Here is a 56,395-nt window from a genome sequence, read left to right on the forward strand (position 1 = left end):
AGCATGGGCAGGCCCCGCAGCCGGTCGGGGCCGCGCCCTGGAACTCGTCGAGCACCCAGTCGTTGTAAGAGCGCATGCAGGCCACCGCCAGACCTCGGTCGGGCTCCAGATAGGTGAAGATGGAGTTGGCCGGGTACACCACCGAGCCCCACACGCCGTCGAGGTCCATGTCGGCGCAGTGGGCGGCGCCGTCGTAGTTGCCCGGCATGATCTCCTCGAACTTCATGCCCGAGAGCTTGTAGTCCTTCTTGGCCACCCCGGCCATGGCCTCAATGCCGAAGCTGCGCTTGGGCGGTCCGCCGTCGAACGACCAGCCGTCGCCCCCGTCGGGCGCGGGCATCATGCGGGGGATGCGGTCTTTGTACTCCTCGGGCACCCGCTCGAACACATGGGGCGGCTCGTTGATGTGGCAATCAGCCGAGATGACTTTCACAGCCGAAACGGTAGTGGCCCATTGCGGTGTTGTGCATCGGCGGTGCGGCCGGTCTATTACCGCCCTCGCCGACGCGGGTACCGTGGCTGTTCTATGAGCACGGGGATGCGCCGCCCGCACGAGTTGGACTACGAGGCCATCGAGCGCCTGTTCCCGCCCCCGCCGGAGTATTTCGAGACCGCATTCTTCGAAGATCCCGACACCATCGCCCGCAAGCAGCTCCTGCGGCTCCAAGACCGGGCTTATCGGGCTTGGCAGGTTCCGTTCTTCCGCAAGCGGTGGGAGGCGGCCGGGTTCCACCCCGACCAGCTCCGCACCCTCGACGACCTGTGGCTGGCCCCGGCCTACACCGTGGACGACATCCGGGCATCCATCAACGAGAATCCCCCGCTGGGCGACTACCAGAGCATCGGTCTCGAAGACGCCCGCAATGAGCCCATGCGGCTGTACGTGTCGGGCGGCACCACCGGGCGATCCCGGCCCACCCTCTACACCGCTTGGGACCGGGAAGTGGGGGCCATCACCATGGCCCGGGCGCTGTACGCCGAAGGGATCCGCCCCGGCGACGTGGTGGTCAACGCCTGGGCCTATTCCACCCACAATGGGGCCCACGCCTTCGACGAGGCGCTGTACCGCTGGCTCAACTGCGTGGTGCTCACCACCGGGACCGGCAACGTGACCTCCACCCGCAAGCAGGTGGAGCTGGCCCACGAGTACGGGGCCGCGGCCATCTTGACCACCGGCGACTACATGCTGAAGATGGCCGAGACCGCAGTGGAGATGGGCCTCGACCCCAAGGCCGACTTCAACATCCGGGCCTTGCCCGGCGGCCACATCGGCGACGCCGAGCGGGTCAAGGAGGTGTGGGGGGTGACCCCGGCCCAGCCCTATGGCTTCCACGAGGTGCAGAACGTGGCCATTGAATGCCCGCTGCGCAACGGCCAACTCCACATCTTCGAGGACTGCTTCGTGGTGCAGATCGTGGATCCTGAGACCGGCGAACCGATGCCCGACGGCACCCAGGGGGCGCTGGTGATCACCGAGATATACAAGACCGGCTCGCCCCAGTTCCGCTACAACATCATGGACCTGTCGTCGTTGTACCCGCCGGGCCAGTGCGAGTGCGGCTCGTGGCTGCGGCGCATGGGGCCGTTCGCCGGGCGGGGCGACAACATGGTCAAGCTGCGGGGGGTGAACGTGTGGCCCGAGGCCATCGGCGAGGTGATCAGCGATGTGCCTGGGGTGACCGAGGATTTCTTCTGCCGGGCGGTTCGGGCCGCCAATCGCGACGAGATGATCGTGATGGTGGCCAGCGACGCCCCCGCTGACGAGTTCGGCGCGGTTGCTGAGCGGGTGGAAGGCCGGATCAAGGAGGTCATGAGCGTGCGGATGACCGCCGAGGTGGTTGGCCCCGGCGAGCTGGACGGGCTCACCGGCATGGCCTCGGGAGCGGCCAAGCTGGTGCGGTTCAAGGACGAGCGGCCATGACCGAATCGGTGCTGGCTGATGGTGCCATCGACTACTGGTGCAACCGGTTCTTCCCGGAGCAGGCCGATGTGTGGAACGCGGCCCTGGAGGCCACGGGCATCGCGGTGAAGGTCCGCACCGACGACACCGACTCCTTCTGCGACGCCGACACCATGGTGGACCGCATGGACGAGCTGGGCATCGCCGCGGTGATCCTGCCCGTGACTCATCGGCCAGCCCATCCCGAGGCCACCGACTTCGAGCTGGTGGCCGCCCAGCCCGAGGATCTGGAGCGGCTGGCCGCCGACCACCCCGGCCGATTCTTGGGCCAGTGGTCCATCGACCCCCGCACCGGGATGGCCGGGGTTGCCGAGGCTGCCGCCATGTTGGAGCAGCCGTGGTGCGTGGGCCTGCACACCCACACCCACAGCTTCGACTGCCGCTTCGACCACGCCGACTACTACCCCTATTACGCCCTGTGCGCCACCCACGACGTGCCCTTCGTCATGCAGGCCGGCACCTCCGGCGGGCTTATGGGCAGCGAGTGCGGGGTGCCCATCGGCATCGACCGGCCTGCCCTGTATTTCCCCGAGGTGCGCTTCGTGCTGTCCCACACCGGCTGGCCGTGGGTGGCCGAGTGCATCGCCATGGCCCTCAAGTTCCCCAACGTGTACCTGGGCACCTCGGTGTATCCACCCCGGCACTGGTCGGCCGAGCTGGTGGCGTTCATGAACGGTGCTGGGCGGCGCAAGTGCCTGTGGGGCACCGGCTTTCCCACCGTGGGCCACCGCCACGCCTTGGGCCAGCTTTCTGAGGTGGAGCTTGGCGACCAGGCCCGGGCCAACCTGCTCGGCGGTACCGCCCGCCGGGTGTTCACCCGACTGGGATGAAAGGGAAGTCGGGCCACCCTCATGGGCAATTGGCAGCCTCCGGGCGGCGGGTCCTGCCCGGGTCCAGCCCACCTTCCTCGCTGGCGCTGCGGGCGGCGGGCGCCCTGAACCCGGCCACCCCCCGCCCTCGCGGGATGTCCTCAGCCGGGTGGCCCTTGATGTGGTGCCGGGAATGATCGTCCCAGAGCCCGAAGTCAAGGAGCAGTTGGCGGCGGTGGGGGTAACGGTTCCGAAGGGTGTAAGTGCGGCCGTCGACGAGGTTGTGGCCAACCCGTCGGTGCTTGCTGACCTGGTCGTTGCTCATGGACTAACTCAGCCACTGGTGCTGAAGGGATATGGCGAAGGTTTGGCCCACAAGTCGGATGTGGGGGCAGTGCGTCTGGGATTGTCGGGTTATGAGCTGAACTTTGAGGCAGCGGAGATGGCCGTGGCGGTGGCCGAGGCCGGTGGTCGGCTCGGCGGTTTCCTGGTGGAGGAGCAGGCCGATGCCGGGGTCGAGCTGCTGGTAGGGGTGGTGGACCGGCCCCCGTTTGGACCGGTGGCCGCCCTCGGGCTGGGCGGCACGCTCGCTGAAGTGCTGGACGAGGTGGTGCTGCGTCTGGCCCCCATTTCCCGCGCCGATGCCGAAGAAATGGTTACCGGCTTCAGGGGGGCCGAGTTGCTGACCGGGTTTCGGGGCAAGCCACCTGTCGACATCGACGCACTCATCGAACTGCTTCTGGCCGTGGCCGGACCCGAGGGGCTAGCCGCCCAGATGGGCGAGAACCTGGCGGAGTTGGAGTGCAATCCGGTGATTGCCGGCCCGGAAGGCGCCATCGCAGTGGACGCCCGGCTCATCACCCGGGAAGCAGCCACTGAAGCGCACCCCGAGCGACCGAAAACCGACTTCGGCCCCCTGTTTGCCCCCGGGGCATCGCGGTGGCCGGAGCTTCCACCAGCCGACCCGGCTTCGGCAACACCTTTCTGACCGCCTACAAGGAGCTGGGTTGGGGTCCGGGCACTCTTTGGGCCGTCCACCCCAAAGCATCGGAGGTAGACGGGATCCCCGCGGTGCCATCGGTGGCCGACATCGACGGCGAAGTGGACTACGTGGTCGGCGCAGTCCCCGCCGCCGTCTGCGCCGACTTGGTGCGAGGGGCCGCGGGCAAGGCCCAATTTGTCCACGTCATCAGCGGCGGGTTCCGAGAGGCCAGCGCTGTGGGGGCCGATCTGGAAGACGAGCTGGCCAACGCCGCCCGGCAGTCGGGGGTGCGGGTGCTCGGCCCCAACTGCCTGGGGGCCTACAGCCCGGCTGGCCGGCAGACCTTCCTGCGCAACGCCCCCACCAAGGCCGGGCGGGTGTCCATGATCTCCCAAAGCGGCGGGTTGGCCGGCGACATGGTCAAGGCCGGAGCCATCCGGGGAATCCGTCTGTCCAAGCTATGCACCGTCGGCAACAGCATCGACGTCACCCCCGGTGAGCTGTTGGAGTGGCTGGTTGACGATCCCGACACGGCCATTATCGGCATGTATCTGGAGGATCCCCGCGACGGCCGCCGCCTCACCGACGCACTTCATGGCGCCAAGGGCCGCAAGCCGGTGGTGACGCTGGTCGGCGGTCGAACCGCCCAGGGAAGGGGAGCGGCGATTTCGCACACCGGAGCCTTGGTGGCAGACCACCGGATCTGGGACGCCATCAGCGCTTCAGCCGGGGTCAGCATCGTGGACACCATCGAGGAGCTGCTCTCTGCGGTGGCCTATCTCCAGCGCTGGGCCGACGCCGACATCAGCGGAGAACTCGACACCCTGGTGCTGGGCGTGGGTGGAGGCGCTTCGGTGCTGGGCACTGATGCCGCCGACGGGGCTGGCCTTGTTACCACTATGGTGAGCGACCAAGGCCAGCAGGCCCTTCGCAACCTCGGCTACGGCGTGGGGGCCAGCGTCCGCAACCCCATCGAGATCGGCTTCGGACCGGTGTCGGAGCCCGATGTGCTGGTGCAGGCTCTCGACCCCGTCTTGTCGACCCAGCCCTATCCCGACGTGGTGGTCCACACCAACGTCCAGGCCTTTTTCAGCTACGCCGGAGACGGCATCGAGCGCCTCTTCCCCATCATCGAGACCACCGCAGCCGCCACCACCCAGTGGCCCCACACCCGCCTGTCCCTCGTGCTCCGCAACATCGACTGCGCCCCACCCGACATCGCCGCCCGCATCCAGCAAACCTGCCTCGACGCCAACCTCCCCACCTTCACCCGCTTCACCGAAGCCATGACCGCCGTAGCCGCCGCCAAACGCCACGCCCGCAACCGCGCCCTCGCCGGATAGCTACCATCCCCCCATGCCTGCGGAGAATGAATTTGCCGGGAGGGTGGCGCTGGTGACCGGGGCGGCGGGGGCGGCCATTGGGTCGACCACCTGTCAGACGCTGGCCTCCTATGGCGCGGGGATCGTGGTTCTGGACAACCATGAGCGCCGCACCAATGAGACGGCCGAGGCGCTGCGGGAGTCCTACGACGTACCGGTGATGGCGGCGGTGGCCGACATCGGCGACCGGGAGCACATGGCCGAGATCATGGATGAGGTGTACGTCGAGATGGGGTCGGTGGACATCTTGGTGAACAGCGCGGCGATCAACATCCAGGGCAGCATCTTCGACTTCGACCCCGAAGACTGGGACAACGTCATCGCCGTGGATCTCACCGCCTGCTGGTGGCTGATCTGGCGGTCTATCGGAGCCATGCGGGAACGCCAGTGGGGGCGCATTGTGAACGTGTCCTCGGTGGCGGCCTATTTGGGGGGCAACGGCCGGGAGGGGCCGTACGCCGCGGCCAAGGCCGGCCTCAACGAGATCACCCGAGGATCCGCCATCGAGGGCGGACCGCACAACATCAGGGTGAATGCGGTGGCCCCCGGCCTGGTGCGATCGAAGTGGGTGGACGCCCAGGCCGAGTACTACGAGTCGTTCCGGGCAGAGACCCCGCTGCGCCGACATGCCGAGCCTGAGGACGTGGCCAACACCATCGCCTTTCTGTGCAGTGACGAGTCGGCCCACGTCACCGGCCAAGTGATCAACATCTCCGGCGGGTGGTACCTCACCCCGTGACCCTGGCTCTCCGGCGATGAGCGGGATCGGAGGCCGGATTCGGGCCGCAGGCCCAGCCCCGGGGGAGGTGGACCGCAACGCGGTCGTTCTGATCCTGCTGGCCATCGGCACGGTCATCGCCATTCGCTACGGCGGCCTGTCATCCACCACCGACTGGCTTACCGTCACCCTCGACGGCGTGGCTCTCGACGGGCTGTCCGACCGCTTCGAGCGAGCCTTGGGCGAATCCGAACACGCCGGTTTCAACCGCCGCATGTACTGGGGCCTGTTCCGCTGGGTGGTCTACGTGGTGCCCGCCGTTCTGGTGGCCCGCTTCGTGCTGCGCACTCGCCTCCGCGACCTCGGTCTCAAGGCCGGCCCTGAACTCCGCCGCCACGCGCCCCTCTATTTGGGTCTCTATCTGGTGCTGCTGCCGTTCGTGGTGGCGGCCAGCTTCAACGGCGAATTCCAGGACACCTACCCGTTCTACGAGCCACCCCCCGGAATCGGCTACTGGCCCCGCTTCTACATCTGGCAAGCGGTGTACGCCGGGCAGTTCCTGGCCCTGGAGTTCTTCTTCCGCGGCGTGCTGGTTCACGGCCTCGCCCGCCGCTTCGGCGTCATGGCCGTGTTCATCGCCCTTATCCCCTACGTGATGATCCACTTGACTAAACCCCTGGCCGAAGCCCTCGGCTCCATCGTTGCTGGCACCGTCTTGGGCTTCCTCAGCCTCCGCACCGGCTCCGTCTATCTTGGCGCCGCCCTCCACTTCGCCGTCGCGTTGACGATCGACTTGCTCGTCTTGGGCATCCAGTAGCCGCTGGGCTGCCCGTCACCTCACCACCAAAACCTAAGCTGAACCCCATGGCCACCCTCGGCTACCGCACGTTCGACTCCGACAACCACTATTACGAGGCACCCGACTGCTTCAGCCGCCACATCGAGTCCCGTTGCCAGGACAAGGCCATTACCGCTAGCCAAAGGGCCGACGGGGAGTGGGAAGTGAAGGTGGGGGACCGGCCCTACAACTTCATGCACGTGAAGTTCGACAAGACCAATGCGCCCGGCTCCATGTACGAGATGTTCAAGGCCAAGCGGGACAACCCCGACCTGAGCTGGGGCGACGCCTACACCGCAGAGAACATGCTTCCGGCTTACAAGCAGCCCGACGCCCGCCTCGACCTGCTCGATTCGCAGGGCGTGGAGTGGGCGATCTTGCTCCCCACCTTCGGGGTTTCGGTGGAGGAGTACATGGTGGACGACGTCGAGCAGACCTACGCCAACCTGCGGGCCTTCAACCGGTGGCTGGAAGACGACTGGGGATACGTCCACCAAGATCGCCTGTTCACCCCGCCGCTTTTGTCGCTGCTCGACCGGGAGCATGCCGTTGACGAGCTCGACCGGGTGCTCGAAGCCGGGGCCCGCATCGTACACCTGCGGCCGTGTCCGTGGGGCGGCGAGGGCCGCTCGATCGCCGACCCCTACTACGACCCGTTCTGGGCCCGCCTCAACGAGGCGCAGGTCCCGGTGGCGTTCCACATCTCCGATCTGCGCTACGGCGACCTGGCCGTGCGCATGGGCGACGACCCGGTAGCCAACGTGAGGGAGATGTCGGCCTTCCAGTGGGCCTTCCTCCACGGCGACCGCCCCATCATGGAGACGTTCGGGGCGCTTCTGTACGGCAACATGCACGCTCGCTTCCCCAACCTCAACTTCTTGAGCATCGAGAACGGCTCCGATTGGGTCCACTACCTGCTCACCTTGATGGACAAGAAGAAGGGCATGGCCCGCTTCGGCCCCTGGCCCGCCGGCCGCCCCGCCGGGCGCATCAGCGAGATCTTCAAGCAGTGCTGCTTCGTGTCCCCCTACCCCGAAGACGATGTAGAGGCCCTGGCTGACCGCATTGGCTCGACCCAGGTCTTGTTCGGCTCCGACCACCCCCACCCTGAAGGCATCGCCGACCCCAACAGCTTCATCAACCTCATCGCCAACCGCCCCGCCGAAGAGCAGCGCCAAATCATGCGCGAAAACGCCGCCACCCTGTTCAAAGTCGCCTAACCCAAGCTCCGCTTAACTCTGCACAAATTGAAAGTAGTACTTGCAGAATGTCGCGCCTGTTTTACCTCGCGGGGATGAAGCCGCCGTCGACGATTATGCATTGGCCGGTGATGTAGCTGCCAGCGTCGGAAGCCAACAACAGGGCGGCGCCGACTAACTCGTCGGGGTGGCCGATGCGGCCGATTTGGCTGAGGTCGGACATGCGGGCCATGGCCTCGGGGCCGGTGTTGCGGGTCATGGTGGTGTCTACGGTGCCGGGGGCTATGGCGTTCACCCGGATGCCTTGGGGCGAGTACACGCCGGCCATAGAGCGGGTGAACGACAACAGGCCAGCCTTGGCTGCGCCGTACATGGAGGTGTCGGCCGCCGGGATGTAGGCCCCCACGGAGATCACGTTGATGACCGAGGCATGGTCGGAATCCAACAGCGCGGGCAGGCAGCGCTGGAACAAGAAGAACGGCCCTCGCAGGTTCACGGTGAACGACTTTTCCCATGCTTCGGGGGTGATGTGCTCCATGGGCAGGCCCAGCGGGTTGGCCGCGTTGTTCACCACGATGTCGATCTGGCCGTAGTGCCCCAGGGTGGTGTCTACCAGCTGGTTAACGCTGTCGAGATCGCCCATGTGGACCGGCACGGCCAAGGCCTCCCCGCCGGCTTCGGCGATCTCGGCCACGGCTAGACTGCAGGCGTCGGCCTTGCGGCTGGCCACCACCACCTTGGCCCCCTGGGCAGCGAAGCCGTGGGCGATGGACAGGCCGATGCCCCGGCTGCCCCCGGTGACGATGGCCACCCGGCCCGACAGGTCGAACATCTGGGCGGCGTCCAGTGACGCGGCATCAGGTCGGGGAGAAAAACTTGGATCGGTGGCGGGGTCGGAAGCGGGGGAGTCGGCCATGGCCGCACCCTAGAGCCAGTACAAGACCGACCTAGAAGTGGTAAGGGAACTGGGAGAAATCGGCGTCGCGCTTTTCTAGGAACGAGTCCCGCCCCTCGGCAGCCTCGTCGGTGCCGTAGGCCAGGCGGGTGGCCTCGCCGGCGAACACCTGCTGGCCCACTAGGCCGTCGTCGATCAGGTTGAAGGCGAATTTCAGCATTCGCTGGGCGGTGGGGCTCTTGGCGTTCACCGCTGCGGACCACTCCAGCGCGGTCTGCTCCAGCTCGGCGTGGGGCACCACCGCGTTGACCATGCCCATCTCATAGGCCTCGGCCGCGGTGTAGGCCCTGCCGACGAAGAACACCTCCCGGGCCCGCTTCTGGCCCACTTGGCGGGCTAGGTAGGCCGATCCGAAACCGCCGTCGAAGCTGGCCACATCGGCGTCGGTCTGTTTGAACATGGCGTACTCGGCTGACGCCAGGGTCATGTCGGACACGACATGCAAGCTGTGGCCGCCGCCTGCTGCCCACCCTGGTACCACCGCTATCACCACCTTGGGCATGAAGCGGATGAGCCGCTGCACCTCCAGGATGTGCAGCCGCCCGGTGCGGGCACCGTCAACCGTGTCGGACGTCTCCCCGCTGGCGTATTGGTAGCCGTCGGCTCCCCGGATTCGCTGGTCGCCCCCCGAGCTGAACGCCCAGCCGCCGTCGGTCGGCGAGGGACCATTTCCGGTGAGCAGCACGGTTCCCACATCTGGGCTCATGCGGGCGTGGTCCAGAGTGCGATACAGCTCGTCAACCGTGTGGGGCCGAAAGGCGTTTCGCACCTCCGGCCGGTCGAAGGCTATTCGCACGGTGGCCTGGTTCACGGCTCGGTGATAGGTCACGTCGGAGAGGTCGAACCCCTCCACCGGATTCCACAGCCCGGCGTCGAACAGCTCCGATACCATGAGACAAGCCTACGGGCGAGGCGGCTGGCGAAGGTACTCGAATCCGCCAGGCGAGTCGTCTCGCCAGTCCTGGTAGGTGTCTTTGGCCTTGTCGGTTGCCTTTTTCCGGACGGTCTTGGACAGCTTCCTTTTGGCCTTGTCCGCCGACTGGGTGATTGTGTAGTACTGCATCTCCTTGAATGCCCGGCGGCGGCCCATCTCCACCAGCGCCCGAGCCGCGCTCAGCGTTTTGCCCGTCCCCAGCGGCATGGCCACCCTCCCGGCGAACACCAGAGCCGAGCGCCAGTCGCCCTGGCTCAGCGCGTACAGCGCTCGGGTGGTGTCCACGATCTCGCCCACCACCGGCAGTACCCCGGCCGCCTCCATGGCCCAGAACCCCACGTCGTCCCAGCCGAACCCGTCCTTGCGGTGGTAGGCGCCGTGGGCGATGACCGCAGCGGCCGCCTCCCGCACCTCCGGCGGCAGGCTCGCGTCGGCGGCGATAGCCTCGAAGTCGGCCTTGGACAAGAACCGGTCGGCCTTTGACGGGTCGCCTTCGGCGGCGGTGTCGATGGCGGCCAGATAGGGCAACAAGGTGGTGTAGGCCGAAATCTTGGCCTCGAAGGCATCGAGATCGTCGAGGCTGATGCGCCCGTCGCCTCCGCTGGCATGGAAGCCCTCGTCGGGGTTGGCCAGGTAGTCGCGGTTGTTGCTGGCGGTGTCCACCATGGTGAACAGGGCGGGGTTGGTGAGCATAATCCGGGAGGCCTCCCCCAGCTCGTCGGTGCGGGTGACGAAGCCCTCCAAGTCGCCACGCGACACGATGTGGTCGCCGCCCCACGCCTCGGGAGCCTCCCGCAGAATCTCGATGGCCCACAGCGCCAGGTTCAGCCCCTCGGGACCGAGCAGGATCATCTGGGCTCGTTGGGAGATGTCGCCAGAGTCGATCCGAAGCTGCTGGGCGATCCCGCCCAGCGACAGCTCCACAGGGTACTGCTCGCCGCCTAGCCAGTACTCGACCTCGGCTACCACCGCGGCCCAACGCTGGCGCCGCAGGTCGATCTCGTCGGCGGCTGCCAGATAGTCAACGGCCAGATCAAAGGCCGCCTCGGCATCCATCCCCACAGTGGGCATACATGGAATATAGGGAAAATATTTGAAACAAGCTACAGATAAATGGTCAGGCGACCTTGCCGGGGCCAGACCCGCCGTTTCTGGTGAAGGGCCGCGGCGGGCGGCGAAGCAGATTAACTGCCATAGCCGACGCCCGCATGGGCCACGGTGCCCACTCGCCCTGCTCGTCAACCGGCACGCCTTCTCGGGCCACAATCCGCCACCCGGTATAGGCCACCACCACCGCATGGGCGCCCACCAGCACCAGGAAGAATGTCCAGGGAGCGGTCAGCGCCATGACCACACCACCGATCACCGGTCCGAGAATCGAGCCGACTCCGGCGGTTCGCACCAGCGCGGCGCTGGCGCCGTTGAGCTGTGATGTCGGCACCCGGTCGCCGGCAAAGGCAAGGGCCAGCGAGTATAGGGGGAAGGTGGCGCCTCCGAAGCAGAACATGAGCACCAGCGACAGAGCCGACCCTGGTTCAACCAAGGGCATAATCCCGGCAATGGATGCGGCCGCGGCGGCAACCACGAAGATCACTGCGCGGCGCGACACCCGATCAGACAACGACCCCAGCGGCCACTGGAAGGCCATGGCCCCGGCAGTGGCCGACACCAGGAACAGGGCGATCCGAGACGTTGGCAGTCCCTCGTTGGCGGCGTAGACCGCGCCCAACCCGAGCAGTGTTCCGTGGCTGATGCCAGCACACAGGGCGGTGAGCACGCCGAGGGGCGCCAAGGAGATGAGCTGGCGCATCGACAGCGGCTCGGGCACGGTGAGGGGGGGAGCGCTGGTGGCCGACAACGTGATGGGAACCAGCGCGGCGGAGATGAGCACCGAGGAGATCACGAACAGCTCGAAGCCCTCGGGGTCGGCGCCGTTCAGCAGCAACTGGCCGAGGGTGAGCCCGCCCATCGACGAAACCATGTACATCGAGAGCAGTCGCCCCCGGGTGGAGTTGGTGGCCATGTCGTTGAGCCACGACTCCACCACCACCAAGACACCGGCTATGCACACGCCGAATACCAACCGCAAAAGGGCCCAGGCGGTGGGGTTGATCCACAAGAGGTGGAGGATGGACACCGCGGAGGCCGTCGAGGCCAGCGCCGCGAACACCCGGATGTGGCCCACCGCGGCCAGAAAATGCTCGGCCAGGCGGGTCCCGACCAAGAATCCGAAGAAGAAGCTGGCCATGACGATGCCGCTCACGGCCAGGCCGAATCCCTCCGATTCGGTTCGCACACCGAGCAGCACTCCCTGGAGGCCGCCGCCCACCTGTATGAACAGCATTCCGAACAGCAAGGCTCGGGCCGCACCCAGGCCGCGCCCTTGCGGCCCAGCCTCGATCAAGGGACCGCCCACGACTCCACCGTCGTCATCTTCTAGCCACCCGACGGCGTTCTCGGCCACTGCCGATCAGCCTATCGGTGTGCTTGCGATTTCCAACCGGAAAACGCGGTGGGATTCAGCCATCTCGAGTCGGGCGACGGCCACCCCCTGCCTCACGATCCCGAGGACACCACTAGAGCCTTCACACCGGCCTCATGCACCAAAGTGAGGGTGCCAACGCCTTTGCCGCCTACGTCCCCAACGCTGTCATCGCCGTCCGGGGCACCTCGGACTTGGGGTAGTAAGGCGTCAGTCCTCGAAGACTGGTGGGCGGTTCTCGGAACGGGCCAGCACCGCCTCCTCGAAGTTGCGGGTGGTCATTCGCACTAGCAGTTGGGCATTCATCTCCGAGCGGATGTGGGCCGCGTAACTGGATGCCTCCAAACCGGCCCAGAGCATCCGCTTGGTGAGCTCGGTGCCGGGTCTGCTGAAGGCGGCAATGCGGGTGCCGATCTCGTAGCAGCGCTCTAGCAGGTCGGCAGGCGGCACCGTCTCGCTAACGAGGCCGATGCGGGACGCTTCGTCGGCATCTACGTCTCGTCCGGTGAGCATGATCTCGAAGGCACGCGACGACCCGATCGCCCGGGGCAGAGTGAAGCTGAGACCCAGTTCGGCCGCAGTGAGGCCGTTATTGATGCCGGCAGCCCGGAAGTAGGCCTTGGTTGACGCTATGCGTATGTCACAGGCCAAAGCGAGACACATCCCCCCGCCTATGGCCGCGCCGTTGATGGCCGCGATCACTGGCTGGTGCAGGTCGCCGATCAGCTCGATGACCTCGTGGAGACGGTCGGCGGCCCGGTGGGCGATCGTCGAAACAGTGAGGCCTTCGATGTAGGGGACCCGGCCCGAGCTGACCAAGTCGGCACCGGAGCAAAAGCCGTGACCGGCGCCGGTGACCACCACCGCTCTAACGTTGTTGTCGTTGTTGACCTCCCGCAGGGCATCGGCGAGGGGCAGCATCACGTCGAAGGCCATGGCGTTCATGCGCTCGGGCCGGTTCAGCGTGACCAGCGCGATTTCGGGCCGAGGGTGGTCGATCAGTACGAATTCGTCTGCGGAGGTCACAGCAGGCGACGGTATCAGCCGCTGGCTCCGGGCGGAATCTCAGCCCCCATACCCAAGACAAACAGCCGCGCCCAAGGTGGCTGCCGCCGGCATCGTCTGGCCCCGCGGGAGCGAGGAGGCAGAAGACGGCAACGGCGAACGGTGGTATCTGCCGCTTCGGCGCGCCAACACTACAGTCAAGCCGGGCAAAACCAAGAAAAGCGGCGGCAAAGGCCCCGCCCGCATCTACGGCACGTTTGCGCCAATCGACTGGCCAATCACCCCTGAGGCCCTAAACCGAACCCCACACCCCCAAAACCAGCCGCCGCCTTGCTACCGTTCCAATACGCGCCACACAACGCGCCAGCCCGCCCACGTAGCTCAGTCAGGACAGAGCAGGGACCTCCTAAGTCCAAGGTCGCAGGTTCGAATCCTGCCGTGGGCGCTTCCGGGTGTTCTCAGCAGTTGCTCGATGGTCCCAGTTGATCTCTGTTGTCCCAGCTTAGCGACCGTTTCTGTCAGTTCAGGGTGGTAGGCTGTTCTCAGCAATTGCCGGGCTATCCCCCAGAAAGTGGGGGATGGATTGGGGGATGGGAATGTCGCTTTTGACCGCTGTAGAAGTCAAGAACGCCGGTGTGGGAAAGCGCCATGACGGGCGCGGATTATTTCTGCGGGTGTACAAATCGGGGTCGAGGTGCTGGGTTCTGCGCCTGACCGTGGACGGGCGCCGCCGAGAGATCGGCTTGGGCGGCTGGCCCGCGGTGGGCCTGGCCGATGCCCGCCGCAAAGCGCACGAGCACCGCGTGGCCGCCGCCGACGGGCGCGATCCGCTCGCCGACAGGCGCCGCTGCGACGTGCCGGTGTTCAGAGAGGCGGCGAGGATCGTGTGGGAGGCGAACAGGGCCCGGTGGCGCAACGAGCGGACCGCGACTTTGTGGTGGGCGTCGCTGGAGAACCACGCCTTTGCGGCCATCGGCGACATGGCCGTGGACCGCATCACCCAGTCCGACGTTTTGGGGTGTGTGGAGCCGATCTGGACGACGCGCACTGAGACGGCCCGCAAGGTCCGCCAGAGGATCCGCACCGTGTTGCGCTGGTGCCAGGCCCACGGCTATGTAACAGTGAACGTGGCCGGCGAGGTCATCGACGGCGCACTGCCGCCCATGCCGCGCGTAAAGGCCCACTTCCGCTCCCTGCCCTATGTCGAGGTCGCCGACGCGCTCGGCGTGGTGGACCGCACCGGAGCATCGGCGTCGGCCAAGCTGTGCCTGCGCTTCGCCGTGTTGACCGCGGCCCGCTCTGGGGAGGCCCGCAACGCCTCATGGTCAGAGATCGACTTTGCCGCCAGCGAGTGGCGCATCCCCGCCGACAAGATGAAAGCCGCAACCGAGCACCGGGTGCCCCTCAGCGACGCCGCCCTCGACCTGCTCGACCGCGCCAAAGACAACCACGACGGCTCCGATCTGGTGTTCCCCTCCCCCCCTCAGAGCCGGCCGCCCACTGTCGAACATGACGCTCACGAAAATCCTTCGCGACGCCGGCCTCGCCGACCGTGCCACCGTCCACGGATTCAGAGCCAGCTTCCGCACCTGGGCACTGGAGCAAACCGACACCCCCTGGGCAGTCGCAGAAGCCGCACTGGCCCACGCCCTCGGCGACTCAACCCAACAGGCCTACATCCGAGGCGACGCCTACACCAAACGCCGCCAGCTCATGGACCAATGGGCCCAATACCTGCAACAGCCATAGAAGGGCCCCGGCGGGCTGACCGGGTCTGTCAGATTTTTTGTGTATGCGGGCGTGATGGTTTTCATTTGATGTGGTCGGCGATCCGGTCGCCGTAGTGGACGGTCAGCGTGTTCAGTATGGCCTTCCAGCCGTTGGTCTTGCCGGTGAGGTTGCTGCGGTTCTTTCGTTTGGCGGTGGCGACAAGGTAGAGGATCTTCATCGCGGCCTGCTCGTTGGGGAAGTGCCCTCTGTGCCGGACCGCTCGTCGGAACCGGGCGTTGAGGCTCTCGACGGCGTTGGTGGTGTAGACGACGCGGCGCAGCTCGGCGGGGAACTCCAGGAACGGTGTGAACTCGGTCCAGCTGTTGCGCCAGGCTCGGATCATGGCCGGGTAGGTGTCCTCCCAGTCTTCGGCGAAGGCCTCGAAGAGTGCCTCGGCGGCCCCGACGGTGGGGGCGGTGTAGATCTCCCGCATTGATCGGGTGATCGGCCCCCTGTGCGTCTTGGACGCGTACCTGAGGCTGTTGCGGACCATGTGCACCACGCAGGTCTGCACCACCGCGTCGGGCCAGGTGGCGCGGATCGAGTCGGGCAGGCCTTTGAGCCCGTCGCAGCACACGATCAACGCGTCGGCCAGGCCCCGGTTGCGGAGCTCGCCCAGCATGGCCGCCCACTGCTTGGCGCCCTCGCCGCCCGATGGGCCCAGCCACAGGCCCAAGACGTCGCGCTCGCCTTGGAGATCGACGCCGATGGCGACATAGACGGGCCGGTTCGCGACCTGCGAGTCGCGGACCTTGACCACTATCGCGTCGATCAGCAGAACCGCATAGACCGCGTCGAGGGGGCGGTTCTGCCACACGGCCATGTCGGAGACGATCTCGTCGGTGATCTTCGAAATCGTCTCCCTGCTCACCGAGGTGTCGTAGATCTCGGCCAGGTGCGCCTGGATCTCGCCGGTGGTGAGCCCCTTCGCATAGAGACTGATCACGTTGCCCGACAAACCGTCCAAGCGGCGCCGGTGCTTGGGCACCGTGACGGGCTCGAACGTCCCCGCCCGGTCGCGCGGCACCCGAAGGTCGATCTCGCCGATCTCGGTGGTGACCCGCTTGGGCGAAGAGCCGTTGCGCGAGTTCCCCGACCCCCGGCCCTCCGGGGCGTGGCGCTCATAGCCCAAATGGTCGGCCATCTCGACCTCCAAGCCCGTCTGGAGGACCTGGCGGACAAGCCCCGTCAACAGCCCCCCGTCGCCGGTCAGATCCACGCCATCGGCGCGGGCCCGCTCGACCAACAGCTCGGCCCAGTCCTGCATCGCCGCCTCACCGGCGGCCTCGTCCGCCGACACCGCCGGCATATCCTGATCAGTCATAGACATGATCCTTCCCGGCCCGCAGCACCAAACCGCGGACCCTCAGATCACGCCCGATACACAAAATTCCTGACAGACCCCAGCACAGAGCCGAATCCCCAACAGCCAACCAGCAAAGACCGCTCAAGCCCCCAACCCGCAGCGAACAGCGAGCCGAATCAGTTCCACACGTTTGCACTAAAGTCCCCGCCATACACTGCATATCCCAACGGCGAATAGCTATACTGTTCAGATGGAGCCGATACGGATACTCAGCGATTCCGAGCTCGCCGCGGCCGAGAAGGAGCTTCGCCGGCGGGAGCGCCAGCGCCGGCTGGAGGGGTCGTCTCAGCTCAGGGATTTGGAGGCGAACTCCAAGGCTGTGACGCAGCTGCAGTCCCGCCTTGACGATGCCCGCGCCCATCGCGCCAAGCTCATCGAGCAGGCCCTCAAAGCGGGCCACAGCCGCTTCGAGGTCGCGGACGCGGCCGGGATCACGGTTCGGCGCCTCGATGCCATTCGCTTCTCAGCTGCACAGAGCCCTCGCTAACAGGGCCCGCAAGCTGCACCCTGATCCAACAACACCGAATCGGCTCCTAGCCGCAGCGCCATAGATCGACGCAGCACCTTGGTGCAGGCGTGTGGACGGAAATCGCCCTCTGTTCGCTGCTGGTGCTCGATGGGAGCTTCGGCCTGTGGTGATTCTGTGTGCTGGGGTGTTTCAGGCTGGGCTGGGCACCTTGGTTGGCTCATTGAGGTCGTCGGTTCCAGGTTCGCTCTGTGCGGTTTCGTCGAATGGCTCATGGTTCGACATGGAGTGCGCCAGCGATTTTCTGGGGCTGGCAGACCTCCACCCTTCGAGGGCGACGGCCGCGGCGAATTCGACCCCAACGGCCAAATCAGTGCGATGACCGCATGAGCCCAACCACAACAAATCCGAGTGTCACTGTTGGGTCTGCCGGGGCCCTCAGCCGGGGGGTTACGGTCCGGTCCTGCGCTCGGCGTTGACTCCACAAGATATTGGCCTTGTGCCTGTTGTCAGACGTGTCGCGTCGAGTGTGGGGCCGGCAGGAGCGCTTTTGTCTTGAAGGGAGCCTGATCATCTCGACTCGGTTGTGACGAAGCGCTCCTGCGGTTCCCGGACCACCGGAACATAACTTCCAGCAGGAGCACAGCATGACATTTCCAGTCGGGGGCATCGACCCCCACCAAGACACCTTCACCGTCGGCATCGTCAACCGCCACGGCGTCGAGATCGTCTGTGAGACCTTCTCGAACACCGCGGCCGGCTACGGCGAGGCGATCGATTTGCTCGACTCTCACACCGTCCGCCAGGTCGGCGTCGAGGGCTCGGCCAAATGGGGAGCGCACGTCGCGATCGCGTTGTGCGCGGCAGGGTTCGACGCCCGCGAGGTCCCCGCGTCGCGCTCAGCGGCCCAGCGCCGCTCGCGGCGCCTGGAAAAGACCGACGCCGTCGACGCGGTCGCCTCAGCGCGCGCCTTGTTGGCCGAGCCCGAGCTGGGACCCGTCCAAGCACTGGAGGTCTACGACCCGCTCGTCGCCGAGATCGAAGCGGTGCTCGAGCACCGCCGAGCCCTGGTAGCAGCCAGAACACTCATGCTGCACCACACCGCCGACCAGATCTCCAAGCTCCCCACCGAGGTCCGCGACCAGCTCGACACCGGCGGCAAGATCGAAGGCCGGCTACGGCGCCTCGAACACATCGACCCCGCTTGTGCGGCCACCCCCTCGGGCGCGTACCGGCTCGCATGGCTCCAGAACTTCATCGACCAAGACCGCGCCGCCCGCAGCGAGATCCGCCGATTGGAACGGCTCATCGACGAGCTGCTCGACCGTCACGGCACCACCCTGCGCGACGAACCAGGCATCGGCCCCATCTCAGCAGCCACCCTGGTGTGCGAGGTCGGAGACCCCCACCGGTTCGGCAGCGAGTCCAAATTCGCCCGCTGGTGCGGCACCGGCGCCGTCGCGCTTTCCTCCGGTGAAGGCACAGGCAACCCAATCAAACACCGCCGCGACTTTCGGGGCAACCGGCGCATCAACAGCGTGCTCCACATCGCGTCGGTCACCCAGGCCCGACAACAGCCTGACGCGGTCGCCTACCTCGCCCGCAAAGCCGCCGAAGGCAAGACCCGACGCGAAGCCCGCCGAGCCCACAAACGCCACCTCGCCAACCGCGTCATACGCCGAATGTGGCGCGACGAACAAACCCGAAAACAACCCCTCGCACACGCCGCTTGACAAGGGAGCGTCCGACAGACCCCTTCCCTCGGTTTGTCCAGCGGGACCTAAGGAGCTACGAGTCCTTTCGGCGTCCCAAGCGTAGTTTGCTGTGTTTGGTTCTTGTCTCCAGCCGGTACAAATAAGCGGCGACCAAAAGCGACATGGCAATGGCGGACAGAATGAACGGTGTCGGTGGCCAACTCGATATGGTAGAGACTGCCGCTATGACCAGAACGCTCTGGTAGGGCTTAGGCTTGGGGACCCTCATTTCTTCCTTCTTGCCCACATGGGCGGGCGTGTGGCAGCCCCGTAGCGGGCTTTGTTGTAGCGGTGAACCACCGCCGCCAAAGGCACGCCTACGCCGACCCAAATGACCAAATCCCACGGGCCCGACAGGGGTATAAACCAAAGCCCCACCCGCAAGCTGGCCAAAACAACAACGACTTGAACGAGGCTCACGAGCGGCGGAGGCCCGAGCGGGCCTCTATCGCTGCTGCTTCCAGATGATTCCACCGATTGCTCCCAACATTTCCTAAATCACTTTGCAATAGCAGCTGGCCCTTACTGCCTTCTACACTATATCAACGAGAGTCTGTCCGTATAGCATCGCAATCTGCCAGCTGCTGAAGACACCCCTTGTTAAGCTCTCCCAGCATACGTCGAACAGCAGATTCAGTTGTGGCCTCCGTTGGCCGGGAGTCAATCATATAAGGAACGGCTCCCGGCGAGGTGCCCGGTCCAGGGATCAAGCGGCAGGGCAGTCCGCTTTGTCTGACAGGACGCTGGAAGTATCACAAGTCAAGATCGGAAATTGTGGACAGGTATGGTGAGCCAAGAGCAGGGTATGGTCACCACCGTACCGGCCTTTACGACCTCGAAGCTCTATCTCCTCGGCAATCAAGTAGAAGTTCAGCTGCAGCGCTCCACCTCGGTATCGCCTATTTTGTTCTTCTCGCCCTTAGGCTTTGCCTGAGTGCCGATGTCATACCAACCGGCGCTGGGAACTTCGAACTCCGCCGACGCGCCAGCAGCTTCAGGCCTGTTCTCGTGATGCCCGCCGCTCTTGATCTCCGTCACCCACACCTGAACCGGCAGGTTCGCCGGAGACTTGGCCCAAGACACAGAGATTACCCAAGCAGAACTCGTCCGCGAACACGAGACCGACTCGAATACCAGTGACGCCCTAGGCGTCGGTGTCGGCGTAGCGGTTGGCGTCGGCTTGGCCGGAGAAGCGGTACCGTCTATCCAATTCGAGAACCCTCCGGCGTTGAAAGCCGCCACTCTCACCTCATAGGGCGAACCGTTGGAAAGCCCCGTAATCGTGTGCGAAGTGGCCAGATCCGAGCCGTACTCTAGATCCTTGTATTGGGCGGCTGCCTCGGCCTGGTCCCACGTCTGGGAGGCCTGCTTCCACTGCACCTGATATCCGAACTCCGCAGCCGGCGTATCCGACGACGCCGTCCAAGAAACCTTTATCTGCTTGTCTCCAGCAGTCAGCAACAAATCCGAAGCAGGTCCAGGAGGGTTCGAAACTGTATCATGCTTGGAATCCCCAGAAGTGTCGTCAGGATTAGGGGTTGGGGTTGGGGTTGGCGTGCGGAATGGAGGCGGCGGTGTAGGCGTAGCGTCTGGGTTGGTGCTAAGTGCATCGCAGGCCTTTTCAAGGAACTCGCCCAAGAACAGGCTGCCTGCAAGTTCGTAGAGAGTCTTATAGGGGCTATTGCTAACGTAGTTGATGGACATGCCAGTAACATTCGATGCAGTGAACTTGCCGTCTGAAGTACAACCCGACTTGAGTATCGCGTCTTGATGTGTGCCGTAGTTGCTTCGCCGTCGCGAACACTGATATTCGAGCGCTTTGTCAATTATGTACGATGTTCCTATAGCGACGTAAGCGTTTCCACCAGTGAACACTGTAGCTCCTAGTGTAACCAAGTTTTCTGTTAGGAATTGCCCTGTCTCGGTGCAGATAGCCTTCATTGTTGCGTCATATGCTGTTTTCAAACCGTCCGAGATGGTCTCGCCTATGTCAATGAACACATTTAGGATATTTCCAGTTGTACCCTTGTCTTCTATGGCCTTATAGCAATCATGGTTATTGTCTAGTTGTTCCCACTCACCAGGATTGGCAGAGGCAACTTTTCCGCTCTTGTAAAATTCGTTCAGTTGTTCGTGTGTCATGACTTCAGGAGTTGCAGATGTATACACGAAGTAAATTAATGGTAGTGGTAGTGACAAGTTTTGGTATCCCGCTGGGCAGTTGTGCGGGTCGTGTTTGGTGGTGGTTGTGTGTGGTTTGCGGTCTGTGGTGGTTGTGACGCATTTGTTGTCGGCGTTGGGGGGTGTTTCGTCGTCGCATGTGTAGGTGACTCGTTGTCTGTGTATGCATTTGGTGCCTGACAATCTACTGTCTTCGTCACAGGTGTAGGCGGGCCGGGTTTTGCATTTGGTGCCTGACCGGGTGCTGCCTTCGTTGCATGTGTAGGCGGGCCGGGTTTTGGTGGTGCATTCGTTGTCGGTGTTGGGGGTCGAGTTGTCGGCGCATGTGTAGGTCACCGACGAGGGAGGGCGCGTGTGGACGCATTTGCCGGCCGACTCGTCTCCTATTTTGCATTCCGGGTCGGTGTAGGTGGTCTTGATGCAGTAGTCGCCCTGGAGGGTTTCGCCGCTGTCGCAGTCCGGGTCGGTGTAGGTGGTCTTGACGCAGTAGTTGCCCTGGAGGGTTTCGCCGCTGTCGCAGTCCGGGTCGGTGAGGGCTGTGTCTGTGCATCTATTGCCCGACAGGGACCCTTTCGCGCATGTCGGGTTTGTCCGGCTGGTGGTCGTGCAGGTGCCCCGGTTGGAGTCGAGGGCAGCCGCGCTCGACGTGCAGTAGGGGGTGGCGACGGTGTGCCGGTAGCAGAAGTCGCCTTTCTTGCTGTAGCCGCTGGGGCAGACCTTGCTGGTTGAGGTTTGAGCGGACACGTTGATGCAGGCTCCCCAAAGAAGAACGTATCCCGCTGGGCATTGGGCCACCTGAGTTTCTACGCAAACGGGGATGCCGAAAGCCCCGGTGCCGAGCTTGCCCGAGGCGCACCGCCATGACGCCGCGGTGGTCGTGGTGGTGACGCACTTGCCGTTTCGCAGGCTGCCGCTGGCGCAGATCGGAGTTCCGGTATCTACGGTGGTTGCACACTTGCCGAACACCAAGTTGCCGCTGGCGCACGTGGCGACCTCGGAGGTGGTGGTGGCGCACTTGCCGTTTCGCGGGCGGCCGCTGGCGCAGGTCGCTATCTCGGAGGTGGTGGTGGCGCACTTGTTGTTGGAGTTGGGGGGCGACCCGTCGCCGCAGGCCGGTGTTCCCACGGTGCGCTCGCATACTTCCAAGACGCTCTGGCCGACGAGGGTGTACCTCTTCAAGTCATAGCCGGTATCGCAGACCGGCGTGGAGATTGCAGGCCTCGTCGTCACGCACCACCCGCTCTGGTCCGGCACACAACTCGCCTCAGCGTCCGTCACGCACCACCCGTCCTGGTCCGGCACACAACTCGCCTCGGCGTCCGTCTCGGTGACGCACACCAAGCCATAGTCCGGCACACAACTCGCCTCAGCGTCCGTCACGGTAGTCGTCGTCTTTACACACCGCTCGGCGACCCCAGACGACGGGGCGCTGTCCTCCAGGTCGTACCCATCGGGGCACGTCGTCACAGTCTCGGGCTCGTGGGCCTGGGCGGCGGGAACAGCGATCGCGCTGAACAAAACAGCAGCCACAACGAACACGACAAGCCCTCCGGCCCGCCGTTTCCTGAACCCGGCCCCGCTAGCAGTCGGATACGGACGGTGAGGCTTTGTCGATGCGGACATGAGGCGGCCCTCCTGAAGGGATCGGAAATGCGGCGGATATATGCCTTTATTCGCCGCGTTCAGGCCCCTTGGGATGTGGAAGAGGTCGCTGGGGTTGCGGGCGCGGGACCCGCGCCCAAGCTGGGGATTCGCCAGACCGAGACGAGCAGCCGGAGCGGTGAGGCGTTCTTGGTCCTGGCTCTGCGGCGGCTGTGCTCTTGGCACCGGCCCCGTGCCGGTCGGCGTCTTGTGCGTGGCGGGGGGCCTCTTCGCCCAGCGGAGTCGGCCTGCTGGCTCGGTCCCTGTTTTGCCTGGTCGGCGGGGGTATTGCATGTTCGCCGTTGGGGCTGTGCCGTGTGGTGTTTGGGGAGGGGTTGACAGCATCTCTGGTTCTGAGCTAGGCAATAAAGGCATTTATCCGCCGGGTTGCAAGCTGTTGACCAGGCTTTTCTCCTGGTTGTCGGCTGGGCTTGCACAGCGGGTGTGGGCTAGACATCGGCGGTGAATCCAACCACCACCCCCCCCCCGGCCATATGTGCTCGCATAGCGCCTCGGATGCCGGTGCTGGTCTTTGCTGTGTCAAGGGGCTGATCGCCCGGGCCGACGCCTCAGCGTTGTCTTTGAACACCCGAAAGACCTATGAGACCGGGTGGAACAGCTGGGCCCGGTGGGCGGCGTCGAACGGTTACCGGGTTTCCAAGCCGACAGTCGAGAGGCTCCGGGACTGGCTGGCCTGCCTGCATTTGGAGGGGAAGAAGCCCTCTACTTTGCGCACCTACCTGGCCGCTGTCGCCCACCGCCTACGCGGCCGCCGCGGCCCCAACCCGGCCCGCCACCCCCGCGTTAGCCTGCTGCTGGCAGGGCTTGCCCGCTACGCCGCTGAGCGCGGCGTCGCAACCCGGCAGGCCCAAGGGCTGCGCTGGGAGCGCATACTGCTGATCGAGGCCGCCGCACCCGCCTCGAGGCGCAATCAGCCCGGCGGGCGGCTGGAAACCCCCCAACAAGCCCGAAAACGCGCTGACACAGACATCGCCATGGCCGCCGTGGGCCACAACGGCGCCCTCAGGTGCTCGGAGCTGTTGGCCCTCACCTGGGGCGCTGTCGACTTCTCCGAAGGGCCGGGGCTGGCCACCATATGGATCGGCCGCTCCAAGACCGACCAGAACGGCAAAGGCGCGGCCGTTCCCATCTCCGAATACGCCGCCCAAGCCCTCGCCCGATTGAGGCCAGAGGACTTCGATCCCGACGCCCGCATATTCGATTTCTCGCCCAGCACCGCCCGCCGGCGCCTAAAAGCCGCCGCGAAAGCCGCAGGCATCGACCCCGCCGGGATCTCCACCCACTCCCTGCGCGTCGGCATGGCCCAAGACCTCGCCGCCTCAGGAACAGGCACAATCGGCCTCATGCTCGCAGGCCGATGGGACACCACCGAAACCGCCGCCCAATACGCCCGCCGCCTCCAAGCCCAACACACCCCCGCCGCCCAATACCTCAAAACCCAACTCGCCGTGACAACAGGCCAATCCGAGCCCGGCGAAACCCGCAGACCGCAGGCAGCGTGACACCCAGCGGCACTGAGTAGGCGGCCGATGGTCTGCAGATTCGCCTGCAAGAACGGGGTCTGGGACGGCTGGGACAACATCGATCGAGCTATTGTCGAAGGCGCTGACCGCGTCGCCGCAGCCGCTCTCGCGGAACGCCTCAAGATGGCGAACGCAGGAATCTTCGGTGTCGACTCGGAAGGCGAGCGATCAGGCAGTCGAGCCCGCGGCGAGGCGGTGGAAGCCGTGCGGAGCCTTGCGTTGGCCCAAAAGAGCGGTCAACACCGAATCGGCTGGTGCTAGCGCGTCCGCGTCCGGACCGGTCGCGTCGCAGGTTGCGCCGGTTTGCGACCGGTTGCGACCGGTATTGCATTGCAGGATGGTGGCCATGGAAGCCGATGCTCGTGAAATCCATGAAATCCTGTCGACCCGCCGTCAGGTCGAGGCGCGTGGCGGGCTGTCCACCAGTTCTATCTACCGGTTCATGCGATATGGCCTGTTCCCAAATCCGGTCCGCGTCGGCAGGCGCGCTGTGCGCTGGCATGTGTCGGAGACCGACGCATGGGTCTCATCGCGCCCCCGCGCCGCCGGCGGCCGCCCCGCCGCACGGGCAACCGGTTATCCGTGTCGAATCCCGGCGCTAGTGCCGCAAGAGGCGGCCAAGGGCTGGGCTGTGGGGTGGGCAGGCAGCGGCAGCCGCCAACGGGGAGGCAGTCGGATATGGGCGTGAGGCGCTCATCGGCGCAGCGGAAGCGCTTGGCGTTGGAGGCGAAGAGGCGCGGCGTTGATGCCGTGGCCAGACAGGCTGGCGTCGAGCCCGGCACTGTGCGGGTCTGGCGTGCCGAGTTCGGCGTGGGCATTGGTACCAGGGGCAGCAGCCAGGCTGCGGCCGCTCCTGGTCACGAGGTTGACTTGCTTGAGGCAGCGGCTTGCGGCCTCGACGACTTCGCGGATTCCAATAGCATCCAAGAAATGGGCGGTTTGGTCAAAAAGGCGGGGGACGCGCTGTCTTGTGAGCTGTCGGCTTGGCTTGGCGATGCCGACAGCAGGGAGCTTGCCTCAAAGAGGCTGGGAGAAGTGATCTCCGACTGGGAGGCTGAGCACGGCGCGGTTACCGCCGAAGAGCTTGACGAGGCGCGGGCCCAGCTCTTTGGATGACGGTCTTCGTTTTAGACGCCGGTGAGCTGATCGGACTCGACAACGACAGCCGGACTGCTTGGGCGAGGCTCCATTCGGCGCGCGGGAATTCCGATGGGTCGGCCACCCCGACGGCCAGGGCCACGTCCGCCTCCATTCGGCGCGCGGGAATTCCGATGGTCTCGTTGTCCCGACCGGGGTGATCGGGCAAGCCTGGCGCGGCACTCCCCAGCAGGCGAGGCTCAGTCAGGCGCTCAAGCAATGCAGGCCAATACCGCTGGACGAGGACACGGCACGCCTAGCCGGCTGTCTGTACGGGCGCGCCGGCACCTCCGATGTTGATAGATGCCGTCGTCGCTGAGTGCTGTCAGACACGGCGAGGCGTCGGTCCTAACCTCAGATCCCGAAGGCGTCAGCGCGCTGCTCGCGATTTTGAACTCAACGGTGAAGGTCGTGCCGGTCTGACGCGAGAGCGGACGGCCTACCGGACACGGGTGCTCAAGACGAGCCACAAGGGCTATCCAAGAACCTTGCCCCTGGCGGTTCCAAGGCAGAATCGGGTGTCGTGGCATGGGCACGGCGGTTCGCTCCGGCGTTCCCCGCTCTATTCCCCCGGGGCCTCGGCGCTTCTGGCAGTGCGGGTCTAGTCGGCGCTTGGTCCTTCGGGTGTGCCGTGGGTGTGGCTGCCCATCTCCGGGGTCTGCTGGCACCGGGGATGTCCGCTGGCGCGCTGGTTGTCGGGGGTGCGACGGTGGTCCGGTGGGCAGGTGGTACACGTCCAACCACCATTTCGGGCATACCAGCATCATCGGATACTGCGGGCGCCCGTTCGCCGATGCCGACGCCATGGGCAAGGAGATGGCCGCCCGCTGGAACGATGTGGTGGCCGACCAAGACGAGGTGTGGATCCTGGGGGACCTGGTGATGGGCGGCAAGGCGCAGGGCCTCGCCGGGCACGTCGCGCGCCTCAGCCATTTCACCTATGTGCTCGACGCCCGCCACGACATGAATTACGACCAATGGCACCCAAAGAGGATGCTGACTGGCTGCTACACGGCCACGTCCACGAGAAATGGCGCCAACAACACCGGCAGATAAACGTCGGCGTCGACGCCTGGCGCTTCGCCCCCGTCCCAAAGCACACCATCGCCGACCTCGTCACAAAAGGCCCCTCGAATAGTCCAATCCCCGACTACGCGTGAGTTTGTTGCTATCAGCGGCTCACCGATCGCCTCCGAGCCGCCGACCAGCCGACCCCGAACCACCCCGCGAAATCGACGGTGCAAGAGCCCCGGTCTGGCCAGCCGCCACGACCCACGGACCGCGATGGCATCGACGGGAAGACAGACCGCCGGGCAGGACTAGACGGCCCGCCCTTCCCGGTCGGTGACGCGGTGGCCACCTGATCGAGGCAACCGGCCAAACAGGCGAAACACAGGGGCTGCGACCGCTAGCGACCGGTGTGGGGTTGGCTTCCATGCCCGCAACCATGCGACACCACACCGGTCGCAACCGGTCGCAAGCACACTGAGGATCGGTCGGAAACCTCAGGAAGTGACCGCCCGGTGTGGGGCAGAGATAGTCGATTGCCGCTGGCCCGCAATGCCCGCCCTCTGATGCCTTACGCTCTTGCCTAGGAACCACCGAAACCTCAATAGCCGGGACACCAATGGGGGATAAAGTGGGGGAAGAGCAAGATGCCAGCGCCCGCTTGACTTCTCTACCAGGGTGTTTAGCTAATATTCGAATCCTGCCGTGGGCGCTTGGCTGATTCAAAATTGAATTTAGAATCAGCCAACTTTGGCTAGACTTATGGTCTTGACGATTGACCGGGATCTGGCCCCGAGACTGGAGCAGGCGGCGCGGAATGCGCCAACGGTCATACTCGCCGGTCCACGCCAGAGCGGGAAGACCACTCTCTGCCGGTCGGTGTTTCCCGACCATCCCTACGTCAGCCTGGAGGCGACCGATGTTCGTTCGTTTGCGACTGATGATCCCAGGGCATTCTTAGCCCAGTACCCGACGGGGGCGATTATCGACGAAGTCCAGAGGGCACCCGACCTACCGTCGTATCTCCAAGGTCTCATCGACGCTCATCCCGCAGCTGGACGTTGGATTCTTACCGGCTCCCAGCATTTCTCCCTGCTTGAGTCGGTCAATCAGTCGCTGGCTGGCCGTACTTCAATTCACCACCTGCTGCCGCTCAGCCGCGGCGAGGCGATCCGCTTTCCCCGCTACCCCCAGAGCTTGGAGGAGGCGCTCATCACCGGGGGCTATCCCCGCATCTATGACCGAGGCCTCGATCCAACCGAGTGGATCAGTTCGTACATCGCCACCTACCTCGAGCGCGATGTGCGAACGCTGCGGAACGTGGGAGACCTCTCTGCGTTCGCACGGTTCGTCCAGCTCTGCGCCGGTCGCACCGCACAGCTGGCCAATCTTTCTTCGTTGGCCAACGACTGCGGGGTGTCTCAGCCGACGGCAAAAGCCTGGCTCAGCATTCTGGAAGCCAGCTTCGTGGTGTTCTTGCTCCCGCCGTTTCACTCCAACCAGCGAAAGCGCCTGGTCAAGATGCCCAAGATGCATTTCTACGACACTGGCCTCGTCTGCCACCTTCTGGGCATCCGCTCTCCCCAGCAGCTCGTCTCGCACCCGCTCAGGGGTCCGATATTCGAGACGTGGGTCGTTTCAGAGATTGCCAAGCAGCGTACGCATCAAGGGTTGACCCGGGGCCTGTCGTTTTACCGCGATCGCAGCGGGACTGAAGTCGAGTTGATCATAGAGCACCCTGAGCGAGTCTCCCTGATAGAGGCAAAGTCCGCTGCAACCCCATCAATCAGCTTTCTCAAGACCGCCCGTCGGGTAGCTGCCCATCTTCAAGGCCTGCACTCGTGCGACCTGACTGCGGTGTACGGAGGCGACCAGCTTCAAAAGCGAAGCGAGGAGAGCTTGGTTCCCTGGGCACAATTGTACGAAGCAAGCCTTTAGGATCTGGCCGTGGGCGCATTCTGTCGAGGGCGCCAATCTTGCACTGCGGAGGCGGTGGAACGTCGGGCTATGAACTCGATTCGACCTGCAAGACATAGCCGGCGCCGTCGGCGGTTCGGCCCGTAATCTGAATGCGAGCGTTGCCTATCACCGCGCTTTCCCCGACGCGGTACACGTGCCTGGCGTCTCCGGCGAGGATTCCACCGTATGGGGGTGGATTTCGACTTCGCCGATCGATATCCATCCGGCTGCGTACCTGTTGATGGCCGGAGTGCCGAATGCCAGTGTTTGCCCATTGCCCATAACGTCCATCAGATTGGTTCCAAAGTGCCTGTCGGGCCGGTCGTAGCTGTGGGGCCAGCTCAGGGCGTGGCCCAGCTCATGAGCGAGGAAGAAGCCGGTGGGGGTCGGGGGGATGTGGCCGGGCACCGAGGTGATTCCCAAGGTGCTGAGCCGGATCTCCCTGGAGTTCTCGGGCCATTGGGGAGAGCACTCATTCGGTATCCGCTCTTCCAAGTGACGGTTGTAGCAGTTGCCGGGACCTCCTCCTCCGATCCGGCAATCTGCTGGGGTTCCGCAGTCAATCATTGCCAGGTCGATGACGATAACCGCGCCGTTGGCCTCTTGAGGTGAGGGAGTATTGCGAATGTTGTCGTAGCAGTCCTGCTCGTTCTCGGCCTTCACCGTTCCGCCGGCAATGAACTCAGCGAGATATGAACCGCCGGACAGCCATGAGAAATAGGGCTGGACCCAGCTTGTAAATCGCTCAGCCATCTCAACCGGGTCGTTCTCCAACGTTCCGGCCTCGGTATCGCAAGCCCAAACCACCCAGGTGTCTGTCCCAATGGTGTAAGCCCGGTCAATGTTGGCGAATGCGATCAGTCCGGACGGGTCGCTGCGATAGATCAATTCGGTTCGAATTTCCAGGAACTCCGCGATGGCTTCTTCACTGTTTGGAGCATCCGCCTGACCGTCGTCGTTGGCCCCCCAGCAGCTGATGGCTTCGTCAGCCCCGATAGCGCAGGAGTGCGTGCGACCAGCGGTGACATCAAGATCGAGGGTGGGGGCGGGGGTGGCGATAGGCTCAGGGGTCGGAGCGGGCGCGCCGTCGGCACAGCCGCCGGGGACGATCTGGGTGTCGATGTCGAATCGACAGCGGTACACGTTCAGTAGGGCTTCTTGGTTGGCAATCAGGCTGTCGCGGGCCTCTATATCTGCCGTGGGCGCTGAATGACGACTTATTCCATTTCTGAATTGTGGCGGTATCCCGTCAAGTCGGTAGGCGGGGAGAGGGTGGAGAGGCTGGAGCTTCGGGGCCTTCGCCTGCTTCGGTACAAACGCCGAAGTCACTGCGGCAGGCAGTATCAGCGTTGGCGAGATGCTCACCGTCTCGGACTTACTTCTAGTCCTGGGACGATCCCGTCTCTTGCAGGGGGCTCAGAGCTCGCCGGCGGCGAGCATGTCGGCGGGGATCTTCATGTCTAGGGCGCCGAGGTAGCCGCCTCCTTCGTTGGTGGCGTCGTGGACGTCATAGCCGAGCAGCTCTTGGGCCCGGCGGGGGAGGGTGCGGGCGATGTCGGGGGGTGTGGCCAGGCAGTTGTTCTCCTCCGATCGCAGCCAGCCCAGCATGTAGCTGAGGTGGAAGGCTGGTCGGTGCTGGTCGGCAGTGGAGTTGGCCCCGGCGCCGTGGATGGTTGAGCCCAAATAGATCACCCGCGATCCGGCGGGCATCTCGGCATGGGCGAACTCGTGGGGCTCGGGCTTGCGGTCGAGCCCCCAGCGGTGGCTTCCGGGCACTACACGGGTGGCCCCGAGCTCGCGGGTGAAGTCGCACAGCGCAGTCACCGACGACAGCTCAATCTCGGGGCTGGGCTGGGGCATGTGCGGCCACACGTCCTCGTCGCGGTGGGGGAACTGGGCCTCGGCTCCCGGCCCCACCACCAGCATGTGGGCCACGTTAACCCCGAAGTCGGCGCAGTTGGGTCCCAGCACGGCGTCGGCGATGTCGAGCATCAGGGGGTGCAACAGCACCTCGGACACGAACGTGGGCGATTTGGAGGCCAGTCCGGTCACATGGCGCATGTTCTCGCCGAAGAATGCTGCGATCATGGGGTTGATGAAGGTCCGGTTGGAGTCGGGCTTTTCCACGTAGGGCATCAGCTCGGCGAGGATCTGGTTGATCACCTGGTCGCTGAAGCAATCCTCCACGATCACCGCCCCGTCGGCGTCGAGCACCTCCAGAACATGCTCGAGCGGCTCGTCGTTCTTCAGGTGGACCAATTCGGCTTGGGTTGCCATGCCCCACTGTATTCCGAGATTGTGCGTCTCGGTCGTGCTCGCTTAGGCCTTCTGGAGGAGCCAGAGGCCGACCACGCTGTAGAAGACCATGACCAGGAGCATGGGGCGCTGTGCCCAGGCGGCTTCGCTGGCGTCGCTGGTCTCCACGGCCCGGTCGTGGGCCACCAGCACCGCGGCGATGTGGCCGATGACGATGGCCGAGAACTGCACCCAGGCGATGGCGTCGGTGGACACCAGAAGGAAGTTCACCGCCCAATCGGCGGTTCCGAACCAGTTGGAGCCGCGGTCGAACGGGTTGGACAAAAGGCGCAGGAAGTTCTGGCCACCGTCAAGAACCAGCAGCGAGAAGTAGTGGGCCACTGTGTATCCCAAAACGATGGGAACCAAAGAGTGCGCGAAGCGCCGGGCCACCTCTGCTGCGGTCTGGTCGGTGAACCAGCCCACGGCCAGCGAACCCAGGTAGTAGAGCGCCGCCATGATGGCGATGACGGCGACCATCCCCAGGGTATTGATCCCGGTGGCGGTCCAGCCCCGGTGGGTGCCCACCAGATCGGGCCACAGGGTGCTTCCGGCCAGTGAGTCGAACGTGGTTCCGCCGAGCACCAGCAGCAGCACGGCCAGCAGGTCGAGGCGGAGGGCAACCGTCGTCAGCCCCGACAATGGCGCCCGCAGCCGAACCGCCCCGGTGTCGTCTCGATACAGGGGCGACAGTTTGGCCAGGAGCGAGAACAGCACCCCGAAACCGTCGGCCTGGCGCAGCCAGCGTCGCCCGTACACCGCCGATCCGCCCACCATCCCCACCGTGTAGGCGACCATGGCCCCGCCCACTGCCGAGTTGGTGGTGCCGTCGTGGTAGCAGAGCTCGAAGAACAAGAACCATCCCAGCGCGACCACAGCCGGCCAGTACCCGCCGGGGATCTCGCCGGAGTCGTCTATCTGGGGCAGGCCCAGCTTGCCCGCGGCCCACTCGATGGCCGAGGCGATGGTCTCGAAGGGGTTGAGCACCCGCCACACATCGCCGAACACAGCGGCCACCATCGCCATGCCCACCCACAGCGCCACATACACCGTGAGCGGCCCGAATCGCTGGCTCCCCACCTGTGCACCGCTGAGGCTGCTGGCCAGGGCCAGCACGAACAACCCCAGCGAGATCAAACGGGCGGGCACCGCCGCCACATCCAGCAGCCGGCCGAATGCCATGCCCAGACTCCGGCCCGTTGCGGCCCCCGGCAGCCAAGCCCGATGCCAGAAGAAGCTCAGGCTGACAAATGTTGCCATGAGGGCGACGGCTGCACCGATGCCGAACAGATAGAAGGGCAGGGGGAGATCGCCCCGCGACCCCACCCCGTGGGCCAAGACGGTATTGAGCATGGTCACGTCAGATCTATCCCACTGGGTGCTCCATCACGATCCCTGCGATTGGGTTCATGAGATTGGCGCGGTGACTTTGGGGATGTCATTGGATGCCGAGTTGACCAGGCCCGACACCTCGTAGGCTTCCAAAGCGTCTTTGGAGTAGGGCTCCAGGAGCTGCGTCAACGCGTCGCTGTCGTCGAGGGCGGTGTCCAGCCAGAGATCCTCTGCCTGTTCGGGCAAGATGACCGGCATCCGGTGGTGGATCGGCCTGAGCAGGTCGTTGGCCTCAGTGGTGATGATGGCGCATGACGGGGTGCGATTGCCCTCCGGATCGGTCCACACCGACCAGAGTCCGGCGAAAGCGAAGGGCTCGCCCGATCGCATTGCGACCCTCATAGGGCGCTTGGTGTCACCTGTCCTCTGCCACTCGTAGAAGCCGTCGGCGAGCACCAGGCACCGCCGCTTCTTCAGCGAGCTGCGGAACGAGGGCTTCTCGGCCACCGTTTCCGCTCTGGCGTTGATGAGGGGGCGGCTGGAGGGCCCGTCTTTGGACCACGGTGGGATCAGGCCCCAGCGCATGAAGCCGGCTCGACGGGAGTCGCCGCCGACCACGGCCAACACCTGCTGGGTGGGGGCGACGTTGTAGCGAGGGCTGAAGTCGTCTCGGTGGCCGTCGAAGTCGAATCGTTTGGCCAACTCCTCCAGGCTGGCTGTAATGCTGTACCGACCGCACATCTAGATCCCATTATGAGTCTGAAGAAGACGAACAACCAATCCCCGCTGCCGACCTTGCCTCGGTGGGCAATACACTCGGAACAACAGGCCAAAGCGCCAGCCAGCCCCTGTAGCTCAGTCAGGACAGAGCAGTTGACTTCTAATCATCAGGCCGCAGGTTCGAATCCTGCCGGGGGCGCTTTTTGATGTTGCCGGGCTTTTCCGAATGCCCCCGCTAGTGCCCGAAGTCCCAGCGTATCCAGGGTTTTGTCGCTTCGTGGTGGTACACTGTTCCCAGGCTTAACTGCACAATCCCGCCAAAAGTGTGGGACAGATTGTGGGACGGATTGGAGGACAGGATGGGACATCTCACCGCTGCGAAGGTCAAGGCAGCCGGGCCGGGGAAATATCACGACGGGCAGGGCTTGCACCTTCGCGTGACCAACACCGGGTCCAAGTCTTGGTTTTTGCGCCTCACTGTGGACGGGCGGCGACGCGACATGGGTCTGGGCGGCTGGCCGGAGGTGAGCCTTGTCGATGCCCGCCGCAAGGCTCTGGAGCACCGCACCGCCGCCGCCGACGGTCGCGATCCCGTTGCCGACAACCGCCGGGGCGAGGCCCCCGTTTTCCGAGAGGCGGCCAAGGCGGTGCTCGAGGCGAACCGGCCGCGGTGGAGGGGCGAGCGCCAGGCGAGTCTGTGGTGGAGGTCGCTTGAGAACCACGCTTTCCCGGTGATCGGCGACATGAGGGTGGACCGCATCACCCAGTCCGACGTGCTGGGGGCTCTGACCCCGATCTGGACCACCCGCCCCGAGACGGCCCGCAAGGTCCGCCAGAGAATCCGGGCCGTGCTGCGCTGGGCGATGGCGCACGGCTACGTCGTGTTCAACGTCGCCGGAGAGGTGATCGACGGCGCTCTGCCGCCGATGCCCAAGGTGCAGTCGCATTTCCGGTCGCTGCCCTATTTCGAGGTCGCCGACGCGCTCGCCGTCGTGGACCAGACCAAGGCGTCGCCTTCGGCCAAGCTGTGCTTGCGGTTCTTGGTGTTGAACGCGGCCCGCTCCGGCGAGGCCCGGAACGCAACCTGGGACGAGATCGAGTTCGGGGCCTGCGAGTGGCGGATACCAGCAGAGCGGATGAAGGCAGCGAGCGAGCACCGGGTTCCGCTGTCGGAGGCCGCAATGGCCGTGCTGGATCAGGCCAAAGACCACCACGACGGCTCCGATCTGGTCTTCCCGTCGCCGCTCAAACCGGGACATCCGCTCAGCAACATGACCCTGACGAAAATCCTTCGCGATGTCGGGCTCGCCGACCGGGCAACCGTCCACGGCTTCCGGGCATCATTCCGCACCTGGGCGCTGGAGGAGACAGACACGCCCTGGGCGGTGTGCGAGGCGGCTTTAGCCCACAGCCTGGGCGACTCGGTGCAGCAGGCATACATCCGCGGCGACGCGTTCGCCAAGCGCCGAAAGCTAATGGACCGGTGGGCGCAGTACCTGGAACAGCGACAGGGATGATGGGCCTCGATGAAGACACGCGGCCCTGTGCCCACGAGCGCGGCTGAGCTTGGCGCCGGCGCATCCGCGACTTGCGGTCGCTTCGCTGGCCGCTCTACTGAAGCTCTCTGTGCTCGCCCAGCAAGTTGTCGACGCTCCGAAATCTGTATATGTCCATGGCGGTCCTCTTGTGCGAAACAGGGGTTACGACGTGCAGGCTCCACCGTCGCCGTCGCGGTCTAGCCGGTAGGGGTCTACGCCCGGGACTAGAACGGTGACGGGCTTCTGGTCTGATGTGAGGTCGCCGCAGTTCAAGGCATCGCCAGACAGGCTGGGCAGGCACGGGCTGTAGGCGGGATGGCAGTCCGAGACGCTTGTTGTCTCGGCGGCTGTTTCCGTTGGCGGCGGTTGGATCGGCTCTGTTTGGAGGCTGGAGGGGCCTGACGGCTGCATGGGCCCGTCGGCGGGGCAGGCCTGGAGCACCTGTTCCAACGCGTTCTTCTCGGCTTGGTCTACCGACAGGTCGAATGCGGCTTTTACCTCGACCGTCTTCCAGGCCATGAAGCAGCGGCCCTGTGCAGTTGTCATAAGCCCTTGACATGTTCCGCTGCCGATCCGCCCGGACCATTCAGCCATGTCCCGCGAACCCTTGGATCGGTTGACGCAGTCGCGTGTCGCCACGAGGTTCAGAGCATCGTTGCCGAACGACTGGCGGCGGGCGGCGTTCCACTCCCACCCTCCTGACTCGAATGCTTCTTGAGCGGCGACGATGTGGTCGACGTCGCAGGTGGAGGCATCGAAAGCGACCCCCGTGTAGGGGTCTACGCCTGACGCGTTGCACAGATACCCTCGGTCATGCTCGAAATCGGACCGCTCGTAGCCTGATCCCCCGTACTCAGGCTCGACAGACAGACTGTCGAGAACGCCCAGCGCTGTTGAACCAGTCGAGGGGATAGCCGCTGCCGAAGGTGTGGCCGGAACAGGCGTCGAGGGGGCGGCTGTAGGGGCAGTCGCCCCCTCGGTTGGCTCTGCGGTCGGGATCGGTGCTGTCGCGGCGGGAGACGCGGTGGGCGCAGCGGTCGGCTGGGCTGGCGCGGGGGTAGCAGTGGATGACGGGGTTGCGGGGGCAACAGCGCCCGGTGTTGGGGCAGCACTTGGAGTCGCAGAGGCGGGCTGGTCAACATCGGCGGTGTCGGCGGCGGTGGCAGTGACAGGCAAGGCGGTCGGATCGGGCGCGCCGGTGTCGTCGCTGGTGCCGCAGGCGAACGCAATGAGCGCCGCGAAAGCCGCTGCCGCCATGGTCATCCGGGTTGTTCTCACGAACAGCAAGCTAGAGCCCAGCAGCCACTCGTCTCTCATCACGCAGGCACCACCTTGCCCTGCGAGTTCTCCAGGACTGCGCCACACAGCCTGGGTTATGCCGCGGGGGTTCATATCGTCTCGAGTTCCCCAGTTCTGTCGGTAGGCTGCATTGGCGCGTCGCCCCGATTTCGTGAGCGATCTGGCTGATGAGATCGAGCAGTATTTCGACAAGGAGGGCATCCGGCACGAACGAGGCGAGTCGCCAAGTCCTGCGGACCTGCTGGAGCGGTATCTCTATCACTTCGACAAGGTGATCGTGCCGGGCCCGCGCCGTGTGCATTTCTCGGCTGAGCTCCGCGCCGCACTGGGGACGCTAGACGGCCGCTATGGGACCGCGATCGAGGCCATCAAGAGCCGCTTCGAAGCGGGAGGCGACCTCGCAGAGTTCCTTAGCAGGAAGGCGGCCGACGCCGGTTTCAAAGACAGGCTGCCGAGCGATTTCGGCATCCATCATTTCCATCTCGGAGCAAAATCCGCCCTTAGCGAACGGCATGTGCGGCGCACAGGCGACTTGCTGTTCGTGTTCGTCCAACCCCTCGACGCGTAATTCCTCGACGTCAGGAAGCACCCAAACGACAGCGATCCCTGCGATTTCGGCTGGTGCGATGTCGACCTGCTGAACATCATCGACTCGAATTGGCCCGAAGCGTTGGAGCGCTACACCGCGCCCGGCGTCAAAGGAAGCACGCTCACCGACGAGCAGAGAAAAGTGCTGCGCAGCAAGAACACGAACGTCGCCACACAAGTCGGCGACAAGGTGATCGCGCCGCCAGGGGGCGGCCTTATGGCTTATGGCTCCAACCTCAAGTGCAAATCCCAGGCCATGAGGTTGCTGACCGAGATACGCCGCATCGAAAAGATATTCGAGGACCACTGGGACGAACGCGAGGGCGCGTTACGGAGTGCCGGCTTCGAAGACCCCGACAGCGCAGACTTGCGACTTGCGCGAATCGCCGACTCCAGCGTCCCGCCTTCCCAGCTCAGATCAATGAATGGGGATTTGAGCTGGATCGGCTGGGCGATCGTAGAAGTCTCGACTGGAACCCTCATCGACTGGAGCTTCTAGCGCCAGGAGCGTCTCAACACTCCGGGTCGCTGCAACCCGGCTGATCTGATCCAAATCGCAGGAAGATCATGGGAGTCCTTCCGCACTTTGGTCCAGGTCGCCGGGGATCTGCTCTACGGGGGCTTCTGGCGTTAGCCAGCCCGGCTGGAGTTGCCAGCTGACGGAAGGAGGGAAGGCATCTGCGCTCCCCGCACCCCCTGGCAGGACATACCAGCGACGGTCTCAACTACGGCGATCCCACCGCCGACGAAAGGCTTTCGGCCGTTCTTGCACGAGGGGTCGGCCCGCTTCGGCTCGACTAGGGCGGCGATGGCAGGGCCTGCGATCCTTTAGTCGGTATCGACGCTCAGCGGCAACGAGTGCGGGGTCGTGCGCGGCCTGACCGAGAGTTGTCATAGGCCGCTGGTATGTTTCATCGCCCGTGACGCACAGCGCAGCGAGCCCGGCAGGCAGGCCGACGGCCGGCGATCTGCGGGGCCCTGCCTGCCTGGGCCGAAGCGTCATCGTCTGGGCCGGCCAGCCCGCACCAGAGGGGTGGGATGGGTGCCGCAGGGTCCGGGTTGGAGATGTCGTCCGGCCCAAAGTTGCGGGACGCCTGGGCTGCTCGGGAGCCGTTTGTCATCGAGGTCGCCGAAGGCGGCGGCCTGCCCGACTCCGACTGGTCGAGGAACCTCCGCTGGTGGGAGCTCGACGCGAAATTCAATATCGGCGGCGAGTCGCTGCGGTTCCTGGCCGAGTCGAACGCCGTCGACGCCCGCAATGCCGCCGATCCCAGGTTCGCCCCGCTGGTGCAGGCGGTCCACCTCGGCGCCCGCCGGTCGCCTCCCGAAAACCCGGGGGACGCTGTGTCGCCGTCCGGCTGGCCCATTTGGTGCGACGGAGGCCCGCTCGCGCCGTTCGCAGCCGAAGACCTACAGGCCGGCCAAGACGAGGCTGGCGACGGGCGGGTCGGGGTGGTGCCCGCGGCGAACCTCGCCGTCGGCAGCCTCGTCCCGATCTTCCCGTCAGATCCCGAGGCCGAGCTGGCCGCAGACCAGATGGCTGCGGTCGCCCATATCGGCGGCGGCGCTCGCATCGTCGCTCCGGCCGGGTCCGGCAAGACACGGGTCCTGACCGAGAGGGCCCGCCACTTGGTGCGCGGCCTCGGCGTCGACCCGAAGGCGGTGTGTCTGGTGGCCTACAACAAGCGGGCACAGGAGGAGATGCAAGACAGGCTCTCCGATGTGGGCGGCTTGCAGGTGCGGACGCTCAACAGCCTGGGGCTGGCCATCTGCAACGGGTGGGGCCGTTCGCCCGCCCCCGCGGATTCGAGAGGGTCAGAACGGCTGCGGAACGCGAAGTGCGGGATCTGCTGGACGGCCTTGTGCCCCCGGCGCCCCACAGGGCGATGGTGGACCGAATCGGCCCCTACATCGACGCCCTCGCCGCTACTCGCCTCGGGCTGCGCGACCCGTCCTCGGTTGAAGCTGAATACGACCCCGATGCCGACGGGTTCGCCGCGGTCGCCGCGGCATATGCCGACCTCCTCGGCGAGCGGGGCCTCGTCGATTTCGACCATCAGATAATCCGGGCGATAGAGGTACTGCTCGCTGACCCGCACGCCCGCCTTGCAGCCCGCCGAGTGTGCTCGGTGATGCTCGTCGACGAGTTCCAAGACCTCACGCCCGCCCATCTGCTGCTGGTCCGTCTCCTCGCCGGGCCTCGGGCCGACGTGTTCGCCGTCGGCGACGACGACCAGACAATCTACGGGTATTCGGGGGCGTCGCCCCGGTGGCTCATCGACTACGACCAATACTTCCCCCGCGCCGCCCGCCACGACCTGCACGTCAACTACCGATGCCCCCCAGAAGTCGTGGACGCGGCCGTGAGCCTCCTGTCGCACAACGCCGACCGCCTCGACAAGCGGATAGCGGCCCGCCCCGGACTCGAGCAGCGTCCCCGCAACAGCCCCGACGGCCCCGCCATCCGCGCAAAGACCGCCGAAGACCCGGCCTTGCAGGTGAGACCCCACATCGAGCGTCTGCTGGGCCGGGGCGCCCAGCCAGGCGACATCGCCGTCCTCAGCCGGGTCAACAGCACCCTGCTCGCACCCCAGCTCGCCCTGGCTGACATGGGAGTCCCCTCGGACCGGCCCGTGGGCCCCCCATTCCTGTCCCGCAACGGAGTGGCCGCCGCTCTCGCCTGGGTCGAAGCGGCCACCGCAGCCGACAGGGTCGGACCGGACACCATGGAGATCATCGCCCGCCGCCCCCGCGGAGCATCCCGCCCGATCTGGTCCGAATGGCGGCCCAGCAGCGCACAGCGGAACAGCTCCGCGAGCTGGCCGAACATCTCGACAACCCCGAAGCGGCCTACAAGATCAACAAGCTGGCCGGCGACATCTCCGCCCTCCGCCACCTCGCCGCCAGACCCGCCACCACAACCGCCCGGCTGCTCGAAGCGGTCCGCGACGACATCGGCCTGGGCGAAGCGCTCGAAGAACGGCTCGACGCTTCCCGCCACACAGCGAACCGCCCATCACACGGCGACGACCTTCGCGCCCTCATCTCCGTCGCCGGCCTACACCCCCGGCCCGCCGGGTTCGCCCACTGGCTCACGCAACATCTCTCAGAACCGGCCGAGAACACACCGGGAGGGGTGCGGCTGGCAACCGTACACAAGGTCAAAGGGCTCGAATGGCCCCATGTGATCGTCTACGACGCCACAGAAGGGCTCATGCCCCACATCCTCGCCGAAGACCTCGAAGAAGAAAGGAGAGTGTTCCACGTGGCGATCACCCGCTGCTCCGAATCGGTCACCGTCATCTGCGGCGAAGACTCCTCCCCTTACCCCGCCGAAACTCGCTCTCCCGCTCGCAAGACCCGCACACCGGGCCCCGCCGGGCCGCCTGCCCCCGCCGGCTCGCGCCGCACCCCCGGAAAACAGCCAACGACGGCCGCCCCAGTATCAGAACGCGTGCAGCCGACCCACCCGGGCACCAGCTGGCCTGTCCCAACCGGCCAGAAAAAGCCTCGACAGGACGGGAGCCGCAGCCGTAGGACCAGGCGATGACCTCAACCAGGGGAACACCGGGCGGGCGGCTCCGGGAAGATCCTGTGGTGGTACTGCAATTCGCGAGCTCCGACCTCTGTCGGCTGGGCCGCGGCTGGTGGGAAAGTGCCGGTATTGTCGGGCTGGCTGCCGATATCGTGCAGAAGTGCCCGGTTTTTTCGATTAGAACTCAGGAGCTAACGACGTGGAGCCACTTCCCGGTCTCACATGTTGGGCACACCGAACCCAAGACGGGGAGCGTCTCGCATCGGAGGCACATGACGCGGAACTCGCCGCCATCTCCCGGGCTGTCCTCAACGAAGTCGAATCGGTGCCGAAGCCGCAAGGCGATCATCTCGTACTCGTCCACCATCGCCTGCTGATGGTCCGTGGGACCGTCGGCCCAAAGCTCTCTCAGCCTTCCGGCCAATTCCGTTTTACTGGTCTGCAACTCGTCTGCCTGCTCGTCGCTCAGCATCCTCACCGCATCCCACAGCACTGTGCGCGTGGCGATCAGCTGGCCGACCAAACCCTCGCCGGTGGACACTCGCCCACCCACAGGCACCGGCTCACCATCCATGCGAACCCCTCCTCCGCTCCCCAACAGCCAACTTCGGAAGATACCTGCGGCTATCCCAGCAGCAGCGCATCAAACAGCATCATGGGCCGCAGCAGACATCCCCCCGCAAACCGGACAACCGCCCGAGCCAAAAGCCGCAACCGTGCGACCCGTGGGCGCTGACCGGCAAACTGGGGGTCGCTATCTCACAGGGGGCACAACATGGCTGATAATCCCGACACTGCCAACGACCGGGAGGGGCCTTCAGAGTTGAGGGCTTGGGTTGTGCGCGCTGGCCGTAAGGGAGAACAGGTTGCACACAACCTCCAACACGGTGTGGCGAGTATCGGTTGGGACGAGTGGGATGCCCCTGACCTCTCATCGTTTGCGGACAGGAACGCCTATGGGGAGTACATAGAGCGGGACTTCCAGCACGAACCACCCAGCGAAAGAGGAAGCTCCCGCGATCAGGTTTGGCGCTTCTACCACGAAATCAGCGTGGGCGACCTCGTGGTCCTGCCGTTGAAGAACCACGGCACCGCCGAGGACTGGATCGCTATCGGCCGAGTGACTAGCGCAGCAGCCTTCGACCCATCCCAACCCGTAGGTGGCCATCACCACCGATCTGTCCGGTGGCTGGCATCAAGTGTCCCCAAGTCTGCTGCACCCGAAGACCTGCAAAACTCAATCGTGTACTCACGTCAGACCGTCTCCATGCCGAGGTCTAGCGAAGCAACCCGCATAATCCAGGAGTTAGCCGACGAACATTTTGATGCTGCATCAGATGATACCCAAGAGATTGAACATGACCCAGGCAACCATCAGTTTTCCGCCCTATCCGGCGACGAGGCCGGTGCATTCGACGAGGACGGCAGATTCGTAGAAGGGGCCACCAAGAAGGTCCCAGTCGTCGTGTACGAGAGGGACCCGGAAGCCCGCCGGATTTGCGTCAAGCATCATGGCGCGAAGTGCCGAGTCTGCGGCATCGACTTCGGAGAGGAATACGGGGACTTCGCAAACGGCTTCATCCATGTCCACCACAAGACCCCGGTGGCCCGAGCAGCCAAAGACGGCGAGTACAAGGTGGACCCGAAAGAAGACCTCGTGCCCGTGTGCCCGAACTGCCACGCCATGCTCCACCGCCACGAAGACAAGCCATGCACCGTCGAAACCCTGAGAGAGACACGACATACGAAGAAACAAACCGACAAAGGGTGACAACCACCAAAACAGCCTGCCGGTGATGGTTCCGAACGGGTAAAGGAGCCGTTGTCCTCACGGTCTCTCCAAGAAGGAGCAGACTTGCCCAGTCGCATTCTCCCAATCCGCGTCAAGCCCCCCGCCGAAGCAGGTCCGCCGTGTGATGGCCGCCGACTTGACCTAGGTTTCTGGCGCCTGTCCCCACCAGGGTTGGCTTCTGTGGGGGCTGCTGGCCGCTGTGGTCAGACCTGATACCAGAAGTCGCCGTTGTTTTTCGGCCACCAGGGCGGCTGCACCAGGTGGAAGTCCGTCGGCCATGAGAAATGTCTTGAGTAGCCGCCGTAGTGTTTTGCGCTGATCGTTTCATTCGAGCCTACGAGCATCCTGCATTTGGTGACGGCCGAGCCCGAAAACGTCAGCGCCGGAATGGTGCACGGTTCATAGCTGCTGGCCAGCGAATAGGGCGCTGCCCCCGGCGTGTTGGCCCACACAGGGGGGCTGTCCGGCATGGCACAGTTCCCGACGGGCATATCGAAGTCGAGCGCCCACAGGCCGCTGTAGGGAACGAAGACGACGGCGTTGGCGATGGTGATGCAGTCCACCGGGGGAAGGCTGATGATCTTCGCCCGCAAGTCGGCGATGGCCGCTGCGCCGGTGAGAGTGTGGTCGTTCTCGGGGAAGGACTGGCCTCCATAGAACGAGATTGTGCCTACCCTGGTGACAGGGGCCTCCCGGTTCGGGGGCAGTGGCTCCGGGCAGTCAGGGTCGTTCCATGTGTCCGGCGGCGGCAGGAAAGCGAAACAAGGCCGCCACTCCGGGAGACAGCACCTCCGGCAATAGGCGCAGACGCTTGCTCAGGTGTGGCGGAGTGCCACCACCCAAGAAGCCAAGTCCGACCCGGCCGGCCGACACTCGCCCACCCCTTGAACACGCTTCTCGCCAAGCCACAGCCGTCCTGACTGGCCCTCCGCGGCATCGCCTCAAACTGTCACCGCGCGCCAATACACTCGCCGCGGAACTGCTAGCCGCCTATAGCCGGATCACTGGCAGGCGAGAGGTGAAATCCGACGACGGGCAAGGAGTCTGATGTCCAAGCAGCAAGAGCAGGAGAAGGTGGATGAGGGAGTCAGGATAGCTGTTCCCGAGTTTGTCGCAGACAAAGACAACCCCTTTGCCGGTGACTTGTTGGGCCGCGGGCCGCGGGTGAAGCTGCTGTGCGATTTCGCCAGATCGGTTTCCGACCATGTAGTCATCGCCGTCGATGGGGAGTGGGGAACTGGCAAGACAGCGTTCCTGAGGATGTGCAGGGCATACCTAGAGCAGCAGGAAGTCCGGGTTGCCGAGTTCAACGCCTGGACCGAGAGCTACACCACGGACCCCGTGTTCAATCTTGCTTCGGCGCTGGCCGAAGTGGTGGAAGGGGACCGACTTACCAAGATCATTGAGGCAGCGAAGGTCATTGGTGTGGCTGCTGGAAAGAGCCTGCCGTTCAAGGTCGGGGACGTTGTATCTGAGGCGGCAGAGATGATTGCCCAGAACCAAGCATTCCCAAACGGTCTACCTGAGTACCGCGATTGTGTTCGTGGATTCAAAGAGGCCCTGGAACAGGAAGCAGCCAGAGCAGACGGCCCGCTGTTGGTGCTGGTCGACGAGATGGATCGCTGTTTGCCCCAGCAGGTAGTCGAATACCTGGGGGCCGTCCACAACTTGCTGGCAGTGCCGGGGGTGGTTGTAGTGCTGGCGATCAACCTGGAGCAGACGGCAAGGGGGCTGGAAGCTGTCTATGGAAGTGCATACGGTTCCAAGCGGTACTTGCAGCGGTTCTTCTCTCTGAGGATGACCCTTGATGGGGCTATTGAAACCGATGGACTCCTGCCGCTGATCCGCCTGTTGCGAGGCCACTTCGGGGATGATGTGGAATCGGCAGGGAGCGCCGACTTCATCGACTACTTATTGAGCATCCCCGCAATGGCCTCCCGTGGCTCCCTCAGGGACCTTCAACGTGTGGGCCAGGCCCTTCAGCTGACGGCAGCGGTTGGTTTCGGTCAGAAAACGGGATTGAACACCAGCGACCAAGGGAACCTCACCCAGCTCTTGCTTGTGGCCTTGGCACTGCTGGTCTTGAGCCAGCTAGACGAAAAGCTCTACCGGGAGTTCATGGAAGGCAAGAAGAGTGCCTCCGAGGTCATGCTGGGCTTGCGTAACCGGCTCCCCGCCGACGACAGGGATCTGCCTATTGTGGCCCGCGCGGTAGCAGCCTATTTGGACGTTCTCGGAGATGCGCTCGGCACACCCGCAATCACCGAAGACCAGTACCAGGAGGTTGCAGGCCGCTATGGCCTTCAAAGAGGCGCGGGGGGCTACGAAGACTATTGCAGGTTCGTGGACAGTGTCCGGGGGCACCTCCGGGCCGGGATGTCCCGCCAGGTGTTGGCAGCAGTCGAGATGGCCAACGATTGGCCGAACATTCATTTGCGAGCCTGATTCGAGATTGCAAATGGCTTGTTGATCTGAACGTGACTGCTGCCGATACCCAGGCCAATGACCGCCCCGAGATCCATGCCTCATGGGCTGCTGCCCGACCGGCTTTGGATTTCTTCATAGCGGATCAAAGAAGGTCCGAGTTGTCGAACCCGCTCACTAAAATTGTGATGTTTGCCAGCTAGCCGCCTGCCCTCAGAACACCGGCAGGCAAGAGAGGAGACCGCGATGAGCAAGAAACCCCCGGCACACACAGTCCTGCACGGCGACCAGTGGGCCAACCGGCGCGAAGGGTCGGAACGGGTCAGCAGAAAATTTCCCACCAAGAAGCAAGCCCAACAGGCGGGGCGCAACACCGCCAGGCGGGAAAACACCGAACACCTCATCCACAAAATAGACGGCACAATCGGCGAGCGGAACAGCTACGGCAACGACCCGCACCCGCCGAAGGGCTAACGATGTCGGACCCACTAGCAAGCGCAGCAGCTAGCGCCATAGGTCCGAAGCTCTTTGGGAGGAGGGCGGCGAAGCGCCTTTCAGGTGCGGTGATGCAAATTGTTATGCGGATCGGGCTGTCGGGTGCTGACCGGGACCGGGCTCTACGCCAGCTCTCCCGTGAGATGTCAAGAGAAATCCGCTCCCTGAACCACACCCTCGCCGCCATAGCCATGTGCGATGAGTCCCCGGCAGCACGCCGCTATCTGTCGCAGATTGTCGAAGAAGGCATATCCGCGCACGACGAGAGGACATACAAGGAGCGGATGTGGGAACGGCTCGAAGCCATCCCATGAGTAGGGTCCGATGAGCTTCGTTGTTGCTGCCACCGCGGCTGCTGTCGGTTCTCTGCTTTCGGTTGTCCTTGTCGGCATCGGCAAGTACATGCGGGAAAACCGGATACGGCTCCGTTTCTGGGTTTCTGGCTTCTTCTCAGAACAGACCCCAGTCCGGTCAGACGGGCTTGCCTCTTCTCCAGATACGTCAGTGGGCACGACGGACTGGAGAGTGGTGTGCCCTCCCCTTTCAAGGATGTTGAAGGTGTGCAGAGCGGCCTTCAAGAAGGACTGTGAGACCACCATCGAAGCCATCGACCTGATGTACGGAAGGTTGGACAGCAGCAAGCAGGAGATGCTCCTAAGAATTTGTGCAACAGGTGTTGATCCGGGACCTCAAGGTAGGCGACATCCTTGGTCTAGGGGGATCCAACAACGTCGTCCAAGCCATCGAACCAGAAGGAAACGACCACTACGTCGTCACCTTCAACGAGCACAATGTCCAGCACTGGGCTGGTAGTGGGAGCAAGGTGGCAGTCAAGAGGCATCTGGATTGAACACTTGTCCTCCTGCTCCGCCGCCCCTGTGGCCAAATCAGCGCCCCAAGTAGCCTGCCTCTCATGCGAGCCATCCTGAGTTTCCGCTCCTTTACCTTGCTCGCTGGTGTGATCGCGTTGATCGCTGTGCTGCTTGGGCCAGTTGTGTCGGCGCAGACCCAAAGCGATTTTGAAGTGAGGGATCAGCTGATTGCGGACCAGGAGAACCTGTTGAACACCTACCGCTGCCTGTTCGGCGTGGAAACCGATGTGGTTCCAAGCGGGTGCCCGACCCCTGATGTGATCGAGCCTGGTCCTGCCCCTGCGAACCCCACACAGAACGACATCGACGTGCGGGACCGACTGATCCAGAACCAAGAAGCCCTGCTGAACGTCTACCGATGCCAGTTCGACGTTGACACCCAGCTCGTGCCCGGAGGTTGCGCCGCAGACGACGGTGAAAGCGACCAATCGACAGGGGAGGGCAGCACTAGCACCACGGTGATCGACGTGCTCAACAGCCTCACCGTCGAAGCCGAGTACACAGGGTCGGGATATGTGCGAGCCGACTTCGACCATGATCGGGGCTACCTCTGCAACGACTCTGGCATCGATCCCTACACCGGCATCGGCTTCGACCCGTCTACCTGTGACGTAGACCACATCGTAGCTGCGCAAGAGGCACACGAGTCCGGGGCATGGAAATGGGAAGTCGCCCGCCGCCAGGCGTTCGGCAACGACGCTTTGAACCTCGTGCCTAGCCGTGATTGCGTCAACCGATCCAAAGGAGCGCGGGACATAGCCGAATGGTCAGGTCGGATCGGCAGCGGGGTGTGCAAAGGGGTGGAGACAACCGCCCAGGGGCTGTGCTATCTGGCCAGGAAGACAGTCGAGGTCAAAGCCGCCTACTCCCTGTCAGTTGACCAGGCCGAGAAGAACGCGCTCACCCAGGTGCTAGACGGCTGTCCCGCCGACGGGGCTACGCAGCCTTCTGGCCCAGTCGACACTCAGCCCACGCCCGGGCCGACTCCCTCGACCCAGGCCGACACAACAGGCGACTCCGACTGCCACCCCGCCTACAGCCCATGCCTTCCCGACCTTGCTGGTGACGCTCTGAACTGCGGTGATCTCACCTCAGACCAGAAACCAGTGCAGGTGCTCGTCGCCGGAGTGGACCCGTACCGGCTGGACCGGGACGGGGACGGGTGGGGCTGTACCTCCTAGCCTTCCAGTCGGGTGGTTATCGCTGGCTGATAGTGGCCTGTGCTGGTCTGTCCCAGTTCACAGAAGGGTGGTGCTGTTAGGGACCGTTGGTTTCTTTGCTGCTTTCGCGGTGACGGGAATGATGCCGTTGTCTTCAAGTTCTGCTGTGGAGATCAGCGGGCCAGAGAGCACGCGGTCGAGAAGGTTTGCCTGCTTGGTCTCCAGGTCGGCGAGCATTGTCAGCACGTTGATGAGTTGGAGCAGTTCTGTTGTGAATTCCGCCGTCCAAGTTCTCTGTGTGATCTTGTCGAGATCGGAGGAAGGATTTCCCTCAGGTTCCTTCTTTCGGGAGCGGAACCAGTTCCTTAGGGCGTTCACGCCCGACACTTCGTAGGTCCAGGCTGATTCTTCGACGGGGCCTATGGTGCCCTCCCCGACAATGAGTTCCTTGCTTAAGGGGTTGTAGTCGATCTCGTTCGGCATTTCTTGTTCAGAGGTTGGTATCGACTTGAGCACCTTGGGTCGACGCGGAGGCTCCAGATGTGGTGGCCTGCGGGGCCTGCTGCCGCTGTCATCGACGAATCGCTCGCCATATGTGTGGAGCCAGATGACTTCGGCTCCGATGTTCGCTGCCTCTCGATACAGCGCTCTGTCTCCGGTGAGGGGAACTCTTAGGCCAGGGGTTTGGAGGCCGACAAGTAGCCGCTCTGTATATGCGGGGGCACCGGCAATTGCAGCGACATAGGCAAACAGTTCCCGTGGTGAGGTGGTCTCGTTATGGACCGTGGCAATGAAGTCGAGGAGTCCGGGTGCAATGTTCGGGGAGGATGCACTGGGATCGCGCCAAAGGGGGAACACCCTGCCGCCGCGACCGTGATAGTGGTCTAGGTCTGGGACCAGCCCGGAGAACGTGATCGCCGGGCCGGACTTGGGAACCGTGCGGTGAATGGCGGTCAGATACACCTGGTTGTCGCCGCGCACATACCAGAGGGACGGGTTGGGCTGGTTGATTACCCGCTTGTCGGCGATCAGGTGTTGGCGGTCGAATGACCGAAACGCGATTGGCTCGGTCGGGCAATTAGCATCTTTCTCGTGGCCGAGTGAGGTCTTCGGGGGGTCGTATCCCCATAGGTTGTCCTCCAATCTCGTGTCCAGAGTCCTGTCTCGGGGGTGGGGGTCGAGAAGTTCGGATTTCTCCTCGCGGTCCGTTTCCCCGATGAGTTTTGACCAGCGGGCTTTGAGAACTTTGCTGTTGGGTCCGATCACCCATCTTCGTCCGGGCATGGTTCCTGAGCCGGACCAGGGGAAGAGGTCGTCCAGCGCTGGGTAGGATGCCCAATCTGGCGACCCTTCGGGCGTGAGTGGTGCCTTCCACTCGGTTGGCGCGAGGAACCATTGGGAGTTGTCGTCCGGGTCTAGTGATGACAGCTCTAGGAACTTTTCTGTGCGGTGGCCGGGATTGAGCTGTCTGAAGTGGACGGGGGCGGGGGTGTCCGAGTCTGTTGTCCCGTCTTTGAGGGCTATGACGACGCAGATCGGCTGCTGGACTCCTGGGAATACCCTGGTTGGAATATTTGGCTGGTGGCCTTCGGGGGTCGTGTCTATGACCCATAGTTCGTCGGCTGTGCGCCTCAGGTAGTCGCGCATTTTGGCGAAGCCCGGCCCGCCCAAAAACCCCGAAGCGGTGACAAAGGAGATGATGCCGTTGGGGCTGTCCTCGTGGCGGTCAAACACCTTCCAAGATGCCCAGCGCCAGAAGTAGACGTAGGGGTTGTACAGGTGTTTGACATGTGTAGAGAGTTTCCACTCTGCGGGTGGCAGGAAGTCCTTGAGCGGCGGTTCGCTCGCCGACTTGTCGCCGGATTCGACCCATCCTCCCTTCCCCTTCGATCTCTCCTTGTAGGGGGGATTGCCGATGACCACGACGACAGGTTCGTCTGCCTTCACATTGTTGGCGTTGCGGCGCGATTGGGCGATGGGTTCGTACAGCGAGCCCAGCCGAGTCACCTCCACGAACGGGTCGTCGAGGGTGTTCGCGACGTAGAGCCGCAAGTCCTCCTCGGGTACATCGGCTCCCCGCCTGCGGTACTCCTCTGAAAGCCTGAGTTCCGCGACGCTGTACGGACCGGTCTGCAACTCGAAGCCGATGAGTCTCTTGGCTGCTGCTTCGAGCTGCGGCCCCACAGCCCCAGGTCCTTCTGAATCTTCTACGGTTTGTGCTATCCGGTCGATGACCCGGAACAGGAAAGTGCCCGTTCCGCAGGCTGGATCGACAACGGTGACGCCTGGCGATGCGAGCCCTTGTTGAATCTTGAGGCGTGAGCGGAGAAGTCCGTCGGTGAGCTTCACCATTGAGTCGACCACCTCTACCGGGGTGTAGTAGCTCCCGGACTGCTTGCGTAGCTCGTTGTCGTACTCGGCCAGGAAGTCCTCGTAGAACAACAGCCATTTGTCGGGGTCGCCGTCGGACAGCCGGTCCCAGTCAACGACCGACAGGACCCGCACGAGTGCCCAGACCGAGGTTGCGAGGCTGTCGAGGACTGTCTGGTCGGTGAGGAGCGACAGAGCCGTGCCGATCAGACCATGCCTGGTGTTGAGGTGCTTCGCTATCGAGTTGAAGTTTGGATTCTCCCCGTTCAGTGTGGCGGCGTTCAGGTCAATCCCTTCGACTCGCGCGAGGAGCAGAGCGAAAGTGATTGTTTGGGCGTATTGGTCTGCAAACTGCTTGTCTGTCGCCTCGGGATAGAGCAGGTCACGCCAGTCTGCCTGCAAGCTCTTCAATCCCGAGGAGCCGCCAATCAGCTCCAGCACCTCCAGCCTCAGGAGTCGGCACAGACGCGCCGTCGTCTCAGCCAGTTGCCGCACAGAAACAGGTGCAACGGGTTCCCACCCGAGGAAGTTGGACAGCAGGAGTGCTAGCTCGGAGTCATCAGCGCTCAGGTCCGGGCCTGACTGGTCTACGTCACCCTGCAACCTCACGAGGCCGCCGACTCGATCGCCTTCCCGGTACAGGCCCCACTCGTTTCCGTCGGTGTACAAGATGTTTGGAAGCGCCGATAGGCGTTTCCACTGCTCCTTGTCATGCGCTTCTCGGAACCGCCTCGTGTCGGCCCCCTTGCCCGGAGCCTTCACCTCGATATGGCCCACAAGCAGTTGATCCACAAGCACGGCAAAGTCAGGCTTGACTCTCAAATCGCTAAGGGCGCTCTCACCCGCCAGCACGGGCACACCAATCCCAAGGGAGACCGCTATCCCGGTGACCAGGACTTCGACAGGAGCGCGAAGCTGCTCCTCCGGCTCTCCCAGCCCACTCTCTGACTTCTCTGTGACTGCGCGTCCGAATTCTGAGACGAGAGGCTGAAGTTCTGAAAGAGAGATCAATTCATTGGCCTTTCGGATCAGGGAACTTCACAGCCGACCACATCCAAGATCGCTGCTGGCGGTGTAAAGAGACTACTGGTGTCCTATGGGACGTTCCTATAGACGTCAAGTGAGCATCCCCCCTTTGGCCGGTCGCCTCGATTGGGAGGTAATTATGTCATTGATGGAAAAGGAGAGGCCGCCGGGCAGGGCCAGACCCAATGTCCAGCCAACAGGAGGAAGCCCAGCCCACAGCGCGCCTCAAGCCAACGGCGGGCCGACAAGACGATTTGGCAATCACGAATATCGGTTTCCATGGCCACCATCCTGCAACGCCATACCGGTCGCGACCCATCCGCCGACCGGTCGCAAGCCGCCCGATCCCCACTACCAGAAGCACAGCCGCGTCAGCGGGCTCCAGTTCTTCACCGACTGCGGCAGATTTCGAGGCTCCCTCGGCTTGCCGCCGCCGGCGTCCGGATTACCCCGATAAAATGGGGGATGGATTGGGGGATAGAAGAAACTTTTTGCCGACTCTGGTGGCTCTACCAGGGATTTTGTCAACTGTTCAAGTCCCAGGGGGACGTTCCTGTATATGTCAAGTGCGGGTTGTGAGGGTGGGATGGGATGGTGTTCTGCGGATGAGAAAATTGCTTGAGAGTGGGTTCTGGGCGGGGAGAACATTACGGAGTCACCCGCCACAGCAATTCGCCGATCTGACAGGCCGTGAGGCTGAAGCGGTCATCGAGGGGCTCACTGTCCACCAGAGCCGGCTCCTAGACAACGACCCCTACGCGCATGGGATCAGCGTGGACCATTTGCTGGGCCGCATCGGCGAGCAGCCACCACCAGAGCCAGTCCTGTGGGTGTGGCACGAGATCGACCTGCCGCTGCTGGACTGGAAGCTTGTGAGGGGACGGGAGAACCTTGGAGACGCGTACCGGCTTCTCGCCGACATCGCTTGCAGCATCGGAGCAGTGCCCGGCATGGTGAACATCGGAGATGGCTATTGCTGGGCAAGCAAGTTCGGGTTGCGGGTTACCTTCGTAGTTGCCAGCCCGGTCCCGTCGGGCGGTCTGCTGCTTCTATCTGTCGAGACGGTCGGAAGCACCTGACATCTGCCATTGGGTCTGACAGCCCTGTTAGTCGTGTTCGTAGAGGCGGTCGGTGGCGGCGAGCCAGGCGGGGTTTTGGGGCCATTGGTCGGCGGCGGCGTTGAGGATTTCTGCGGCGGCGAGGCGTAGTTCTTTTCGGGGGGTGGGGTCGGCGATGAGCTGGTCGAGCCATTCGTCGGTGACGGTGGGCAGGGGTGGTCCGATGGTGGCGGCGATGGCTTCGGCGGTTTGTTCGTCGTTTTGGTCTACGGCGTCGACGAGCAGGGCGATGTCGGTTTTGACTTGTGGGGCGAGGGCCCAGTCGGCGGGGCTCTCGCGGATGACCCAGCCGTCTTTTTCGGCTCGTCTCATGAGGCTGCGGACGTTCTCTGGGGTGGAGCGGAGGATGCCGGCTACCTCGTCGGTTTTGGCCCGGTTGGCGCCGGCGGCGACGAGCACGGCGAGCAGCGACTCGCGGGCTTTGCGCATGGGCTTGTTGGAGCAGTACAGGTTGAACGCTTTTCCGCAGCGGGCTTTGATACCGTCGGCTCGGGCGAGCAGCTCTTCGCGGGTTGCAGGGGGTTGGGCGGGGGTTTCGGCGCGGTGTTCGGGCTGTGGGGATCCGCCGGTGTGGTCTGCGGCGGGCCGGGTCGGCGCGGGGGGCTCTGAAGGGTCGGGGTCGGGGTCGGGTTGGGCGTCGGGGTCGGGTTGGAGGGGCGTGAAGTAGGGGGGTGGGATGGGCTGGTTGCGGGGGCGGGGCAGGTCCCACACGGGGGAGGACAGGTGCAGTCCGCCGCTGTGGGGCCTCCAGGGCCTTCGCCGGACGATCCAGGACAGGGCAGGTGCGGCGATCAGCGCCCAGATGGCGGCGGCGGTGGTGGCCGCGCATCTGGCGGCTTGTTCGCCGAGGTCGTTTTGGGCGATCTGGTGGTAGGCGGCGGTCCATGTTTCGGGGTCGGTTTCGAGCAGCCCGGTTTTGGCGGTCCAGGCGGTGTAGGCGCAGAATCCGGCCAGCGAGACGACTGAGCGGGCCCATTTGCGTATTTCGCGGCGGCCGGTGGGGGTGGCTTTGCGCCGGGTGTAGTAGACGGCTCTGGTGGCCTCGATGCCGGTCATTTCTGTTTCACGTCGGGCAGGCGGGCAGGTTGGCGGTTGCGCCTTCGTTGAGGACTTCGGCTATGCGTGCTGTGCCGGTCTTGTGGGCGATCCACAGCCGGGGTTTGACGGGGATGGACACGTCGATGACGAGGGCGTTGCCGGCGAGGCAGCCTTGGATGGCGGTGCCGGGGGCGTCGTCGTCTGCGGTGGTGAGCACTGCGTTGTCGCAGGTGCCGGTGGCGCAGCTCGCGGTGTAGGCGTCGGCGGTCTGCTCGGCTCGGATGGCGGCGAGGTTGCGGGCCGATATGAGCTCGGCCTGGTCGCCGATGGCCGTCGCGGTGAATCCGCACGCCCAGATCAATGACAGGTACACGATGGCGGTGTACACGGCGGGTCCTAGCGGATGCGGCGCACCGACATCGCGGTGACGGTGTCGTCGGCCAGCACCGCGCTGGTGTGGATGGGGCAGACAACCAGCACCGCGACCGATGAGGGCGGGGCGGGCGGTTCGGGCTGGGCGTGGAGGCCGATGTCGAACCGGGGGTCTGATTGCACGCAGTCGCCCCAGACCGAGAGGCGCCCGTTGGCTTCGACGGCTTGGGCGGTCTGGGCCCACAGGGCCGCGTTTAGGGGGTCGGCGGCGATCTGGTCGGCGGCGTGGTCGGCTGCCAGCACAGCGTAGTTGGAGGCGCGGTAGCTGGCCGTCCCGCGGTCGCCGGCGGCGTCGGCGAAGACCATGGCCAGCAAAAGGCCGGGCAGGATCAAAAGCAGCGTCACCGCGTCGCTCATCGCCTTTCCCTCAGCATCTGCCCGCTGCGGCGAGCGGGCCGCTCGCGCTGGGGGCCGAGCAGGCGACGGCGGTGTGCTCCAGGGCGGGCCAGCGGGCCGACAGGCCGCCGACGGTGACGGTGGCCGCGATGTTGCAGTCCGCCGCGGTCACGGTGACGGCCTTGGGCTTGACGCCGCCTTGGCCGAGGCGGGCTGCGACCGCCCGGTGCGCCTGGTTTTGGCCCGCGCCCAAAAGGGCGGGGTGGTCGGGGTCGCAGCCCCAGTCGCTGGGCACTTGTGCGGCGGCGGCAGCAGCGGCGGACTGGGCGGCGGCGTCCGCGGCGAGGCGGGTGGTGTGGCTGGCGTATTGCCACACCACCAGCAAAAAGGCGATGAGGAACAGCACTGATGTGCGCAGCACGATGATCGGCGTCTCCATCGCCTCTGCCTATCGGCCCGCGGGGGTGCAAGCCCCGGCGCTGAGCCCTTGCAGTCCCGCCGGCGGCGTCCACTGCCCGCCGGCGGCGCCGCAGAGGCCGGCGGTGGAGATGAGCGCCCACTGGGGGTCGGCCAGCTCTCCTGTCCTGCCGGCGCGCTCGGCCCCGACCCGGGCCACGCTGAACGCGGCCATCGACACCAAAGCGGCGACCGCGACCATCACGGCCAAAAACCGGATCTCGATGATGGCCTCAACCACGGGGGGTCACCGCCTCGGGGGCGCCGGGGGCCGCGGGGGGCCGTCCTATTCCGCGCACGTGCTGTCTCCGGAGTTCCAGGTGCCGCCGACGGCTTCGCACAGGGTCTGGTTGGTGATGGTGTCGTAGTCGTAGATGACGTCGGTCTGCTCGTTGACTGTACCGGCCCGGTCGGTGACCTGGTTGTAGACGACGATGCTCACGATGGCCGCCACTGCGATGCCGACCACGATGAGGATCATTTGGACTATGGCGCTTTGCATGGTTTTTTCCTTTCGGGTTTCTTGTTTGTCTTGTTCGGGGCTCATTTCTGGGGTCAGAGGCTCGACATGACGGCCAGCATCACGACGAGGCCGGTGACCACTGAGGTGAGCGTGGCGGTGATCCCGACGGATCGGGCGATGCCGTCGACGGCTTGGCGGCGGTCGGCCTCGAAGGCGCGCACTGTGCGGGCCAGGGTGCGGTCCAACAGGCCGGTGGACGCGGCCCCGGAGCGCTCCGCGGAGATCACGGCCCGCAGCAGCGGCTCGGCCGGGGACCCGGAGATGGTGTCGACGACGACGGCGAGGGGGTCTGTGCCCGCAGCGAGCGCGGCGCTGATGCGGCCCTGGGCGGGGGTGAATCCCCGCCCGGTGATCGACATCGACGCGTCGACGGCCGCGGCGTTGATGGGGAGGCCGGTGGCGGACAGGAGCCGCATGCGGCGGAACCACTCGAGCAGGTTCATGTCGCGCTCTAGGCCATAGGAGTTCAAGACCGCGGCGCGCAGCACGCCGGGCGCGAGCCAGGGAAGCCACATGGCCGCCAGCGCCGCCGCGGCGACCCCCGCGGCGGCGCCGGCGAAGATCGACGCCACCGCCCCGCACAGCGCCGCTCCGCCCGCCGAGCCCGCCCAGCCGGCCGCGGCCACCCGCCGCGGCGGCCATCCCATCGCGGCCGCGTCCACCGCCGCGGCCGGGCCGCGGGGGCTGGTCAACAACAGCAGCGCCGCGCACACCGTTCCGGACAGGGCGACGAGCGCGCTCACCTGAGCTCCCTTTGCGCCCGGCCCAGCACCCACACGTGCAGCAGCCCCAGCAGGGCCGCGGCTGCCAGCAGGATCGTCTGGCCGTCGCCGGAGACCAGCCAGGCCCCGGCGGTGTCGGCCAGCGTTCCGGTGATCGCCACCACGCCGACTGCCATGGCGAGCGTCGAGACGATCTGGCCCATCATCTGCCCTACGTGGCGGTGGAAGTGCCGGGCGGTCTCCGCGGCCTCTGCCGCCTCGGTGTCGAGGATGTGGACGAGCTGCGCCCACTGGATGCCCCCGGAGTGGGCCTCTACCAGGACGTTGGCGCACATCGCGGCCAGCGGCCGTCCCACGGTGGCGGCGAAGCGGTCGGCGGCCACGGGAAGGCTGCCGATCCACACTTCCTCGGCCATCGTCCTAGCCGCCTGCCCCACCCGGCCCGGCACCAGCGGCGCCGCGTCCTTGATGGCCTCCACCACGGTCGGGGCGACGGCGGCCTGGTTGGCCAGCCCGCTGGTGAACTGGGCTATCTGCGTGGCCTCGGCCACTCTCAGCGCGGAGCGTGCCCTGATCGCCAGCGACCATCCCCCCAGCGCGGCGATGATGGCCGCGGCGAGGCCGATGCCCGCCCCCCAGACTGCGGTGCCCGCGCCGAAGGCGGCTGCGGGCGCCGCGGCCCGGGCCAGGCTGCCCGGCGACACCCGTTCGGCCACAGCCGCGGCGCCGCGTCTCGCGAAGCGGCGGGGGACGCGGGGCCGCACGGGCCACAGCAGCACCGCGGCGAGCGCGACCCCGCCGGCGGCGACGGTGACAGCGGCAGCGCCCATCAGCCGGCCCCGGCGCCGGTCTCGGCGGCCACGCCGGCTGAGCGGTACACGTCGGCGACGAGGCCGACCGGCTCGTTGACGGGCTGCGCCCACCGCTGGCCGGGCCGAAGCGCCCAAAGCGGCAGGGTGGACACCGTGTCGCTGCGCTCGTCGTAGCCGGTCAGCTGGGACACGTCGGCTATCACCCGCTCGCCCTCGTCGTTTCGGCCCATCCATACCAGCAGGTGGACGGCCATGGCGATCTGCTGGCGGGCGTAGCGCGGGTCGGCGCCCTCCATGCAGGCGTAGGCGGTCAGCTTGGACATCACGCCGGGGCCCGGCCGCGAGTGGAGGGTGACGAGGCAGCCGTCTAGACCGGAGGTCATGGCGTCGAGCACGTCGAGGGTTCCCTCGCCCCGGGTCTCGCCGATCACGAGCTTGGTGGAGTTGGCCCGCTTGGCGTCGCGGATGTGGTCGCCCATGCTCACCTTTCCCACCCCGTCGGCGTTCTCGTCGCGGGTGAGACGCTCGTAGGTGTTGGCGTGGATGCCGTATTGGGACAGGCGCAGCTCCGGGGTGTCCTCGATGGTGTCGATCCGCTCGTTCGCGTCGACGTGCGACAGCAGCGCCTGAACCAGGGTGGTCTTGCCGCCGCCCATCGCCGCGGCGACGACCGCGTTGGCCCGCACCGCCCCCGACACCGACTCCACGAGGACCGCCTGGAGCTGCGGGTCGGACACGCCGAGCGATTCGAGGCTGGCCATGCCGGCCATGTTCGAGCGCAGGACCATGGTGGGCGGCTGGCACATGAACGCCTCGGCGTGCAGCCTCCACCGCTCGCCGACCCTGATGTCGAGCCGGTAGTCGAGCTTGTCGAACCGCTGGGGCATCCCCCCGGAGAAGCTGGCCAGGTGCCGGGTGGTCTCTATGAGCTCGTCGTCGGAGGTGAACGGCGAGTGCCGCCTCTCGAACCGGCCGCTGGTCCTTTGCACCAGCATGAACTCGCCGCCGCGTATCTGGTACTCCTCCACGCCGGTGTCGGCCAACAAGTCCTCGATGCGGGACATCGCGGCGTGCGCGGCCGACAGCCTGTGCGTCTCCTTGTCGAGCTGGTCCAGCCGCCTCGGCCGCGACGCGGCCGAGCTGTGGGACCGGCCGAGCCTATTGAGCGTCTTCAGCGGCTTGGGGCCCGACACCGGCGACACCCAGACCACCTTGATGCCTCCGCTGGCCGCCTCCTTGGCGTCGGGCTCGGCGTCGGCCAAAGCCACCACCGTCACCGGGATCGCCCACCGGCCCACCGCGTCGAGCCGCAGCCTCGACCGCACGCCCGCCCCGGCGGTGGTCGACACCCACACGACCGCAGCCGCAGACGCCGCCGCGGCCTCCAGGCGCACGGCGGGCTCGTCGGTGCGCAGCGACAGC

General features: G+C 64.9%; 53 protein-coding genes, 2 tRNA genes and 2 pseudogenes (1 of these 57 cut by a window edge). 32 read left to right on the plus strand and 25 right to left on the minus strand.

All coding sequences use genetic code 11. The features are described from left to right. A pseudogene (locus ACOOGG_RS02000) lies at nucleotides 1-433 on the minus strand (amidohydrolase); the annotation flags it as partial. 93 nt (nucleotides 434-526) lie between these two features. Here ACOOGG_RS02000 and ACOOGG_RS02005 point away from each other — a divergent pair. The 7 genes from ACOOGG_RS02005 (at nucleotide 527) to ACOOGG_RS02035 (ending at nucleotide 7,909) form a co-directional block, all read left to right on the plus strand. Beyond that, nucleotides 527-1,921, plus strand: a complete 1,395-nt coding sequence (locus ACOOGG_RS02005) for a phenylacetate--CoA ligase family protein (RefSeq protein WP_420431764.1) — start codon at nucleotides 527-529, stop codon at nucleotides 1,919-1,921. Next, on the plus strand, nucleotides 1,918-2,790 hold the full coding sequence (locus ACOOGG_RS02010) for an amidohydrolase family protein (protein WP_420431766.1): 873 nt from the start codon (nucleotides 1,918-1,920) through the stop codon (nucleotides 2,788-2,790). Before ACOOGG_RS02005 ends, ACOOGG_RS02010 begins: the two co-directional genes overlap by 4 nt. 148 nt (nucleotides 2,791-2,938) lie before the next feature. After that, nucleotides 2,939-3,757 (plus strand): acetate--CoA ligase family protein, encoded by an 819-nt coding sequence (locus ACOOGG_RS02015; RefSeq protein ID WP_420431768.1) that lies wholly within the window; start codon nucleotides 2,939-2,941, stop codon nucleotides 3,755-3,757. Further along, complete coding sequence (locus ACOOGG_RS02020) at nucleotides 3,709-5,094, plus strand: CoA-binding protein (protein ID WP_420431770.1); 1,386 nt, start codon at nucleotides 3,709-3,711, stop codon at nucleotides 5,092-5,094. The genes ACOOGG_RS02015 and ACOOGG_RS02020 overlap by 49 nt, the downstream gene beginning before the upstream one ends. 13 nt (nucleotides 5,095-5,107) lie before the next feature. Then, entirely contained in the window at nucleotides 5,108-5,872 is a 765-nt protein-coding gene (locus ACOOGG_RS02025; protein WP_420431772.1) for an SDR family NAD(P)-dependent oxidoreductase, read from the plus strand. Nucleotides 5,873-5,888: 16 nt separating this feature from the next. Then, complete coding sequence (locus ACOOGG_RS02030) at nucleotides 5,889-6,668, plus strand: CPBP family intramembrane glutamic endopeptidase (protein WP_420431774.1); 780 nt, start codon at nucleotides 5,889-5,891, stop codon at nucleotides 6,666-6,668. A 47-nt stretch (nucleotides 6,669-6,715) separates the two neighbouring features. After that, the gene (locus ACOOGG_RS02035) at nucleotides 6,716-7,909 is read left to right on the plus strand and encodes an amidohydrolase family protein (RefSeq protein WP_420431776.1); all 1,194 of its coding nucleotides are present in this window, start codon (nucleotides 6,716-6,718) and stop codon (nucleotides 7,907-7,909) included. 61 nt (nucleotides 7,910-7,970) lie between these two features. Here the strand turns inward: ACOOGG_RS02035 and ACOOGG_RS02040 are convergent, their stop codons facing one another. The 5 genes from ACOOGG_RS02040 to ACOOGG_RS02060 all read right to left on the minus strand — a co-directional run bounded on the left by ACOOGG_RS02040 (nucleotide 7,971) and on the right by ACOOGG_RS02060 (nucleotide 13,285). Beyond that, nucleotides 7,971-8,720: an SDR family NAD(P)-dependent oxidoreductase gene (locus tag ACOOGG_RS02040; protein ID WP_420432059.1), complete on the minus strand. Its 750-nt coding sequence runs from the start codon at nucleotides 8,718-8,720 to the stop codon at nucleotides 7,971-7,973. Nucleotides 8,721-8,835: 115 nt separating this feature from the next. Next, the gene (locus ACOOGG_RS02045) at nucleotides 8,836-9,735 is read right to left on the minus strand and encodes a 1,4-dihydroxy-2-naphthoyl-CoA synthase (RefSeq protein WP_420431778.1); all 900 of its coding nucleotides are present in this window, start codon (nucleotides 9,733-9,735) and stop codon (nucleotides 8,836-8,838) included. Between the two features lie 9 nt (nucleotides 9,736-9,744). Next, nucleotides 9,745-10,848, minus strand: coding sequence for a hypothetical protein (locus ACOOGG_RS02050; protein ID WP_420431780.1), 1,104 nt, complete (start codon nucleotides 10,846-10,848; stop codon nucleotides 9,745-9,747). Between the two features lie 46 nt (nucleotides 10,849-10,894). Next, entirely contained in the window at nucleotides 10,895-12,241 is a 1,347-nt protein-coding gene (locus ACOOGG_RS02055) for an MFS transporter (protein WP_420431782.1), read from the minus strand. A gap of 228 nt (nucleotides 12,242-12,469) precedes the next feature. Next, nucleotides 12,470-13,285, minus strand: coding sequence for an enoyl-CoA hydratase (locus ACOOGG_RS02060; protein WP_420431784.1), 816 nt, complete (start codon nucleotides 13,283-13,285; stop codon nucleotides 12,470-12,472). A 349-nt stretch (nucleotides 13,286-13,634) separates the two neighbouring features. Between ACOOGG_RS02060 and ACOOGG_RS02065 the strand changes: the two genes are divergently transcribed. Together ACOOGG_RS02065 and ACOOGG_RS02070 are read left to right on the plus strand one after the other, a co-directional pair. Further along, a tRNA-Arg gene (locus tag ACOOGG_RS02065) sits at nucleotides 13,635-13,709 on the plus strand. Nucleotides 13,710-13,860: 151 nt separating this feature from the next. Beyond that, nucleotides 13,861-15,108 (plus strand): tyrosine-type recombinase/integrase, encoded by a 1,248-nt coding sequence (locus tag ACOOGG_RS02070; RefSeq protein ID WP_420431786.1) that lies wholly within the window; start codon nucleotides 13,861-13,863, stop codon nucleotides 15,106-15,108. Here the strand turns inward: ACOOGG_RS02070 and ACOOGG_RS02075 are convergent. Continuing rightward, the gene (locus tag ACOOGG_RS02075) at nucleotides 15,075-16,358 is read right to left on the minus strand and encodes an IS256 family transposase (RefSeq protein WP_420431788.1); all 1,284 of its coding nucleotides are present in this window, start codon (nucleotides 16,356-16,358) and stop codon (nucleotides 15,075-15,077) included. The genes ACOOGG_RS02070 and ACOOGG_RS02075 overlap by 34 nt on opposite strands. Before the next feature lie 232 nt (nucleotides 16,359-16,590). On the opposite strand from ACOOGG_RS02075, the gene ACOOGG_RS02080 reads away from it, so the two are divergent. Together ACOOGG_RS02080 and ACOOGG_RS02085 are read left to right on the plus strand one after the other, a co-directional pair. Continuing rightward, the gene (locus ACOOGG_RS02080) at nucleotides 16,591-16,887 is read left to right on the plus strand and encodes a hypothetical protein (protein ID WP_420431790.1); all 297 of its coding nucleotides are present in this window, start codon (nucleotides 16,591-16,593) and stop codon (nucleotides 16,885-16,887) included. 626 nt (nucleotides 16,888-17,513) lie between these two features. Then, on the plus strand, nucleotides 17,514-18,599 hold the full coding sequence (locus ACOOGG_RS02085; RefSeq protein ID WP_420431792.1) for an IS110 family transposase: 1,086 nt from the start codon (nucleotides 17,514-17,516) through the stop codon (nucleotides 18,597-18,599). Between the two features lie 891 nt (nucleotides 18,600-19,490). Here the strand turns inward: ACOOGG_RS02085 and ACOOGG_RS02090 are convergent. Next, a complete protein-coding gene (locus ACOOGG_RS02090) occupies nucleotides 19,491-21,545 on the minus strand; it encodes a fibronectin type III domain-containing protein (protein WP_420431794.1) in 2,055 nt (684 codons plus the stop codon). A 73-nt stretch (nucleotides 21,546-21,618) separates the two neighbouring features. On the opposite strand from ACOOGG_RS02090, the gene ACOOGG_RS02095 reads away from it, so the two are divergent. The 7 genes from ACOOGG_RS02095 to ACOOGG_RS02125 all read left to right on the plus strand — a co-directional run bounded on the left by ACOOGG_RS02095 (nucleotide 21,619) and on the right by ACOOGG_RS02125 (nucleotide 28,069). Next, complete coding sequence (locus tag ACOOGG_RS02095; protein WP_420431796.1) at nucleotides 21,619-21,987, plus strand: hypothetical protein; 369 nt, start codon at nucleotides 21,619-21,621, stop codon at nucleotides 21,985-21,987. A gap of 949 nt (nucleotides 21,988-22,936) precedes the next feature. Then, the gene (locus tag ACOOGG_RS02100; RefSeq protein ID WP_420431798.1) at nucleotides 22,937-23,965 is read left to right on the plus strand and encodes a tyrosine-type recombinase/integrase; all 1,029 of its coding nucleotides are present in this window, start codon (nucleotides 22,937-22,939) and stop codon (nucleotides 23,963-23,965) included. Nucleotides 23,966-23,992: 27 nt separating this feature from the next. Continuing rightward, complete coding sequence (locus ACOOGG_RS02105) at nucleotides 23,993-24,247, plus strand: hypothetical protein (protein ID WP_420431800.1); 255 nt, start codon at nucleotides 23,993-23,995, stop codon at nucleotides 24,245-24,247. Nucleotides 24,248-24,332: 85 nt separating this feature from the next. Further along, entirely contained in the window at nucleotides 24,333-24,674 is a 342-nt protein-coding gene (locus ACOOGG_RS02110; RefSeq protein WP_420431802.1) for a helix-turn-helix transcriptional regulator, read from the plus strand. Beyond that, a complete protein-coding gene (locus ACOOGG_RS02115) occupies nucleotides 24,671-25,102 on the plus strand; it encodes a hypothetical protein (RefSeq protein ID WP_420431804.1) in 432 nt (143 codons plus the stop codon). Before ACOOGG_RS02110 ends, ACOOGG_RS02115 begins: the two co-directional genes overlap by 4 nt. A 738-nt stretch (nucleotides 25,103-25,840) precedes the next feature. Then, nucleotides 25,841-26,179: a hypothetical protein gene (locus ACOOGG_RS02120; protein WP_420431806.1), complete on the plus strand. Its 339-nt coding sequence runs from the start codon at nucleotides 25,841-25,843 to the stop codon at nucleotides 26,177-26,179. Between the two features lie 720 nt (nucleotides 26,180-26,899). Continuing rightward, nucleotides 26,900-28,069 carry an ATP-binding protein gene (locus ACOOGG_RS02125; RefSeq protein ID WP_420431808.1) on the plus strand — a complete coding sequence of 390 codons (1,170 nt, stop codon included), beginning with the start codon at nucleotides 26,900-26,902 and terminating at the stop codon, nucleotides 28,067-28,069. Nucleotides 28,070-28,216: 147 nt separating this feature from the next. On the opposite strand, the gene ACOOGG_RS02130 is transcribed toward ACOOGG_RS02125, so the two are convergent. From ACOOGG_RS02130 to ACOOGG_RS02145, 4 genes are all read right to left on the minus strand, one after another. Beyond that, on the minus strand, nucleotides 28,217-29,233 hold the full coding sequence (locus ACOOGG_RS02130) for a hypothetical protein (RefSeq protein WP_420431810.1): 1,017 nt from the start codon (nucleotides 29,231-29,233) through the stop codon (nucleotides 28,217-28,219). A 273-nt stretch (nucleotides 29,234-29,506) separates the two neighbouring features. After that, complete coding sequence (locus tag ACOOGG_RS02135) at nucleotides 29,507-30,367, minus strand: phytanoyl-CoA dioxygenase family protein (RefSeq protein ID WP_420431812.1); 861 nt, start codon at nucleotides 30,365-30,367, stop codon at nucleotides 29,507-29,509. 42 nt (nucleotides 30,368-30,409) lie between these two features. Next, nucleotides 30,410-31,744, minus strand: coding sequence for a hypothetical protein (locus tag ACOOGG_RS02140; protein WP_420431814.1), 1,335 nt, complete (start codon nucleotides 31,742-31,744; stop codon nucleotides 30,410-30,412). 48 nt (nucleotides 31,745-31,792) lie between these two features. Then, nucleotides 31,793-32,458 (minus strand): SOS response-associated peptidase, encoded by a 666-nt coding sequence (locus ACOOGG_RS02145; RefSeq protein ID WP_420431816.1) that lies wholly within the window; start codon nucleotides 32,456-32,458, stop codon nucleotides 31,793-31,795. A gap of 103 nt (nucleotides 32,459-32,561) precedes the next feature. On the opposite strand from ACOOGG_RS02145, the gene ACOOGG_RS02150 reads away from it, so the two are divergent. Beyond that, nucleotides 32,562-32,636 (plus strand) — tRNA-Arg (locus ACOOGG_RS02150). Nucleotides 32,637-32,796: 160 nt separating this feature from the next. Then, nucleotides 32,797-33,954: a tyrosine-type recombinase/integrase gene (locus ACOOGG_RS02155; protein ID WP_420431818.1), complete on the plus strand. Its 1,158-nt coding sequence runs from the start codon at nucleotides 32,797-32,799 to the stop codon at nucleotides 33,952-33,954. Between the two features lie 183 nt (nucleotides 33,955-34,137). On the opposite strand, the gene ACOOGG_RS02160 is transcribed toward ACOOGG_RS02155, so the two are convergent. Then, nucleotides 34,138-35,253: a GmrSD restriction endonuclease domain-containing protein gene (locus ACOOGG_RS02160; RefSeq protein WP_420431820.1), complete on the minus strand. Its 1,116-nt coding sequence runs from the start codon at nucleotides 35,251-35,253 to the stop codon at nucleotides 34,138-34,140. A gap of 172 nt (nucleotides 35,254-35,425) precedes the next feature. Between ACOOGG_RS02160 and ACOOGG_RS02165 the strand changes: the two genes are divergently transcribed. The 5 genes and pseudogenes from ACOOGG_RS02165 (at nucleotide 35,426) to ACOOGG_RS02185 (ending at nucleotide 39,412) form a co-directional block, all read left to right on the plus strand. Further along, nucleotides 35,426-35,842 (plus strand): hypothetical protein, encoded by a 417-nt coding sequence (locus ACOOGG_RS02165; RefSeq protein WP_420431822.1) that lies wholly within the window; start codon nucleotides 35,426-35,428, stop codon nucleotides 35,840-35,842. Between the two features lie 102 nt (nucleotides 35,843-35,944). Next, nucleotides 35,945-36,361: a hypothetical protein gene (locus ACOOGG_RS02170; protein ID WP_420431824.1), complete on the plus strand. Its 417-nt coding sequence runs from the start codon at nucleotides 35,945-35,947 to the stop codon at nucleotides 36,359-36,361. Between the two features lie 1,037 nt (nucleotides 36,362-37,398). Beyond that, a pseudogene (locus ACOOGG_RS02175) lies at nucleotides 37,399-37,611 on the plus strand (UvrD-helicase domain-containing protein); the annotation flags it as partial. Between the two features lie 140 nt (nucleotides 37,612-37,751). Continuing rightward, nucleotides 37,752-39,050 (plus strand): UvrD-helicase domain-containing protein, encoded by a 1,299-nt coding sequence (locus tag ACOOGG_RS02180; protein WP_420431826.1) that lies wholly within the window; start codon nucleotides 37,752-37,754, stop codon nucleotides 39,048-39,050. Next, nucleotides 38,999-39,412 (plus strand): 3'-5' exonuclease, encoded by a 414-nt coding sequence (locus ACOOGG_RS02185; RefSeq protein ID WP_420431828.1) that lies wholly within the window; start codon nucleotides 38,999-39,001, stop codon nucleotides 39,410-39,412. Before ACOOGG_RS02180 ends, ACOOGG_RS02185 begins: the two co-directional genes overlap by 52 nt. Before the next feature lie 169 nt (nucleotides 39,413-39,581). On the opposite strand, the gene ACOOGG_RS02190 is transcribed toward ACOOGG_RS02185, so the two are convergent. Continuing rightward, nucleotides 39,582-39,971 (minus strand): hypothetical protein, encoded by a 390-nt coding sequence (locus tag ACOOGG_RS02190; RefSeq protein ID WP_420431830.1) that lies wholly within the window; start codon nucleotides 39,969-39,971, stop codon nucleotides 39,582-39,584. Nucleotides 39,972-40,172: 201 nt separating this feature from the next. On the opposite strand from ACOOGG_RS02190, the gene ACOOGG_RS02195 reads away from it, so the two are divergent. After that, nucleotides 40,173-41,168: an HNH endonuclease gene (locus tag ACOOGG_RS02195; RefSeq protein ID WP_420431832.1), complete on the plus strand. Its 996-nt coding sequence runs from the start codon at nucleotides 40,173-40,175 to the stop codon at nucleotides 41,166-41,168. Between the two features lie 224 nt (nucleotides 41,169-41,392). Here ACOOGG_RS02195 and ACOOGG_RS02200 read toward each other — a convergent pair whose 3' ends face one another. After that, the gene (locus ACOOGG_RS02200) at nucleotides 41,393-41,752 is read right to left on the minus strand and encodes a hypothetical protein (RefSeq protein WP_420431834.1); all 360 of its coding nucleotides are present in this window, start codon (nucleotides 41,750-41,752) and stop codon (nucleotides 41,393-41,395) included. A 484-nt stretch (nucleotides 41,753-42,236) separates the two neighbouring features. Between ACOOGG_RS02200 and ACOOGG_RS02205 the strand changes: the two genes are divergently transcribed. From ACOOGG_RS02205 to ACOOGG_RS02225, 5 genes are all read left to right on the plus strand, one after another. After that, complete coding sequence (locus tag ACOOGG_RS02205) at nucleotides 42,237-43,634, plus strand: KAP family P-loop NTPase fold protein (RefSeq protein WP_420431836.1); 1,398 nt, start codon at nucleotides 42,237-42,239, stop codon at nucleotides 43,632-43,634. Nucleotides 43,635-43,859: 225 nt separating this feature from the next. Continuing rightward, nucleotides 43,860-44,087, plus strand: a complete 228-nt coding sequence (locus ACOOGG_RS02210; RefSeq protein ID WP_420431838.1) for a DUF2188 domain-containing protein — start codon at nucleotides 43,860-43,862, stop codon at nucleotides 44,085-44,087. A gap of 92 nt (nucleotides 44,088-44,179) precedes the next feature. Beyond that, on the plus strand, nucleotides 44,180-44,422 hold the full coding sequence (locus ACOOGG_RS02215) for a hypothetical protein (RefSeq protein WP_420431840.1): 243 nt from the start codon (nucleotides 44,180-44,182) through the stop codon (nucleotides 44,420-44,422). Between the two features lie 359 nt (nucleotides 44,423-44,781). Further along, complete coding sequence (locus tag ACOOGG_RS02220) at nucleotides 44,782-44,958, plus strand: hypothetical protein (protein WP_420431842.1); 177 nt, start codon at nucleotides 44,782-44,784, stop codon at nucleotides 44,956-44,958. 63 nt (nucleotides 44,959-45,021) lie between these two features. Further along, nucleotides 45,022-46,161 (plus strand): hypothetical protein, encoded by a 1,140-nt coding sequence (locus tag ACOOGG_RS02225; RefSeq protein ID WP_420431844.1) that lies wholly within the window; start codon nucleotides 45,022-45,024, stop codon nucleotides 46,159-46,161. A gap of 57 nt (nucleotides 46,162-46,218) precedes the next feature. On the opposite strand, the gene ACOOGG_RS02230 is transcribed toward ACOOGG_RS02225, so the two are convergent. Further along, complete coding sequence (locus ACOOGG_RS02230) at nucleotides 46,219-49,521, minus strand: type ISP restriction/modification enzyme (protein WP_420431846.1); 3,303 nt, start codon at nucleotides 49,519-49,521, stop codon at nucleotides 46,219-46,221. Nucleotides 49,522-50,141: 620 nt separating this feature from the next. On the opposite strand from ACOOGG_RS02230, the gene ACOOGG_RS02235 reads away from it, so the two are divergent. Further along, on the plus strand, nucleotides 50,142-50,615 hold the full coding sequence (locus ACOOGG_RS02235; RefSeq protein WP_420431848.1) for a hypothetical protein: 474 nt from the start codon (nucleotides 50,142-50,144) through the stop codon (nucleotides 50,613-50,615). 27 nt (nucleotides 50,616-50,642) lie between these two features. Here the strand turns inward: ACOOGG_RS02235 and ACOOGG_RS02240 are convergent, their stop codons facing one another. The 9 genes in view from ACOOGG_RS02240 to ACOOGG_RS02280 are tightly spaced (at most 53 nt apart) and all read right to left on the minus strand, a layout consistent with a single transcriptional unit that may run on beyond the window. Further along, nucleotides 50,643-51,710 (minus strand): hypothetical protein, encoded by a 1,068-nt coding sequence (locus ACOOGG_RS02240; protein ID WP_420431850.1) that lies wholly within the window; start codon nucleotides 51,708-51,710, stop codon nucleotides 50,643-50,645. Nucleotides 51,711-51,717: 7 nt separating this feature from the next. Beyond that, nucleotides 51,718-52,080, minus strand: a complete 363-nt coding sequence (locus ACOOGG_RS02245) for a hypothetical protein (RefSeq protein ID WP_420431852.1) — start codon at nucleotides 52,078-52,080, stop codon at nucleotides 51,718-51,720. An 8-nt stretch (nucleotides 52,081-52,088) separates the two neighbouring features. Further along, nucleotides 52,089-52,481 carry a hypothetical protein gene (locus ACOOGG_RS02250; RefSeq protein WP_420431854.1) on the minus strand — a complete coding sequence of 131 codons (393 nt, stop codon included), beginning with the start codon at nucleotides 52,479-52,481 and terminating at the stop codon, nucleotides 52,089-52,091. 10 nt (nucleotides 52,482-52,491) lie between these two features. Then, nucleotides 52,492-52,899 (minus strand): hypothetical protein, encoded by a 408-nt coding sequence (locus tag ACOOGG_RS02255; protein ID WP_420431856.1) that lies wholly within the window; start codon nucleotides 52,897-52,899, stop codon nucleotides 52,492-52,494. A gap of 9 nt (nucleotides 52,900-52,908) precedes the next feature. Continuing rightward, nucleotides 52,909-53,157 carry a hypothetical protein gene (locus ACOOGG_RS02260; protein WP_420431858.1) on the minus strand — a complete coding sequence of 83 codons (249 nt, stop codon included), beginning with the start codon at nucleotides 53,155-53,157 and terminating at the stop codon, nucleotides 52,909-52,911. 45 nt (nucleotides 53,158-53,202) lie between these two features. Beyond that, on the minus strand, nucleotides 53,203-53,418 hold the full coding sequence (locus ACOOGG_RS02265) for a hypothetical protein (RefSeq protein WP_420431860.1): 216 nt from the start codon (nucleotides 53,416-53,418) through the stop codon (nucleotides 53,203-53,205). A 53-nt stretch (nucleotides 53,419-53,471) separates the two neighbouring features. Next, nucleotides 53,472-54,215 (minus strand): type II secretion system F family protein, encoded by a 744-nt coding sequence (locus tag ACOOGG_RS02270; RefSeq protein WP_420431862.1) that lies wholly within the window; start codon nucleotides 54,213-54,215, stop codon nucleotides 53,472-53,474. Beyond that, on the minus strand, nucleotides 54,179-54,991 hold the full coding sequence (locus tag ACOOGG_RS02275; RefSeq protein WP_420431864.1) for a hypothetical protein: 813 nt from the start codon (nucleotides 54,989-54,991) through the stop codon (nucleotides 54,179-54,181). Before ACOOGG_RS02275 ends, ACOOGG_RS02270 begins: the two co-directional genes overlap by 37 nt. Continuing rightward, nucleotides 54,991-56,395, minus strand: partial view of an ATPase, T2SS/T4P/T4SS family gene (locus ACOOGG_RS02280; protein ID WP_420431866.1) — the 3' portion only. 158 nt of this gene lie beyond the right edge of the window; 1,405 of the gene's 1,563 nt are visible here — the last part of the coding sequence; its start codon lies off the right edge, out of view — the gene reads right to left on this strand; it ends in the stop codon at nucleotides 54,991-54,993. Before ACOOGG_RS02280 ends, ACOOGG_RS02275 begins: the two co-directional genes overlap by 1 nt.

This window comes from Candidatus Poriferisocius sp., from assembly GCF_965214065.1.
Classification (GTDB): domain Bacteria; phylum Actinomycetota; class Acidimicrobiia; order Acidimicrobiales; family Bin134; genus Poriferisocius.

Excerpts from the sequence above, each read along its gene's own strand:
- ACOOGG_RS02085 (WP_420431792.1), top strand. The coding sequence starts at position 17,514 with ATGACATTTCCAGTCGGGGGCATCGACCCCCACCAAGACACCTTCACC.
- ACOOGG_RS02135 (WP_420431812.1), bottom strand. The coding sequence starts at position 30,367 with ATGGCAACCCAAGCCGAATTGGTCCACCTGAAGAACGACGAGCCGCTC.
- ACOOGG_RS02080 (WP_420431790.1), top strand. The coding sequence starts at position 16,591 with ATGGAGCCGATACGGATACTCAGCGATTCCGAGCTCGCCGCGGCCGAG.
- ACOOGG_RS02095 (WP_420431796.1), top strand. The coding sequence starts at position 21,619 with ATGCCGAAAGCCCCGGTGCCGAGCTTGCCCGAGGCGCACCGCCATGAC.
- ACOOGG_RS02105 (WP_420431800.1), top strand. The coding sequence starts at position 23,993 with ATGGTCTGCAGATTCGCCTGCAAGAACGGGGTCTGGGACGGCTGGGAC.
- ACOOGG_RS02050 (WP_420431780.1), bottom strand. The coding sequence starts at position 10,848 with ATGCCCACTGTGGGGATGGATGCCGAGGCGGCCTTTGATCTGGCCGTT.
- ACOOGG_RS02070 (WP_420431786.1), top strand. The coding sequence starts at position 13,861 with ATGTCGCTTTTGACCGCTGTAGAAGTCAAGAACGCCGGTGTGGGAAAG.
- ACOOGG_RS02110 (WP_420431802.1), top strand. The coding sequence starts at position 24,333 with ATGGAAGCCGATGCTCGTGAAATCCATGAAATCCTGTCGACCCGCCGT.
- ACOOGG_RS02190 (WP_420431830.1), bottom strand. The coding sequence starts at position 39,971 with ATGGATGGTGAGCCGGTGCCTGTGGGTGGGCGAGTGTCCACCGGCGAG.
- ACOOGG_RS02205 (WP_420431836.1), top strand. The coding sequence starts at position 42,237 with ATGTCCAAGCAGCAAGAGCAGGAGAAGGTGGATGAGGGAGTCAGGATA.
- ACOOGG_RS02265 (WP_420431860.1), bottom strand. The coding sequence starts at position 53,418 with ATGCAAAGCGCCATAGTCCAAATGATCCTCATCGTGGTCGGCATCGCA.
- ACOOGG_RS02155 (WP_420431818.1), top strand. The coding sequence starts at position 32,797 with ATGGGACATCTCACCGCTGCGAAGGTCAAGGCAGCCGGGCCGGGGAAA.
- ACOOGG_RS02195 (WP_420431832.1), top strand. The coding sequence starts at position 40,173 with ATGGCTGATAATCCCGACACTGCCAACGACCGGGAGGGGCCTTCAGAG.
- ACOOGG_RS02240 (WP_420431850.1), bottom strand. The coding sequence starts at position 51,710 with ATGACCGGCATCGAGGCCACCAGAGCCGTCTACTACACCCGGCGCAAA.
- ACOOGG_RS02215 (WP_420431840.1), top strand. The coding sequence starts at position 44,180 with ATGCAAATTGTTATGCGGATCGGGCTGTCGGGTGCTGACCGGGACCGG.
- ACOOGG_RS02030 (WP_420431774.1), top strand. The coding sequence starts at position 5,889 with ATGAGCGGGATCGGAGGCCGGATTCGGGCCGCAGGCCCAGCCCCGGGG.
- ACOOGG_RS02145 (WP_420431816.1), bottom strand. The coding sequence starts at position 32,458 with ATGTGCGGTCGGTACAGCATTACAGCCAGCCTGGAGGAGTTGGCCAAA.
- ACOOGG_RS02210 (WP_420431838.1), top strand. The coding sequence starts at position 43,860 with ATGAGCAAGAAACCCCCGGCACACACAGTCCTGCACGGCGACCAGTGG.
- ACOOGG_RS02275 (WP_420431864.1), bottom strand. The coding sequence starts at position 54,991 with ATGGGCGCTGCCGCTGTCACCGTCGCCGCCGGCGGGGTCGCGCTCGCC.
- ACOOGG_RS02035 (WP_420431776.1), top strand. The coding sequence starts at position 6,716 with ATGGCCACCCTCGGCTACCGCACGTTCGACTCCGACAACCACTATTAC.
- ACOOGG_RS02040 (WP_420432059.1), bottom strand. The coding sequence starts at position 8,720 with ATGTTCGACCTGTCGGGCCGGGTGGCCATCGTCACCGGGGGCAGCCGG.
- ACOOGG_RS02025 (WP_420431772.1), top strand. The coding sequence starts at position 5,108 with ATGCCTGCGGAGAATGAATTTGCCGGGAGGGTGGCGCTGGTGACCGGG.
- ACOOGG_RS02005 (WP_420431764.1), top strand. The coding sequence starts at position 527 with ATGAGCACGGGGATGCGCCGCCCGCACGAGTTGGACTACGAGGCCATC.
- ACOOGG_RS02255 (WP_420431856.1), bottom strand. The coding sequence starts at position 52,899 with ATGGAGACGCCGATCATCGTGCTGCGCACATCAGTGCTGTTCCTCATC.
- ACOOGG_RS02225 (WP_420431844.1), top strand. The coding sequence starts at position 45,022 with ATGCGAGCCATCCTGAGTTTCCGCTCCTTTACCTTGCTCGCTGGTGTG.
- ACOOGG_RS02235 (WP_420431848.1), top strand. The coding sequence starts at position 50,142 with ATGAGAAAATTGCTTGAGAGTGGGTTCTGGGCGGGGAGAACATTACGG.
- ACOOGG_RS02100 (WP_420431798.1), top strand. The coding sequence starts at position 22,937 with ATGTGCTCGCATAGCGCCTCGGATGCCGGTGCTGGTCTTTGCTGTGTC.
- ACOOGG_RS02010 (WP_420431766.1), top strand. The coding sequence starts at position 1,918 with ATGACCGAATCGGTGCTGGCTGATGGTGCCATCGACTACTGGTGCAAC.
- ACOOGG_RS02075 (WP_420431788.1), bottom strand. The coding sequence starts at position 16,358 with ATGACTGATCAGGATATGCCGGCGGTGTCGGCGGACGAGGCCGCCGGT.
- ACOOGG_RS02250 (WP_420431854.1), bottom strand. The coding sequence starts at position 52,481 with ATGAGCGACGCGGTGACGCTGCTTTTGATCCTGCCCGGCCTTTTGCTG.
- ACOOGG_RS02045 (WP_420431778.1), bottom strand. The coding sequence starts at position 9,735 with ATGGTATCGGAGCTGTTCGACGCCGGGCTGTGGAATCCGGTGGAGGGG.